Origin of the sequence: Sinomonas sp. ASV322 (assembly GCF_030908245.1) — a bacterium.
Taxonomy (GTDB): Bacteria; Actinomycetota; Actinomycetes; order Actinomycetales; family Micrococcaceae; genus Sinomonas.
In genome coordinates this window covers 57,672-113,916 of record NZ_JAVFJJ010000004.1, presented here as the reverse complement: position 1 = coordinate 113,916, position 56,245 = coordinate 57,672, and the positions used below count along the sequence as shown (strand labels likewise).

55 protein-coding genes and 1 pseudogene (2 of these 56 only partly in view) are annotated in these 56,245 nt (G+C 69.7%); 13 read left to right on the top strand and 43 right to left on the bottom strand.

Annotation, left to right across the window (positions count from 1 at the left end; genetic code table 11):
* Together hpaB and RBS12_RS07180 are read right to left on the bottom strand one after the other, a co-directional pair.
* Positions 1–1,353 carry the 5' portion of a 4-hydroxyphenylacetate 3-monooxygenase, oxygenase component gene (hpaB, locus tag RBS12_RS07185; RefSeq protein ID WP_307965391.1) on the bottom strand. Its footprint begins 99 nt before the window's first position, so the window shows 1,353 of its 1,452 coding nt (coding positions 1–1,353); it begins with the start codon at positions 1,351–1,353; its stop codon lies beyond the left edge, outside the window.
* A gap of 19 nt (positions 1,354–1,372) precedes the next feature.
* Complete coding sequence (locus RBS12_RS07180) at positions 1,373–1,903, bottom strand: flavin reductase family protein (RefSeq protein ID WP_307965390.1); 531 nt, start codon at positions 1,901–1,903, stop codon at positions 1,373–1,375.
* 208 nt (positions 1,904–2,111) lie between these two features.
* Between RBS12_RS07180 and RBS12_RS07175 the strand changes: the two genes are divergently transcribed.
* A complete protein-coding gene (locus RBS12_RS07175; RefSeq protein ID WP_307965389.1) occupies positions 2,112–2,822 on the top strand; it encodes a helix-turn-helix domain-containing protein in 711 nt (236 codons plus the stop codon).
* An 8-nt stretch (positions 2,823–2,830) separates the two neighbouring features.
* Here RBS12_RS07175 and RBS12_RS07170 read toward each other — a convergent pair whose 3' ends face one another.
* The 3 genes from RBS12_RS07170 to RBS12_RS07160 all read right to left on the bottom strand — a co-directional run bounded on the left by RBS12_RS07170 (position 2,831) and on the right by RBS12_RS07160 (position 8,286).
* A complete protein-coding gene (locus RBS12_RS07170; protein ID WP_307965388.1) occupies positions 2,831–6,100 on the bottom strand; it encodes an AAA family ATPase in 3,270 nt (1,089 codons plus the stop codon).
* Positions 6,097–7,269 carry an exonuclease SbcCD subunit D gene (locus RBS12_RS07165; RefSeq protein WP_307965387.1) on the bottom strand — a complete coding sequence of 391 codons (1,173 nt, stop codon included), beginning with the start codon at positions 7,267–7,269 and terminating at the stop codon, positions 6,097–6,099. Before RBS12_RS07165 ends, RBS12_RS07170 begins: the two co-directional genes overlap by 4 nt.
* A gap of 78 nt (positions 7,270–7,347) precedes the next feature.
* Positions 7,348–8,286, bottom strand: a complete 939-nt coding sequence (locus tag RBS12_RS07160; RefSeq protein WP_307965386.1) for an aquaporin — start codon at positions 8,284–8,286, stop codon at positions 7,348–7,350.
* Positions 8,287–8,460: 174 nt separating this feature from the next.
* Here RBS12_RS07160 and RBS12_RS07155 point away from each other — a divergent pair, with 174 nt between their 5' ends.
* Positions 8,461–9,438, top strand: coding sequence for an ADP-ribosylglycohydrolase family protein (locus RBS12_RS07155; RefSeq protein ID WP_307965385.1), 978 nt, complete (start codon positions 8,461–8,463; stop codon positions 9,436–9,438).
* A gap of 413 nt (positions 9,439–9,851) precedes the next feature.
* Here the strand turns inward: RBS12_RS07155 and RBS12_RS07150 are convergent, their stop codons facing one another.
* Together RBS12_RS07150 and RBS12_RS07145 are read right to left on the bottom strand one after the other, a co-directional pair.
* Positions 9,852–10,391 carry a DUF4395 domain-containing protein gene (locus RBS12_RS07150; protein WP_307965384.1) on the bottom strand — a complete coding sequence of 180 codons (540 nt, stop codon included), beginning with the start codon at positions 10,389–10,391 and terminating at the stop codon, positions 9,852–9,854.
* A gap of 57 nt (positions 10,392–10,448) precedes the next feature.
* Positions 10,449–11,522: an exonuclease domain-containing protein gene (locus RBS12_RS07145; RefSeq protein WP_307965383.1), complete on the bottom strand. Its 1,074-nt coding sequence runs from the start codon at positions 11,520–11,522 to the stop codon at positions 10,449–10,451.
* Positions 11,523–11,608: 86 nt separating this feature from the next.
* On the opposite strand from RBS12_RS07145, the gene RBS12_RS07140 reads away from it, so the two are divergent.
* A complete protein-coding gene (locus tag RBS12_RS07140) occupies positions 11,609–12,385 on the top strand; it encodes a VTT domain-containing protein (protein WP_307965382.1) in 777 nt (258 codons plus the stop codon).
* Positions 12,386–12,436: 51 nt separating this feature from the next.
* Here RBS12_RS07140 and rdgB read toward each other — a convergent pair whose 3' ends face one another.
* On the bottom strand, positions 12,437–13,093 hold the full coding sequence (gene rdgB, locus RBS12_RS07135) for an RdgB/HAM1 family non-canonical purine NTP pyrophosphatase (RefSeq protein ID WP_307965381.1): 657 nt from the start codon (positions 13,091–13,093) through the stop codon (positions 12,437–12,439).
* Positions 13,090–13,863 (bottom strand): ribonuclease PH, encoded by a 774-nt coding sequence (gene rph / locus RBS12_RS07130; RefSeq protein WP_307965380.1) that lies wholly within the window; start codon positions 13,861–13,863, stop codon positions 13,090–13,092. The genes rdgB and rph overlap by 4 nt, the downstream gene beginning before the upstream one ends.
* A gap of 97 nt (positions 13,864–13,960) precedes the next feature.
* Here rph and RBS12_RS07125 point away from each other — a divergent pair, with 97 nt between their 5' ends.
* Both RBS12_RS07125 and lgt read left to right on the top strand, forming a co-directional pair.
* On the top strand, positions 13,961–14,848 hold the full coding sequence (locus RBS12_RS07125; RefSeq protein WP_307965379.1) for an aldo/keto reductase: 888 nt from the start codon (positions 13,961–13,963) through the stop codon (positions 14,846–14,848).
* 147 nt (positions 14,849–14,995) lie between these two features.
* On the top strand, positions 14,996–15,901 hold the full coding sequence (gene lgt / locus RBS12_RS07120; RefSeq protein ID WP_307965378.1) for a prolipoprotein diacylglyceryl transferase: 906 nt from the start codon (positions 14,996–14,998) through the stop codon (positions 15,899–15,901).
* Here the strand turns inward: lgt and RBS12_RS07115 are convergent.
* Genes RBS12_RS07115 through clpS form a run of 4 tightly spaced genes read right to left on the bottom strand, consistent with a single transcriptional unit; the run spans position 15,889 to position 18,616 of the window.
* Positions 15,889–16,686 carry an MBL fold metallo-hydrolase gene (locus tag RBS12_RS07115; RefSeq protein ID WP_307965377.1) on the bottom strand — a complete coding sequence of 266 codons (798 nt, stop codon included), beginning with the start codon at positions 16,684–16,686 and terminating at the stop codon, positions 15,889–15,891. The genes lgt and RBS12_RS07115 overlap by 13 nt on opposite strands.
* A complete protein-coding gene (gene murI / locus RBS12_RS07110) occupies positions 16,683–17,714 on the bottom strand; it encodes a glutamate racemase (RefSeq protein WP_307965376.1) in 1,032 nt (343 codons plus the stop codon). The genes RBS12_RS07115 and murI overlap by 4 nt, the downstream gene beginning before the upstream one ends.
* Entirely contained in the window at positions 17,692–18,306 is a 615-nt protein-coding gene (locus RBS12_RS07105; protein ID WP_307965375.1) for a DUF2017 domain-containing protein, read from the bottom strand. The genes murI and RBS12_RS07105 overlap by 23 nt, the downstream gene beginning before the upstream one ends.
* Positions 18,299–18,616 carry an ATP-dependent Clp protease adapter ClpS gene (clpS, locus tag RBS12_RS07100; RefSeq protein WP_307965374.1) on the bottom strand — a complete coding sequence of 106 codons (318 nt, stop codon included), beginning with the start codon at positions 18,614–18,616 and terminating at the stop codon, positions 18,299–18,301. The genes RBS12_RS07105 and clpS overlap by 8 nt, the downstream gene beginning before the upstream one ends.
* A 65-nt stretch (positions 18,617–18,681) precedes the next feature.
* Here clpS and RBS12_RS07095 point away from each other — a divergent pair, with 65 nt between their 5' ends.
* Both RBS12_RS07095 and RBS12_RS07090 read left to right on the top strand, forming a co-directional pair.
* Positions 18,682–20,025, top strand: coding sequence for a nicotinate phosphoribosyltransferase (locus RBS12_RS07095; protein WP_307965373.1), 1,344 nt, complete (start codon positions 18,682–18,684; stop codon positions 20,023–20,025).
* A gap of 38 nt (positions 20,026–20,063) precedes the next feature.
* Positions 20,064–20,648 carry an isochorismatase family protein gene (locus RBS12_RS07090; protein WP_307965372.1) on the top strand — a complete coding sequence of 195 codons (585 nt, stop codon included), beginning with the start codon at positions 20,064–20,066 and terminating at the stop codon, positions 20,646–20,648.
* Between the two features lie 437 nt (positions 20,649–21,085).
* On the opposite strand, the gene RBS12_RS07085 is transcribed toward RBS12_RS07090, so the two are convergent.
* A complete protein-coding gene (locus RBS12_RS07085) occupies positions 21,086–21,283 on the bottom strand; it encodes a hypothetical protein (protein WP_307965371.1) in 198 nt (65 codons plus the stop codon).
* 15 nt (positions 21,284–21,298) lie between these two features.
* Here RBS12_RS07085 and RBS12_RS07080 point away from each other — a divergent pair, with 15 nt between their 5' ends.
* A complete protein-coding gene (locus RBS12_RS07080; protein ID WP_307965370.1) occupies positions 21,299–21,841 on the top strand; it encodes a DUF559 domain-containing protein in 543 nt (180 codons plus the stop codon).
* 123 nt (positions 21,842–21,964) lie between these two features.
* Here the strand turns inward: RBS12_RS07080 and RBS12_RS07075 are convergent, their stop codons facing one another.
* The 7 genes from RBS12_RS07075 to RBS12_RS07045 all read right to left on the bottom strand — a co-directional run bounded on the left by RBS12_RS07075 (position 21,965) and on the right by RBS12_RS07045 (position 30,919).
* Positions 21,965–23,728: a DEAD/DEAH box helicase gene (locus RBS12_RS07075; protein ID WP_307965654.1), complete on the bottom strand. Its 1,764-nt coding sequence runs from the start codon at positions 23,726–23,728 to the stop codon at positions 21,965–21,967.
* 167 nt (positions 23,729–23,895) lie between these two features.
* Positions 23,896–25,287 carry an MFS transporter gene (locus RBS12_RS07070; RefSeq protein ID WP_307965369.1) on the bottom strand — a complete coding sequence of 464 codons (1,392 nt, stop codon included), beginning with the start codon at positions 25,285–25,287 and terminating at the stop codon, positions 23,896–23,898.
* A gap of 36 nt (positions 25,288–25,323) precedes the next feature.
* A complete protein-coding gene (locus tag RBS12_RS07065; protein ID WP_307965368.1) occupies positions 25,324–25,629 on the bottom strand; it encodes a DUF3039 domain-containing protein in 306 nt (101 codons plus the stop codon).
* A gap of 50 nt (positions 25,630–25,679) precedes the next feature.
* Entirely contained in the window at positions 25,680–27,260 is a 1,581-nt protein-coding gene (locus RBS12_RS07060; protein ID WP_307965367.1) for a transporter, read from the bottom strand.
* Positions 27,245–28,036: an ABC transporter ATP-binding protein gene (locus tag RBS12_RS07055; RefSeq protein WP_307965366.1), complete on the bottom strand. Its 792-nt coding sequence runs from the start codon at positions 28,034–28,036 to the stop codon at positions 27,245–27,247. Before RBS12_RS07055 ends, RBS12_RS07060 begins: the two co-directional genes overlap by 16 nt.
* A gap of 72 nt (positions 28,037–28,108) precedes the next feature.
* On the bottom strand, positions 28,109–29,116 hold the full coding sequence (locus RBS12_RS07050) for a tetratricopeptide repeat protein (RefSeq protein ID WP_307965365.1): 1,008 nt from the start codon (positions 29,114–29,116) through the stop codon (positions 28,109–28,111).
* Between the two features lie 87 nt (positions 29,117–29,203).
* The gene (locus RBS12_RS07045; protein ID WP_307965364.1) at positions 29,204–30,919 is read right to left on the bottom strand and encodes a hypothetical protein; all 1,716 of its coding nucleotides are present in this window, start codon (positions 30,917–30,919) and stop codon (positions 29,204–29,206) included.
* 194 nt (positions 30,920–31,113) lie between these two features.
* On the opposite strand from RBS12_RS07045, the gene RBS12_RS07040 reads away from it, so the two are divergent.
* The gene (locus RBS12_RS07040) at positions 31,114–32,373 is read left to right on the top strand and encodes an AI-2E family transporter (RefSeq protein ID WP_373886491.1); all 1,260 of its coding nucleotides are present in this window, start codon (positions 31,114–31,116) and stop codon (positions 32,371–32,373) included.
* Between the two features lie 102 nt (positions 32,374–32,475).
* Here the strand turns inward: RBS12_RS07040 and RBS12_RS07035 are convergent, their stop codons facing one another.
* Complete coding sequence (locus tag RBS12_RS07035; protein ID WP_307965363.1) at positions 32,476–33,306, bottom strand: alpha/beta hydrolase; 831 nt, start codon at positions 33,304–33,306, stop codon at positions 32,476–32,478.
* A 47-nt stretch (positions 33,307–33,353) separates the two neighbouring features.
* Complete coding sequence (locus RBS12_RS07030; RefSeq protein WP_307965362.1) at positions 33,354–33,707, bottom strand: ATP/GTP-binding protein; 354 nt, start codon at positions 33,705–33,707, stop codon at positions 33,354–33,356.
* Between the two features lie 173 nt (positions 33,708–33,880).
* Between RBS12_RS07030 and nucS the strand changes: the two genes are divergently transcribed.
* Positions 33,881–34,576: an endonuclease NucS gene (nucS, locus tag RBS12_RS07025; protein WP_307965361.1), complete on the top strand. Its 696-nt coding sequence runs from the start codon at positions 33,881–33,883 to the stop codon at positions 34,574–34,576.
* A gap of 42 nt (positions 34,577–34,618) precedes the next feature.
* Here the strand turns inward: nucS and RBS12_RS07020 are convergent, their stop codons facing one another.
* Positions 34,619–35,032, bottom strand: a complete 414-nt coding sequence (locus RBS12_RS07020) for a nuclear transport factor 2 family protein (protein ID WP_307965360.1) — start codon at positions 35,030–35,032, stop codon at positions 34,619–34,621.
* Between the two features lie 72 nt (positions 35,033–35,104).
* Between RBS12_RS07020 and RBS12_RS07015 the strand changes: the two are divergent.
* The 3 genes and pseudogenes from RBS12_RS07015 to RBS12_RS07005 form a co-directional block, all read left to right on the top strand.
* Positions 35,105–35,224, top strand: a pseudogene (locus RBS12_RS07015) (endonuclease); the annotation flags it as partial.
* Between the two features lie 48 nt (positions 35,225–35,272).
* Positions 35,273–36,508, top strand: a complete 1,236-nt coding sequence (locus RBS12_RS07010; RefSeq protein WP_307965359.1) for an amidohydrolase family protein — start codon at positions 35,273–35,275, stop codon at positions 36,506–36,508.
* Between the two features lie 277 nt (positions 36,509–36,785).
* Positions 36,786–36,989, top strand: coding sequence for a cold-shock protein (locus RBS12_RS07005; RefSeq protein WP_307965358.1), 204 nt, complete (start codon positions 36,786–36,788; stop codon positions 36,987–36,989).
* Positions 36,990–37,104: 115 nt separating this feature from the next.
* Here the strand turns inward: RBS12_RS07005 and RBS12_RS07000 are convergent, their stop codons facing one another.
* The 19 genes from RBS12_RS07000 to rho form a co-directional block, all read right to left on the bottom strand.
* Positions 37,105–39,699 carry a DUF2156 domain-containing protein gene (locus RBS12_RS07000; protein ID WP_307965357.1) on the bottom strand — a complete coding sequence of 865 codons (2,595 nt, stop codon included), beginning with the start codon at positions 39,697–39,699 and terminating at the stop codon, positions 37,105–37,107.
* On the bottom strand, positions 39,696–41,018 hold the full coding sequence (locus tag RBS12_RS06995; protein ID WP_307965356.1) for an alpha/beta hydrolase-fold protein: 1,323 nt from the start codon (positions 41,016–41,018) through the stop codon (positions 39,696–39,698). The genes RBS12_RS07000 and RBS12_RS06995 overlap by 4 nt, the downstream gene beginning before the upstream one ends.
* Before the next feature lie 7 nt (positions 41,019–41,025).
* The gene (locus RBS12_RS06990) at positions 41,026–41,457 is read right to left on the bottom strand and encodes a DUF2550 domain-containing protein (RefSeq protein WP_307965355.1); all 432 of its coding nucleotides are present in this window, start codon (positions 41,455–41,457) and stop codon (positions 41,026–41,028) included.
* A gap of 9 nt (positions 41,458–41,466) precedes the next feature.
* Entirely contained in the window at positions 41,467–41,748 is a 282-nt protein-coding gene (locus tag RBS12_RS06985; RefSeq protein WP_307965354.1) for a F0F1 ATP synthase subunit epsilon, read from the bottom strand.
* A 1-nt stretch (position 41,749) separates the two neighbouring features.
* Positions 41,750–43,201: a F0F1 ATP synthase subunit beta gene (gene atpD, locus RBS12_RS06980; RefSeq protein ID WP_307965353.1), complete on the bottom strand. Its 1,452-nt coding sequence runs from the start codon at positions 43,199–43,201 to the stop codon at positions 41,750–41,752.
* Positions 43,202–43,266: 65 nt separating this feature from the next.
* Positions 43,267–44,157, bottom strand: a complete 891-nt coding sequence (locus RBS12_RS06975) for a F0F1 ATP synthase subunit gamma (RefSeq protein WP_307965352.1) — start codon at positions 44,155–44,157, stop codon at positions 43,267–43,269.
* A 92-nt stretch (positions 44,158–44,249) separates the two neighbouring features.
* Entirely contained in the window at positions 44,250–45,887 is a 1,638-nt protein-coding gene (atpA, locus tag RBS12_RS06970; protein WP_307965351.1) for a F0F1 ATP synthase subunit alpha, read from the bottom strand.
* Between the two features lie 99 nt (positions 45,888–45,986).
* A complete protein-coding gene (locus RBS12_RS06965) occupies positions 45,987–46,811 on the bottom strand; it encodes a F0F1 ATP synthase subunit delta (protein WP_307965350.1) in 825 nt (274 codons plus the stop codon).
* Positions 46,811–47,362 carry a F0F1 ATP synthase subunit B gene (locus RBS12_RS06960; protein ID WP_307965652.1) on the bottom strand — a complete coding sequence of 184 codons (552 nt, stop codon included), beginning with the start codon at positions 47,360–47,362 and terminating at the stop codon, positions 46,811–46,813. The genes RBS12_RS06965 and RBS12_RS06960 overlap by 1 nt, the downstream gene beginning before the upstream one ends.
* Before the next feature lie 49 nt (positions 47,363–47,411).
* Positions 47,412–47,630 (bottom strand): ATP synthase F0 subunit C, encoded by a 219-nt coding sequence (atpE, locus tag RBS12_RS06955; protein ID WP_307965349.1) that lies wholly within the window; start codon positions 47,628–47,630, stop codon positions 47,412–47,414.
* Between the two features lie 70 nt (positions 47,631–47,700).
* Complete coding sequence (gene atpB, locus RBS12_RS06950; RefSeq protein WP_307965348.1) at positions 47,701–48,501, bottom strand: F0F1 ATP synthase subunit A; 801 nt, start codon at positions 48,499–48,501, stop codon at positions 47,701–47,703.
* Between the two features lie 88 nt (positions 48,502–48,589).
* The gene (locus RBS12_RS06945) at positions 48,590–48,886 is read right to left on the bottom strand and encodes an AtpZ/AtpI family protein (protein ID WP_307965347.1); all 297 of its coding nucleotides are present in this window, start codon (positions 48,884–48,886) and stop codon (positions 48,590–48,592) included.
* A complete protein-coding gene (locus RBS12_RS06940) occupies positions 48,879–49,364 on the bottom strand; it encodes a hypothetical protein (protein ID WP_307965346.1) in 486 nt (161 codons plus the stop codon). The genes RBS12_RS06945 and RBS12_RS06940 overlap by 8 nt, the downstream gene beginning before the upstream one ends.
* A gap of 112 nt (positions 49,365–49,476) precedes the next feature.
* Entirely contained in the window at positions 49,477–50,982 is a 1,506-nt protein-coding gene (locus RBS12_RS06935) for an MraY family glycosyltransferase (protein ID WP_307965345.1), read from the bottom strand.
* 3 nt (positions 50,983–50,985) lie between these two features.
* On the bottom strand, positions 50,986–52,872 hold the full coding sequence (locus RBS12_RS06930) for a glycosyltransferase (RefSeq protein ID WP_307965344.1): 1,887 nt from the start codon (positions 52,870–52,872) through the stop codon (positions 50,986–50,988).
* Entirely contained in the window at positions 52,865–53,665 is an 801-nt protein-coding gene (locus tag RBS12_RS06925; RefSeq protein WP_307965343.1) for an L-threonylcarbamoyladenylate synthase, read from the bottom strand. Before RBS12_RS06925 ends, RBS12_RS06930 begins: the two co-directional genes overlap by 8 nt.
* Entirely contained in the window at positions 53,662–54,606 is a 945-nt protein-coding gene (gene prmC / locus RBS12_RS06920; RefSeq protein ID WP_307965342.1) for a peptide chain release factor N(5)-glutamine methyltransferase, read from the bottom strand. Before prmC ends, RBS12_RS06925 begins: the two co-directional genes overlap by 4 nt.
* Positions 54,603–55,676, bottom strand: a complete 1,074-nt coding sequence (gene prfA, locus RBS12_RS06915; RefSeq protein ID WP_307965341.1) for a peptide chain release factor 1 — start codon at positions 55,674–55,676, stop codon at positions 54,603–54,605. Before prfA ends, prmC begins: the two co-directional genes overlap by 4 nt.
* 132 nt (positions 55,677–55,808) lie before the next feature.
* Positions 55,809–56,245 carry the final stretch of a transcription termination factor Rho gene (gene rho, locus RBS12_RS06910; protein WP_307965340.1) on the bottom strand. Its footprint extends 1,651 nt past the window's final position, so 437 of the gene's 2,088 nt are visible here — the last part of the coding sequence; its start codon lies beyond the right edge, outside the window; its stop codon occupies positions 55,809–55,811.

Here is a 56,245-nt window from a genome sequence, read left to right as displayed (position 1 = left end):
GAAGAAGTACTCATAGAGCGACTGCCGGCCGGCGAAGCCCGAGACCGACGCATCGAGCGCGAGCTTGAACAGCCGGATGCGCTCGGGACCCGTGAGGGCCTTCCCCTGGAGGTACAGCTCGATGTCCTCGCGTGCGACGTCAAGGTCCGCCTCGCCCGGCAGCGCCATGAGGCCCGACGCGCAGAACTTGCGGATGATCTCAGGGAACCGCTGCGCCACCTTCGGATACCAGTTGCGCGCGGCGTTGAGGGTCGGCCAGTGCGGGAGCATGACGCCGTCGTCGCTCAGCTCGGCCTGCGCCTCTGCCGCGACGATGAGCGCCTTGCCGATCTCGACGTTGCGGATGAGCTCGGCAAGGTCCTCCTGGATGTGCTGGAAGCCGTCGATGCCGATCGTCGCGGCGATCTCCGATGCGAGGCCGAGGAAGAACTCGCTCTTGGCGAGCGTGCGGGTGACGACCTGATGGGTCATGAGCGCCGCCGCGCCCGTGTCGGCGTACCACTGGTTGCACAGCTCGGGGTGGCCGAGCATGAAGACGCGCTCATTGGGGACGAAGACGTCGTCGAACACGACGACGGCGTCGATCTCCTCGAAGCGGCTCGCGAGCGGCTCGTCGTGGTGGCTGCCGCCGTGGTAGAGGCCCGTGCGGCACAGGTAGCGCAGGCCTGGGGCGTCGTTCTGGATCGCGAAGGCGAACGAATACGGGGCATCCTCGGGCGTCGCGCGTAGGAGCGTCGAGGGGAAGACGAGCAGTTCGTCGGCGATGGGGGCGATCGTCGCGAGCATGCGCGCGCCTTGGATGACGACGCCGTCGCCCCGCTCCTCGACGACGCGCGCCGAGAGCTGCCCGCCGAGCTGCTCGGAGCCCGAGACCGAGCGGTTGGCCTGCGGCGGGATGAGCGTGTGCGTCGCGAGGAGGTCGTTCTCGCGCGCCATCTCGTAATACGCCTCGATGCGCTCGCCGAAGACGGGATCGGCCTGCGCGAAGAACTTCTTCGCTGCGCTCAAGGCCGTGAGGGACGAGTTCATGTAGTCGCCCGTGCGCCCCAGGAAGCCGCTCGAGTACTCGGCCCACACGCTCATCGCGTCGCGCCGTCTCACGAGGTCCTCCCTCGTGCGCGGCACGAGGAAGGACGCGTTCACGAGGTCTCCGCTCTTCGGAGACGTGTAGGTCAGCCTGCCCTGGAACTCCGGCGAGTGCTGCATGTCGAAGAGGTGCGCGAAGGTGTGGGCGAGGCCCGCGAAGGCGGGATGCGCGGTGAGGTTCTCGGAGACGACCTCCCCGTCGATCACAAGATGCGGCCGCATGCCGTTGAGCGTGTCCAGGAACTGCTGACCGGTGCGGATGCCCATGGTGTTTCCCTTCGTGGAGCTAGAGCAGGTCCTCGACGCCGAGCTGGCTTTCGGGGATGGTCGTGAAGCGGCCGTTCGCGAAGGCGAGGGCGTCGCCCGAACGGTAGTCGAAGTCGATGACCTCGCCGAGGTACAAGGTGTGGTCACCGCCGTCGTAGGCGGCCCACGGTGTGCATTCGAAGTAGGCGAGGACGCGGCTCAGGCGCGGCGCGACGGATCCCTCGACCCATTGGGGCTCGACGCCTGGCCTGCCGGCGAAATGCAGGGCAAGGGCCTGCTGTTCTGCGCCGAGGATGTTCACCGTGAACGGGCGGTCCGCGATCTCGTCGTGCGCCTTGGTCCGACGAGCGATGCTCACGAGCACGAGCGGCGGCTCGAGCGAGACCGAGGTGAAGGAATTGACGGTGATGCCGTAGCGCCTGCTCGGTCCGTCGAACGTCACGATGGCTACGCCGGTCGCGAATCGGCCGAGGCTCCCGCGGAAGTGGTGCGAACGGGGCGAGGAGGCGCGTCTCCGCCCTTCGGGGAACGCTCCGGGCTGCGCGCTCATGGGCCGAACCTCCTTGTCTGTCCGCCTCCAGGTGTGGATCGGTATGAGGAGCAGTTCGAGCCCTCCAGACTGACCGACACGGGATGTTGTTCTATAATCGAACATATAGTCCCGATATCGAGCACATTTCACGCTACAGGAGTGTGTTCGCTGCCACAAGACCCGGAGATTCACCCCTGCCCGGGGACTCTTCCTGAAAGGACCGAGCATGGCTCGCACCGCCGAGACCGCCGCCCACTCCCAGACGCTCTCGCGCGGCATTCGGGCTCTCGAGATCCTAGCCGACTCCCGCGCGCCGCTGACGATCGCGGAACTCGCGGCGTCGCTCGGGCTCCACCGATCGATCGCGTACCGCATCATCCGCACGCTCGAGGACCACTCGCTCGTCGAGCGGGATGACTCGGGGCGCCTCCTGCCGGGGGCGGGTCTCGCGGTGCTCGCCCGGGGCGTCGCCCGAGACCTCCAGTCGGCGGCGTCGCCCGAACTGGGGCGGATCGCCGATGAGCTCGGCATGACGGCATTCGTGGTCGTGTGGGACCATGCCGAATGCGTGACACTCGCGACCGTTGAACCGCGGCACAACGGCGCGACCCTCGCACAGCGCCCCGGGACGCGGCACAGCGTCTCGTCGGGAGCCCCCGGGATCGCGATCCAGTCTGCCCTCGGCCGAGCCGAATGGGAGCAGCGGATGCCCGGCGTCCCGTACCGGCTCGAGGCCGACGAAGCCCGCGAGCGCGGCTACGCCGTGAGCCACGACGAGGTCATTCCGGGGGTCTTCTCAGTGGCAGTGCCCATCCAGCCTCCACGCCAGCGGCCCTCCGCGCTCGCCGTCGTCCATTTGGGCGGGAACATGGAGACGGAAGCCATCGGGAAAGCCCTCGCGACGTCGGCCCGACGCATTGCCGAAGCCATCGGCTAGGCCGGCGGCTAGATCGAGCCTCCTCCCGCGACGACGGCGAGGGATGACCCCGAGCGCCCCTTTGCCACGCGGATCTGCGCGGGAATTCGCTGTTTGAGCTCCGGCACATGGCTTACAAGCCCCACCGTGCGGCCGCCGTCACGGAGGCCCTCGATCGCCTCCATGACCTGTTCGAGCGCCTGCTCGTCGAGCGTCCCAAAGCCCTCGTCGACGAAGAGCGTTTCGATGTCCACCCCGCCCGATTCGTGCTGCACGACGTCGGCCAGTCCGAGTGCGAGCGCGAGCGACGCCATGAACGATTCGCCGCCGGAGAGCGTCGCGGGGTCGCGGCGCTGCCCTGTCCAGGCATCCATGACCTCGAGGCCGAGCCCGGACGCCGCACCGCGCGCCGCGAGGGCGTCCGTGTGCTCGAGGCTGAAGCGGCCGTCACTCATCACGGCGAGCCGCTCGGACGCCGCTGCGGCGACCTGCTCGAGCCGAGCGGCGAGCACGTAGCGGTGGAGCGACATGCGGAGGCGGTTCTCCCCGCTCCCCCGGGCTGTGCGCTGGAGCTCGGTGAGCAAGTCTGCGGCCCCGCGCTGCTGCAGCAGGGCGGGAATCGTGTCCCGGAATTCGGCAGCCAGCCGCTCGCATCGGGTGTGGGCCGCCTCGGCGGCGTGATGCGTCGTCTGGGCGCTGGCAAGCAGGGCCTCGGCCTCGACGAGGTCGGCGACCCGCGCGGCAAGCTGTTGGGCCCGGCGGGCCTGTGCAGGCTCGGCCATTGCATGGCCTCCGCCCACCGCTGAGCCCTCGGCGGCGTCGCGAGCCATATCTGCTTCGGGGGCTTCGGTTGCTTCAGAGTCTGCGGCGGCTTCGGGGGCTTCGGTTGCTTCAGAGTCTGCGGCGGCTTCGGCCTCGAGCGCGCGAACGGCAGCGGCCGATGCGAGGAGGCCGACGATAGTCCGCTCCTCGGCGGCGTGCGCTTCCACCGCGGCCCGAAGTTCGCCGATCTCGGCGTCGGCGAGAAGCGCGGCCCGGGCGTTCTCGGCCGTCTCGAACGGACTTCCGACGAGCGCAGCAGCGAGCGACGCGCGGGCCGCCCCGAGGCGAGTCCGCGCGGCCGCGCGGTGCGCCGCGGCCTCGGCAAGCGGCTCGAGGACCCGGACGACCGCCGACACCGCCGCGTGGCGCGCCCGGAGCGTCGCCCAGCCATCGCGCCATGCGGCGAGATCCCGTGTGCGCTGTGCGACCTCCGCGGCAAGGCGCCCGCATTCAGCGGTCGCGAGCAGGAGGGCACCGGCGGACGCCTCGCGCTCGGACGCAGCCTTCGTGCGACGCGCCTCGCGCGATTCGATCTGTGCGACGACGACGCCGAGGCGGGCTTCCGCGTCCAGGGCAGAACGCACCTCGCGGACAGCGTCCTCGAGTTCGCGTGCGGCCTTGTCCGGATCCGCGTCCCCGCCGCGGGCGACGACGCCGGAGAGGGCGGCCTTGGCGTCGGCGACGGTGCCGGCTGCCATCCGTTCGCGCTCCAGCGCGAGCTCGGCGGCCGACGCCGCGTCCTTCTCCAGATCAACGAGCCGAAGCGGATCCTCGTCGCCCCTCGCAGGCCGCGGATGGTCCTCGGACCCGCAGACGGGGCATGGGCTTCCCGCGTCGAGCTGGGCGGCGAGCTCGAACGCCGTGTGGGCGAGCCTCTCTTCCCGGAGGTCGAGCCATCGACCGCGACGTGCGAGCGTCTCGTTCTTCCGTTCGAGCAGAGCGCTCTCGGCCTTGGCGAGCCTGCCTGAGGCCATCGCGTGCTCCTGGACGGCGTTGACCACCTCCCGCGCGGACTTCTCGTCTCGCTCGGCAGCAGGCCGGGACGCAGCGAGCGGTACGAGCCGAGCGCGTTCTTGGGCGAGTCGGGCGAGCGCCTCGTCGGCTTCCGCGAGCTCGGCGTCGAGTCGCACACAGGCCGACCGCCGCCGCTCCGCCTCGGCCTCGGTCCCCTCTCGCTTGGCGACGAGGCTCTCGAGCTCTTCCTCGAGCGGGATCCGCTCGGCGAGCACGGCGGCCTCGGCGCGCGCGTTGCCCGCCTCGGATCGAAGCACGGCCGGCGTCGGCTCCGCGTCCCCTTCGGGGGCCCATCCCGCAGCGGCGGCGGCCGCACGGGCCGTCGCGAGCGTTGAAGCCGCGTCCTCGGCCGCGACGGAGGAGAGGCGCTCTTCCTCGAGTTCGTACCTGAGCGCAGCAGCCGCCGCCGCGCGCTGCAGCTTCGCGCGGCACACGGCGTTCTCCGGCTCGTGGGCTTCCCAGCGCGAACGACGGTTTCGAGCGACGGAGAGCTCCGCCGCATCCTCGTCTGCACGGCGGCACGCCTCCTCGGCGGCGCGTGCGCCACTGACCTCGAGCCGAGCGGCATCAATGGCCGCTCCGGCGCTCCGGGCCACGAGGGCGAGCCGACGAGAAACCCCTGCGAATCGTCTCTCGACGGCCTCCACGTCGAGGCGCGCGCCGTCGTCGACCTGGATCGGATCGGCCGGATCGAACTCACCGAGGTCGAACTCGCTCGGGCCGGACTCGGCGAGCTCGAGTCCCGCTCGCTCGGGCCGCGCTGGCTCGGGTCCCGCGAGTGAAAGGCCACTCGCGGAAAGCTCGGCCTCAAGCTGGCGGACCGGCACCCGGGCGGCCTGCTCGGCGGCGGCGGCGCGCGCTTCGGCGTCCTGCGCCATCGCCGCGAGCCGGGCCTCGACCTCACCGAATCTCCCCGTCGCGAAGAGGCTCTCAAGCAGATCCTCGCGGTCAGACGGCTTCGCGCGCAGGAACGCCGCGAACTCTCCCTGGGGAAGCATGACGACCCGGGTGAACTGCTCGCGGTCCATGCCGAGGACGTCGCGGACAACCCCGGACGCCTCGTCGCTGCGGGACGACAGGGCCTGCCATTCACCCCCCACGAGTTCCCGCAGGTGGGTGCTCGCCTGCTGGGTCACGAAGCCGTTCCTCGAACGCGCGCTGGGCCGCTGCCATTCGGGGGTTCGACGCACTTCGAACCGGCGCCCCTGCGCGCTGAATTCGAGGACTGTCTCCGGCTGCGCGGAGGCCTCTGCGTGATGGCTCTTGAGGGACTTGCTCCCGTGCCGCGCACCGGGGAGCCCCCCGTAGAGCGCGAAGCACACGGCGTCGAGGACGCTCGTCTTGCCCGAGCCAGTCGCACCGTTGAGGAGGAACAGCCCGTGCTCGGCGAGGGCGTCGAAGTCGACCGTCTGGCGCGCGGCGAACGGCCCGAACGCCTCGATTTCTAGCCTGTGGAGCCTCATCGCGAGGCTTCCTCGAGCCGGACCGAGTCGAGCGCCTGGGTCAGGGCGGCACGCTCCACGTCGCCCGGCCCGCGGCCGCGCACGTGCTCGAGGAAGCCGGAGCATACCTCGAGATCGTCGCGCGCACCCGCGAGGCGGCCGTGATACGTCGTGGCTGCGCGTTCGGCCCCGCCGACTGGGTCGAACTGGAGCGAAAGCGTGAGCGGGAAGCGGGCACGGAGGCGCTCCATCGCCCGCTGGGGCCGCTCGGGGTCGGTGAGGGTGATCTGGCAGCACGCGTGCTCGGCCGCCGCAAGGCCAGGATCGGACAGGAGCCCCTCGAGCGTGCCACGGAGGACTTCGAGCCGGTGCGACGTGGGCCAGCCCACCTCGCCCACCGACGCCAGGCCCGAATCGTGGAATTCAAGGAGCCACGCCCCCTTTGCCTGGCGCGCCTCGCCGAACGAGTAGGCGAGGGGCGAGCCCGAATAGCGGACCGTCTCCGTGAGCCGCTGGCGGCCGTGCAGATGGCCGAGCGCGACATAGTCGAACCCTGCGAACTCGTCGGCCGCGACGACGTCGAGTCCGCCGACGGCGAGGGCCCGCTCGCTCTCTGCGGGCACACCACCGGACGCGAACGTGTGGGCCATGACAACGGCGTGCAGACGGGCTGGAGCGGCGTCTGCGCGGCGGCCCGCGAGGTCTGCCCTCACGCGATCGAGCGCGGCCCGAGTGACGGGCGTGTGTCCCGGCTCGTCGACGTCGAGCTCCGCCGCCACGAGCCGCGGCTCGAGGTACGGAAGCCCGTAGACCGCGACCCGGGTCCCGTCGAGCCCCTCGAGGACGACGGGATCGTCGAGCTCGCCGACGCGCGTCCGCACGTGGACGCCCGCCCGTTCGAGGAGCCGCGCGCCGAAGCCAAGCCGCACGGCGGAATCGTGGTTGCCGCTCGTGAGGATGACGCGCGCTCCGGCCTCCGTGAGGCGCACGAGCGTCCGATCGAGGAGGGCCACGACGTCGACGGCCGGGAGGGCGCGGTCGTAGACGTCGCCGGAGACCAGCACCGCGTCGACCCGCTCGGCGGCGACGAACTCCACGAGGCCGTCGAGCCATTCAGCCTGCACCCCAAGGAGGCCTAGCCCGTGGAACGATCGCCCGAGATGCCAGTCCGAGGTGTGCAGGATCTTCATGGGAGAAACGCTAACGGGTGGCACCGACATTCTTCGGTGCCACCCGCCAGAAGCGCGAAGGAAGGCGCGACGAACCTGCTACTTCGACTGGTCGAAGAACGACTTCGCGTCGTCCTCGTCGGAACGCGGCTGCGGCGCCGCGGACTCGCCGGCCTCCGCCGGCTCTGCCGCGTCCCCTGCCTTCTCCTCGGCAAGCGCCTCGCCCTCGGACGGCTCACCCTCGGACGTCGTGAAGGACGGCGCGGACGGCCCGCCCGTCACGAGGACGTCGTCGGGCGAACCGAAGCCCCGGAAGATGAGGCCCGCGATGACCGCGCCGAGGAGCGGGGCGACCCAGAAGATCCAGAGCTGGCCGATGGCACTGCCCTCGGCGAAGATGGCCGTCGCGGTCGAACGGGCCGGGTTGATCGACGCGTTCGTGATGGGGGCGATCGCCTGGATGAGGATCGCGAGGCCGAGGCCGATCGCCCACGGGGCCACACCCTTCGCGGCACGCTTCGACGTGGCGGCGAGGATGATGGCGAGGAACACGGCCGTCGCGACAACCTCGACGAGGAGGCCTGCAGCGATGGGAGCCTTGATCTGCGAGAGGCTGTCAACGCCGTTCGATACCGACGTGAAGATCGGCCGGACGTCGGAGAGGTTCGGAAGAGTCCTGACCGTCACCCACAGGATGAGGGCGCCCACCGAGCCGCCGACGAGCTGGGCGAGGACGTACCCCGGCACGACCCTCCACGGCGTCCGACCAGCGACGGCCGTGCCGACTGTCACGGCCGGGTTGAAGTGCCCTCCGGAAATGTGGCCGAAGGCGGCGACGCTCACGCCGATGCTCAGGCCAAGCGCAAGGGCTGCGGGAAACGGTGCGCTCGACGGGTTGCTGAAGAGCGCAACGCCGATGCCGCCGAAGACGAGAAGGAACGTGCCGAAGGCCTCGGCCGCGAGCTTCGCGACGATGCCGAACTCCTTGTGGGCCGAAGGAACGGCCTCGGCAGCGGTAGGTGCCGCGGGGGTGGTCATGGGAAGTCCTCTTTCGAGTCGTCGGTAGGCAGCCCTGTCAAGGCCTGGGGCCGATTCAATAGCGCATGTGCGATGGTCACGCAGGTGACCGGACGCGGGCCCGCCCACATCCTACAGTCCCCCTCTGAGCGGACTCTGACCTTGCTGAGCGCAGGCGGGCGGTACATTGCTCACGTGAGACGTTCTCCGAACCCCCTGTCGAGGATCCACGGCTGCCTTGTGGGCGGCGCGGCGGCGGAGGGCGTTGCCCTGGCCGAAGCGTCCGGGGCGCCTGGACCGGACGACGGCGCCATCCGGCTCGGCGCCGCGGGCCAGCTCTCGCTCTACACGGCGGACGCCCTCGTCGAGGTGCTCGAATGGGCGAACGCGGGCGTCTACGCGGACCAGGCCGCCTGCGTGTGGCTCGCCTTCCTGCGGTGGGCTGGAGGACAGGGCATCCCGCTCCCCTCTTCGGCCCCGCCCGCGCAGCAGCGGTGGATCGACAGCCGGCCCGCCGCGCGTCGTGCGCTTCCGGCGCGCCCTGTTTGGGCGTCGTCGCTCGCTGGCGGCGAGATGGGGACTTCCGCTCGCCCGCTCGGCGCCGCGTTCGACGACGGCGCCGCCGCCGCGCGCTCGGCCCCGTTCGGCCTCATCGTGGGAACCCCGGCCGAAGCGGTCGCCGCGATGGCCGCCGACGGCGCGTCCCTGACCCACGGCCACGCGTCGGCCGTTCAGGCCGCCGTGGCCGTCGCGTTGGCCGTGAGCGAGCTCGCACGAGGATCAAGGCTGCGCGACGCTGTGGCAGCAGCGGGCGAGGGCCTCGCGGGCAGACGCGGCGCGGCTCCCGACGTTGCCGCTGCCGTCGACGCCGCGCTCAACGGCCGGCCCATCGAACAGGGATCAGCCGCGGCCTTCGCGCTGCACGGAGCCCTTGCCGCAGCGCTCGAAGCCGAGAATGCGACCGAGTCGCATGCAGGAGCCGCGGACGCATTCTCCGCCGCCGTCGCCAGTGCTGGCAGCGCGGGCCCCGATGCGGCGGCGATCGCGGGCGCCCTGCTCGGCACCCGGTGGGGCGCCGACGCCGTCCCCGCACCATGGGCAGCGCGGCTCGAGGGCGCAGACATCGCCGTCGAACTCTCGGCGGAGCTCGCAGCGGCCTCCGGCGCGGGCTAGACGCGCGCCGCCCTGGCCGATCCAACGGGTGGATACGGGCGCCGCGGCTCGCGCACCCCCGCCAGGCCGTCGTCGCCACCGCGAGGAGCGAACCTCCCGCTCCACCGTCGCCGCGGCCATGAGAGACCGATCGGTCGGGCCGTCCATTCAACCGCCCAGCCCGAGCCGACGAACGGGCGCGAGAGCTCGAACGCGGCGGCGTGCGCGGACGGCGCCTCGACGAGGCAGCCGCTCACGACCGGTCTCAGGGCGCCTGACCCGCGCGGTCCCCCGCGAACGCCCGGGCTCGAAAAGACATAGAGCGTGATCCGGTATCCAGCCACCCACCAAGTCTGAAACGCATCACGGAGCGTGTCGAGGCCCGGGCACCTGCGGAATGCGAGAAGTTCCTGCGCGGAGGCGGGCCGCGCGGGTCAGGCGCGCCGCAGCGCGATGTTGTTGCAGGCCTCGCACACGCTCTCGGGGATGACGCCCGCCGCCTGGAGCTTGCCGAAGATCCAGCAGCCGAGGCAGAAGCCGGCGAAGGCCTCAAGCGACGCGGCAGCGATGAGGAGCACGATGAGCACCCACGCGACCGGGCCGAGCCCAACGGTCCACAGGGTCGCGGCCGCCGTCGAGAGCACCGCGCCGATGGCCTGGGCAAAGCGCTTGGGCGGGCCCGGGACGAGGCGAGGCTTGCCGAAACGCGGCGCGATGATATGGACGGCGAGCCTGCCCGCGGGCGAATAGCGCGGGCCGCCGGCCACCCGAAGCCAGAAGCCGAGCGCGATGATCCACAGTGGCCAGCCCCAGCCCGCAGCCAGCCCAAGGACGAGGGCAGCGAGGCTCAGGACGACGACGATGCCGGCCGTCGAGCGCGCCGCGTACTCGTTCACGGGATTCGGGAACGCGAACGCGCGGCGCAGCGCGCTTTCACGGACGGCGTCGGAGACAGATCCAGTGCTCGTGGTCACCACCCCAGCGTAGGAATCCCGTGCGCACCTTGAAAGGAATGTTGCGGAGCGTGACTTTCACGCGCTCTTGGCAGGCCACTCTCCGCCGAGCATCTGCAGGAATTCTCCCTCGGAGAGCACCTCGACCCGGAAGCCCGACGAACGGAGCTCAAGGGCCCGGCGCGCTTTCGACGTCATGCGGCCTGTTCCCCGGCCGGCCACGAGATCGGCGGCGACGAAGCCGTCCCCGACCACGAGGAGCGTCGTGGCCCGCGTGACGGAGCTCGCGGGCTGGGCGCCGAGCGCCGCGGCGCGGCCCTTCGCCTCGGCGCGGGTCATGCCAAGCGCGCCGGTGAAGACGATCCGGTGGCCGAACAGCGGATGCGCGGGGTCCGCCGCCGCGTTCGCCGACGGGTTGACGCCCTCCTCGGGCCACGGCGCCCACGTGCGCGGGCCGCGGACGGCGCGTTCCGCCGTCGTCCGGATTCCCCCGCCCCCGGTCGCGCCGCCCACGGTCGCGGCGCCCACGGTCGCGCGGAGGGCCTTCGCGGTCGGCGTGGACACAGCGTCACGGCCCGGGACGAACTCCGGATGGTGCGGCAGGGTCAGGTGCAGGGCATCGTAGAGCTCCTCGACGCTGTCCGCTCCGTGGCGCTGCGCGATGTCGACGAGGATGCCCGCGCAGGCCGCGGCGTCCTCGGTCGCGTCGTGGTGATTGACGAGCGGCACGCCGGCCGCCTCCGCGACGAACGGCAGGGAATGGGACGGAAGATCGTACGTGCGGCGCGAGAGGACGACCGTGCAGGCGTAGTCGTACGCAGGGGCCGGCAGATCCGACACCTCGAGGGCCGAGCGAATCACGCCGAGGTCGAAGGCCGCGTTGTGGGCCGCGAGGACGTCGTCTCCGATGAAGCCGCCGATCTCTGAGAAGAGCTCGCCGAAGCGGGGCCGGTCCGCGACTTCCTCCGGATGGATGCCGTGGATCGCGACGTTGCGCGGGTCGAACCGGTCGTGGCCCGCGGGAGGCCGCATGAGCCACGTGGCCGTCTCGACGGGCCTGCCGCCGCGGACCTTGACGAGGCCGACGGCGCACGGGGAGCCCCGGAAGCCGTTGGCAGTCTCGAAATCGATCGCGGTAAAGTCCAAGGCCACGCGGCGAGCTTAGCCGCGGAGTGGCCTCAGATCCGGGACCGCCACGGCCACAGGGTCCTCATAGTGTGGGCCGGTACCCTTGGAAGGTGATTCCCGCCGCGCTGCACGACCTCGCCACCGCCCTGCCCGCCGTCGTCCAGCCGAAGGCCGCACTCCTTCCCGACTGGCTCAATCCCGACGTGTTCTTGCGCCATTCGTCGCTCGGCCCCTGGGTGATCCTGCTCGTGTGCGCGATCATCTTCGCCGAGACGGGGCTGCTCATCGGCTTCTTCCTGCCCGGCGACTCAATGCTCTTCACGGCTGGGCTGCTCGTCGCAACCGGCGCGATCCAGTTCAATCTCTGGATCCTCATCGTGTGCATCATCGTCGCGGCGATCATCGGCAATCAGGTCGGGTACCTCATCGGCGCCAAGATCGGGCCCGCCCTCTTCAGCCGGCCCGACTCACGGTTCTTCAAGCAGGAGAATGTGCGGAAGGCCCACGAGTTCTTCGAGCGCCACGGCGGACAATCGCTCATCCTCGCGCGCTTCGTGCCCATCATCAGGACCTTCGTCCCCGTCATCGTGGGCGTCGCGGGGATGGAGAAGCGCAAGTTCCTCGTCTACAACGTCCTCGGCGCGATTCCGTGGGGCGGCGGCGTGACCCTGCTCGGGGCGTGGCTCGGACAGTACGAATGGGTCGGCAAGAACATCGACCTCATCTTCGTCACCATCGTCCTCATCTCGGTGATCCCGATCATCGTCGAATTCACGAAGTCATGGCTCGCCAAGCGCCGCGGCACGGCGGCCGCCCCCGAGCCCATGGCATCCCTCGAGGACCGGCCCGCGGCTTCCCTCGAGGACCAAGGCGACCCCCAGGACTGAGGACGGCCGGGGACTGAGGACGGCCGGGGACTGGGCACGGCCTGCTGAGGGTCAGGAGAGCGCGTCGACGATCGCGGGCAGGAGAGCGCGGAACGCCTGGCCGCGGTGGCTGATCGCGTTCTTCTCTTCGCGCGAGAGCTCGGCGCAGCTCCGATCGAGCCCGTGAGGCAGGAGGATGGGGTCGTAGCCGAAGCCGCCCTCCCCGCGGGGTTCGTGCAGGAGGGTCCCCTTGAGTTCGCCGTATTCGACGTGCTCGCGGGCCGCGTCGCCGTCGCCCGCAGGGACGACGAGGGCGGCCGCGCACACGAACGCCGCGCCGCGATGATCGTCGCGGACGTCAGCGAGCTGGGCGAGCAGGAGTTCGAGGTTGGCACGATCGTCGCCGTGCCGGCCGGCCCAGCGCGCCGAGAAGATCCCGGGCGCCCCGCCGAGGACATCGACGGCGAGGCCCGAATCGTCGGCCACCGCCGCGAGACCCGTCGCCGCCGCGACGGCGCGCGCCTTGAGCAGCGAATTCTCGCCGAACGTCACGCCGTCCTCAACGACGTCGGGACCCCCGACGGCCGCCGCATCCACGACTTGGGTCTCGACGTCGAGCCCGGGCACCTGCCCGCGAAGCAGGTCCCGCAGCTCGCGGAGCTTGCCCTGGTTATGGGTCGCGAGGACGAGCCGAGGCCCGGTGCCCGGGTGGGAGGCTCCCGAGCTCACTCGGCGGTCCTGAGCGCCTCGGCGAGGGTTTCGCGCTGGATATCAGCCAGCTGCCCCGTTCCAATGAGCGCAAGGTCGAGCAGGATGTTGAGCTCGTCGCGGTCGAACGGCGCCCCCTCGGCCGTCCCCTGGACCTCAACGAACTTCCCCGAGCCGGTCACGACGACATTCATGTCCGTCTCCGCCCGAACGTCCTCGACGTAGGGGAGGTCAAGAACAGGCACGCCGTCAATGATCCCGACCGACACGGCGGAGACCGTGTCGATGAGCGGCTCGGCTCCCGGCTCGACAAGGCCCTTGTCCTTGGCCCACCGCACCGCCTCCGCGAGGGCCACGAACGCGCCTGTGATGGCCGCGGTGCGCGTTCCGCCGTCGGCCTGGAGCACGTCGCAGTCGAGCACGATCGTGTTCTCGCCGAGCGCCTTCGTATCGATGATCGACCTCAGGGAGCGTCCGATGAGGCGCGAGATCTCGTGCGTGCGCCCGCCGATCCGGCCCTTGACCGACTCGCGATCCGAGCGCGTGTTCGTCGCGCGCGGAAGCATCGCGTACTCGGCCGTGACCCAGCCCCGGCCCTCGCCCTTGAGCCAGCGCGGCACGCCCTCGGTGAACGACGCCGTGCACAGGACGCGCGTGTTCCCGAACTCGATGAGGGCCGAGCCCTCCGCCTGCTTCGACCACCCCCGGGTGATGCTGATGGGACGCAGCTGGTCGGAAGCGCGCCCGTCGGCGCGCACAGCGGAAGAGCTCGAGGCCGTGAGTGGGGTCATAGGACCAGCTTACCGGCGAGCGCTGCCGCGAGGGCTGCCGCCCGAACATTCCCAAACCGCAGGTTTCCGGGGCGCGGGCCGGCGCTAGGCTGGCCCAATGGTCACCGAAGACTCCGCGTCCCGTCAGACGAACGACGACGGCGTCCCCCTCGTCGCGCTTCCGTGCGGCGTGCGCGTGCCGTGCCTCGGGCAGGGCACGTGGTTCATGGGCGAGGACGCGTCCCGCGCCGACGAAGAGCTCCGAGCCCTCCGGGTGGGCCTCGACGCGGGCCTCACGCTCATCGATACGGCCGAGATGTACGGGGACGGCGCCGCCGAAGAGCTTGTCGGGAAGGCGATCGCGGGGCGTCGGGATGACGTGTTCCTCGTGAGCAAGGTCCTTCCGTGGAACGCGACGAGGCGGGGAACCGCCGAGGCGCTCGAGGGAAGTCTCCGCAGGCTCGGCACCGATCGTCTCGACCTGTATCTCTATCATTGGCGCGGCGGCACCCCGCTTGCCGAGAGCATCGAGGCCCTCATGCGGCTCCAGGAGCAGGGCAAGATCCAGGCCTGGGGCGTGAGCAACCTCGATCCCTCCGACCTCGCGGAACTGTCCGCGATCCCCGGCGCACGCTCGGCTTCGGGCCTCCAGACGAATCAGGTCCTCTACAACCTCTCGCGCCGCGGCATCGAGTTCGATCTCCTGCCAGGCCTCCGCGAAGCCGGCGTGCCGGTCATGGCCTACTCCCCCATCGAGCAGGGACGCCTCCTCGGCCATCCGGCGCTCGCGGCCGTCGCCGCACGGCACGGGGCGAGCGAGGCACAGATCGCGCTCGCATGGGTCCTGCGCGGGGGCGAGGTGATCGCGATCCCGAAGTCCTCGACGCCGGAGCACACGCTCGAAAATCGTGGAGCACTCGGCGTCCGGCTCACGCGGGAGGATCTCGCGGACCTCGACGCCGCCTTCCCCGCGCCACGACGGGCCGTTCCGCTCGAAATGCTCTGACAGGGCGATCCGACGGCAGGATCGCCGCGCATCCTGAGGGCCGTGTGCCAGGAACATCGCCTCTAGACTGGAGGACGTGCAGACGACCCCCAGCGTGTCCCCGCGCCGGGACCTGCCGCCCGCCGCGGCACGACGAAAGGACGTGCCATGAGCGCGCTCTCCCTCCCCGGATACCTTCCCTCGCCGACGATCAACGCGATCAAGCTCGGCCCCCTCTCGATTCACTTCTACGCCCTGTGCATCCTCGCTGGCATCGCCGCCGCGATCTGGCTCACGGACCGCCGATGGATCAGCCGCGGCGGCCGCGGCGGCGAAGTCCTCGACATCGCCCTGTGGGCCGTCCCCTTCGGCATCGTCGGCGGCCGGATCTACCACGTCATCACCGACCCCGAGTTGTACTTCGTGCCCGGCAAGAACCCATGGAATGCCTTCGCGATCTGGGACGGGGGCCTCGGAATCTGGGGTGCCGTGGCCCTCGGCGGGCTCGGGGCGTGGATCGGCTGCCGATGGAAGAAGGTGAGCCTCGCGGCCTTCGCCGACGCCCTGGCCCCCGGCCTCCTCTTCGCCCAGGCACTTGGCCGCCTCGGAAACTGGTTCAACAACGAGCTCTATGGCGACCCGACCACGCTCCCGTGGGGCCTCGAGATCCACGAGATGGACTCCCAGACGGGCCAGGCCGCGATCGGGCCGGACGGGCAGCCCATCATCATCGGGTACTTCCAGCCGACCTTCCTCTACGAGGCCGTGTGGACGACCCTCGGGGCCATCGCGATCCTCATCCTGGCCCGGCGCCTTCGGCTCGCGCGCGGCATCGAGTTCTCGCTCTACGTCATGATCTACACGGCGGGGCGCTTCGTCATCGAGCTCCTGCGCTCCGACTACGCCAACCTCATCCTCGGGCTGCGCGTCAACACCTGGGTCTCGGGACTCGTGTTCCTCGGCGGCGCTGTGGCCTTGGTGCTCATCCTCGTGCGCGCGAGGCGTCAGCCGGCCAGCTCTGAGGCGGAAGGCGCCGGGACGGAGTCCGGCCCGGAGGCAGATCAGACCGTGTAGTGGACGCCGGCCACGGCGACGGAGATCGGCCCCGAGTACGCGCCCTGAGCCTCCGCCACCGTGCGATTGGCGTCGTTCCACACGGGAAGGTGGGTGAGCAGGAGGCGCTTCGCACCGGCGTCGGACGCCGCCTGCCCAGCCCGCCGGCCGGTGAGGTGCACGCCGTCGATCGCGTCGTCGCGGCCCTCGTGGTAGGCCGCCTCGCACAAGAACATGTCGGCGCCCCGCGCGGCCTCGACGAGGCCCGGGCAGGTGTCCGTATCGCCCGAGTAGGCCAGGACCCGCGTCTCGATGCTTCCGTCGCGCCGGGGCTCGGTTGCCTCGATCCGCATCGCGTAGGCCTCCGCGATGGGGTGCCGCGCCGGATAGGCGCCGAACCGGAAGGGCCCGAGCTCGACCTTCTCCCCGACGGCCCAGCTGTGGAACTCGAAGTCCTCGTCGAGATCCGCGGGGGGCTCCATGTCGAGGGCGATCGAGAGACGCCGCGACGTCGCCGCGGGTCCCCACACGGGAACGCGGCCCGAGGGCCAGCCGTTCGGGTCCCAATGGATCGCGACCTGCAGCCCCGCGAGATCCATGCAGTGGTCGGGGTGCAGATGACTCAAGAGGACGCCGTCGATATCGCTCAGGTCCATGTATCGCTGGAGTGGGCCGAGCGCGCCCGAGCCGAGGTCGAGGAGCAGGCGCCAGTCGCGATCGCCGTCGTTCGCGGTCAGGAGATAGCAGCTCGCCGGCGAGCTCGGCCCCGGGAATGAGCCGCTGCAGCCGACGATCGTGAGTTTCACGCCTGCATCCTATCCGCGCCCGGCCCTGAAGGCGCGGAAGGACCCGGAAGCGGTGGATTCACGAAGCTCTCGACGAAATACGACAAACGGCTCCCGCCCCCGACCCGCGCCCCGCCGCGGGCGGCCTCGAGCATCTCGGGCGTGATGCGGGCCAGGCTCCCCGTCGGATAGTGCGCGGACACGTGCTCCGCGTGCTCGACCCGCTGCACCTCGGGGCCCAGGAAACGGCGCGCGAGGACCTCGAACTGTGCCGCGTCCCCCGTCGCGAGGAAGGTGTGGAGGGGCGGCTCGGCCGAGCGGCGCTCGAGCCCGTGGCCCACGAGCGCCCGGTAGACGTCTTTCGCGGTCTCCTCCGCGCTCGAGACAAGCGTCACGCCGTCGCCCATGACGTAGCTGATGACCCCGGTCAGGAGCGGGTAGTGCGTGCAGCCGAGCACGAGAGTGTCGACGCCGGCCTCGCGGAGCGGTGCGAGATAGCCCTCGGCGGCCGCAAGGAGCTTGGGGCCTGTCGTCACCCCGGCCTCGACGTAGCTCACGAAATCCGGGCACGCGGCCGACGTGATGCTCAGCTCGGGGGCCGCCGCGAAGGTGTCTTCGTAGGCCCGCGAGCCGACGGTCGCGCTCGTCCCGATGACGCCGACCCGTCCGTTCCGGGTCGCGACGACGGCGCGGCGCACGGCCGGCTGGATGACCTCGATGACCGGGATGCCGTAGCGGGCGGTGTAGCGCTCGCGGGCGTCGCGCAGGACGGCGGCAGACGCCGAGTTGCACGCGATCGTGAGGAGCTTGACGCCCGAATCAACGAGTTCGTCCATGACTCCTAGCGCGTTGGCCCGCACCTCCGCGATGGGAAGCGGGCCGTACGGGCCGTGCGCCGTGTCGCCGACGTACAGGACCGACTCGTTCGGCAGCTGGTCGATGACGGCGCGCGCGACCGTGAGGCCGCCCACGCCCGAATCGAAGATGCCGATCGGCCGCTCCGAGCGGTCGAGCTCGGCGTACACGTCAGTCTTCGCCCTGCGGCCCATCGCCGGCGTCCTTCCCGTCCGAGGTCCGCGTGCGGAACGCCGTCATCATCGCGTCGACGAGCGTCGTCTGGAGCCACGTCACGAAGTTGTAGACGAGCGCGAGGTACGCGTCGACGTCGTCATCCTCGACATCAGACCAGTCGGTGACCTCGTGGATCCGCTCGGCGTCCTCTTCGGTATGGATTCCGAGACGCTCGGCGAGGACGAGGCGCACGTCGGTGAGCGCTGTCGCCCAGTGTGCTGCCGCAGCCTCGTCGAGGAGCATGTCGCGGGACTCAAGGCCCAACGCTGCGGCCCTCAGCGCGCCGGCCTTGCTCTCCCGGAGCGAGCGCTCGGTGAAGCGGCGGAACTCACGGGACGCCTCGTCGTCGTCCGTCGAGACATTGGGGAGGAGGCGTTTGAGCGCGGGATCCTCGGGCTCGGCGGCATCGGGGCTGATACCCACGAGCGCGGCGAGCGGATCCTCGTCGGGCGCGTCATCCGGCTCGAGGAGCGCGACGACGTCCCGGAACAGGCCGCGCAGCAGCTCGCGTTCCGCGTCCTCGAAGCGCCCGCTGATGCCGCGCCGGCCGTACGTGAAGGGATCAGCCATACTCGCCGGCCCTCTCGACCGTGGCCCACAGCCCGAAGTTGTGCATCGCGATGGCCTGCCTCTCGACCGTCTCCTTCGCGCCGCGCGAGACGATCGAGCGCCCCTCGGTGTGAACCTGCATCATGAGAGCCTCGGCCTTCGTTTCCGAATAGCCGAAGTAGGTCTGGAAGACGTAGCTCACGTAGCTCATGAGGTTCACGGGGTCGTTCCAGACCACGAGGCTCCACGGGACGACGTTCGCGGTGTCGGTCGCCGACGTCGTCTGCTCGGTGAGGCCAGGCGATGGTTCCGTCGCGACGCTCAAACTCATGGGGATATTCTAGGCAGCCCCGCCCTCCCGCCCTCGCAGCCGCGCCCCGCAGCTAGAGTGATCCCGTGACCACTTCGACCGACCGGGGCCTTGCTCGACAGGAAGCGCCCCGCACGTCCCTGTTCACCGACCACTACGAGCTCACGATGCTCCAGGCCTCGCTGCATTCGGGCGCGGCGCACCGGCGGGCGGTGTTCGAGGTCTTCGCGCGCCGCCTCCCCGACGGGCGGCGGTACGGCGTCGTCGCGGGAACTGGCCGACTGCTCGAGGGGATCCTCGGCTTCCGCTTCAAAGACGAGGAGCTCGCGTTCCTGGGGCGCACTGGCGTCGTGAACCGCGAGACGCTGGACTTCCTTGCAGACTACCGATTCTCGGGCGACGTCTGGGGCTACGCCGAGGGCGAGGTCTATTTCCCGAATTCGCCCGTCCTCATCGTCGAATCGACGTTTGCCGAGGCGTGCATCCTCGAGACTTACCTCCTCTCCGTGCTCAACCACGATTCGGCGATCGCCTCCGCCGCATCCCGCATGACGATCGCCGCCAATGGCCGGCCGTGTATCGAGATGGGCTCGCGCCGCACGCACGAGGAGTCGGCCGTCGCCGCGGCGCGCGCCGCCGTCGTCGCCGGTTTCGCAAGCACCTCGAACCTCGCCGCGGGCCTGCGCTATGGACTGCGCACCGTCGGCACCGCCGCGCATTCCTTCACCCTTCTCCACGATTCCGAGCGCGACGCGTTCGAGGCGCAGGTCGCCTCGATGGGGCCCGGAACCTCGCTGCTCGTGGACACGTACGACGTCGAGACCGCCGTCCGCACGGCCGTGGACATCGCGGGCGATCGCCTCGGCGCGGTCCGGCTCGACTCGGGCGACCTCATCGGCCAGGCGCACTGGGTCCGGCGCCTCCTCGACGAGCTCGGCAACGTCAACACGCGAATCGTCGTGACCTCGGACCTGGACGAATACGCGATCGCGGCACTCGCGGCCGCGCCCGTCGACTCGTACGGAGTCGGGACCTCGCTCGTCACGGGATCCGGCGCCCCGACGGCGTCGATGGTCTACAAGCTCGTGAGCCGCACGGACGACGACGGGGACTTCGTCTCCGTCGCCAAGGCCGCCAAGAACAAGCAGACGGTCGGCGGACGCAAGTATGCCCTCAGGCGGCTCGGCGATGACGGCCTCGCAACCGCCGAGGTCATCGGCGTCGGCCAGGCTCCCGAAGGCGACGGCAACGACCGCCCGCTCCTCGAGCAGTTCGTCAAGGACGGCGAACTGATGCCGGGCTGGACGGGCGCCGAGGGCGTCGAACGGGCGCGAGCGCGTCACGCGGCGTCAGTCGCCGAGCTCCCGCCTGCGGCGCACCGCATGCACCGCGGCGAGCCGGCGATCCCCACGGTGTATCTCGAGGGCTGAGCCAGTCCGCGGTCCCCCGCACGTTGGAGAATGGAGCTATGAAGCGCGCACTCATCATCGTGGACGTGCAGAACGACTTCTGCGAGGGCGGTTCGCTCGCGGTCGACGGCGGCGCAGCCGTGGCCGGGCGCCTCACCGACTATCTTGCGGGCCACGCTGGCGACTACGGCGCCGTCGTGACGACCCAGGACTGGCACATCGATCCGGGCGAGCATTTCTCCGACCATCCGGACTTCGTTGACTCATGGCCCACGCACTGCATCGCCGGCTCGCACGGCGCAGAATTCCACCCGAGCCTCGACATCTCGAACGTGGACGCGATGTTCCGGAAGGGCCAGTACGCGGCGGCGTATTCGGGCTTCGAGGGGCATCTCGCCCAGGCGGGCGATTCCGAGGGCACCTCGGACGACTCACCCGGCCTCGACGAGTGGCTCTCGCGACACGGCGTCACGGACGTCGACGTCGCCGGCCTCGCGACCGACTACTGCGTCAAGGCCACCGCCCTCGACGCCGCGCACGCGGGGTACCGCACCACGGTGCTCCGGGACCTCAGCGCCGGCATCGCCGACGACCTCGAGCCCACGTTCCACGACCTCGAGGCCGCGGGCGTCCGCCTCGCCTAGCATCCAGGGGTCACCACCCGCGGGTCCCGCCCCATCCAAGGGTCACCACCCGCGGGTCCCGCCCCATCCAAGGGTCACCACCCGCGGGTGCCCCACCATCCAAGGGTCACCTACCGCGGGTGCCGCCCCATCCAAGGGTCACCACCCGCGGGTGCCGCCCCATCCAAGGGTCACCACCCGCGGGTGCCGCCCCATCCAAGGGTCACCTACCGCGGGTGCCTGTGGATAACTTCCGCGGTGGCGGCTGGCTTCCCGGCAGACTTAGCCGTATGACCGCACGCGCGCCCCTGCCCGAGCCGTTTCGAGACCAACCCTTCACCTTCACCGACGCCCTCACGGCCGGCATCATGCCCGGTCGGCTGCGAGCGGGTGACCTCGAGCACTGCAGTCGCGAGATCTACCGCCCAAGTACCCACGATCCGAGTCTCGCGGAGCAACTAGAAGTTCATCTCGCGGTCACCCCATTTGGCTGGGGGTCGCATCGAACGGCGGCCAAGCTGCAAGAGCTTCCGCTTCCGCCGTGGTGCGACGAACACGACCAGCTGCACCTCAGCAAGCCGGACCATCTTCCCCGGGTACGCCGGAAGGGCGTCGTCGGGCACCGGGTTCGGGTCCGTCCAGGCGAGCTTCACCACATCGGTGGGCTTCTCATGACGACTCCCTCCCGGACCTGGCTCGACCTAGCGAACGAACTGACCCCGGACTTCCTCGTAGCCTTCGGAGATCAGCTCATCCGCCGCCCGCGCGCGGAGTTCGAAGGCAGAGACCAGCCCTACGCCACGATCGAGTCGTTGCGCGCGATGCTCAAGGATCACTCGTGGTCCCGCGGGGTCGGGAAGGCCAAGAGCGCGCTCGAACTCATGCGAGTTGGCTCGGATTCCGTCCCGGAAACCCTCCTCCGACTCGCGATGGAAGCGGCCGGCCTGCCGGATCCGGAACTGCAGCTGCGGCTGTATCCCGACAATCCGAAGTCGCCGACCGCCGACCTCGGGTACAAGCGCTTTCGACTTGCAATCCAGTACGAAGGGGGCCATCACCTCGATGAGGCGCAACGGCTTACCGACGCACGCCGTGATCGCGCGTTCCATCAAGCCGGATGGACGGTCATTCTCGTGACCGTCGAGGACCTCCGCGACGACTTCAGAGAGGTCATCCGGCGGATCCGACGTCATCTTGCGGAACGGGCGGCCTAGAACCCACGGGACGTGACCCCTGAACGCCACCCCACCCACGGGACGGGACCCCTGAACGCCACCCCACCCACGGGACGTGACCCCTGAACGCCACCCCACCCACGGGAGGTGACCCCTGAACGGCTAGCGGCCGACGAACCAGTCCTGGAGCTTCTTGAGCCGCGCCCGGATCTGCTCCTCGTTGGCCTGGGCGACGGCCGGCCCACCGCACATCTCGCGGAGCTTCGTGTGGACCACGCCATGCGGAGTTCCGGTCCGTGCGCTCCACGCCGACACGTTCTTCGCGAGCTCGTTGCGGAGGTCCATGAGCCGGCGATGGTCGGGGAGGCCCGAAGGGCCAGAAGTAGCCGACGACGTAGGCCCCTTGGTCTTGCGGCGCGAGACCTGCTCCTGCTGGCGCTGGCGCAGGAGCGTCGCGACCTGCTCCGCGTCGAGCAGCCCGGGGATACCGAGGAAATCGAGTTCCTCGTCGGAGCCGATCTCGCCGCCCGTGCCGAACTCGCCGCCGTCGAAGAGGACCCGGTCGAACGCGGCCTGCGACTCGAGCGCCTCGTACTTGCCCTTTGCGAGCGTGTCGGAGGCCTTCTCCTCGCGGTTGGCCTCGTCGATGAGCGATTCCTCGAGGTCCATGAGCCCGTCCTCGTTCGAGGACGGGCGGTCGAGCGCGTGGTCGCGTTCGACCTCCATCGAGTTCGCGAGCGCCATGAGCTGCGGGACCGAGGGCAGGAAGACCGACGCGGTCTCGCCTCGCTTGCGGGCGCGCACGAAGCGCCCCACGGCCTGGGCGAAGAACAGCGGCGTCGAGGTCGACGTCGCGTACACGCCCACGGCGAGCCGTGGCACGTCGACCCCCTCGGACACCATGCGCACGGCGACCATCCACCGGGCGGCGCCGTCGGAGAATTCCTCGATCCGGTTCGACGCCTTCGCGTCATCTGACAGGATGATCGCCGGCGATTCGCCCGTGATCTTCTTGAGCTGCCCCGCGTACGCCCGAGCGTCCTCGTGGTCGGTCGCGATGACGAGGCCGCCGGCGTCGGGCACGGTGCGCCGCACCTCGGTGAGGCGCCGGTCGGCGGCGGCGAGGACGGCGGGAATCCACTCGCCCTGGGGGTTGAGCGCCGTGCGCCACGCCTGCGCGGTGACGTCCTTCGTGACGGCAGCCTCGCCGAGCGACGCCGCCATCTCCTCGCCCGCGCTCGTGCGCCACCGCATCTGCCCCGAATACGCCATGAAGATGACGGGACGGACCACATGGTCCCGGAGGGCCTGCCCATAGCCGTACGTGTAGTCGGCCTTCGACCGGCGGATCCCGTCTGGGTCCTCGGCGTAGTCGACGAAGGGAATGGGTGACGTGTCGGAGCGGAACGGCGTTCCCGTGAGAGCGAGCCGGCGCACGGCGGGCTCGAACGCCTCGCGGAGGCCGTCACCCCACGAGAGCGATTCGCCGCCGTGGTGGATCTCGTCGAGGATCACGAGCGTCCGCGCGGCCTCGGTCTTCGCGCGGTGCAGGAGAGGCTTGCTCGCGACCTGCGCGTACGTCACGGCGACGCCACGGAAGTCGCGGCCGTGCTGCCCGTCGGAGTTCTTGAAGTTCGGGTCGATCGCGATCCCGACGCGCGCCGCAGCGTCGGCCCACTGCCGCTTGAGGTGATCCGTCGGGGCCACGACCGTCACTCGGTTGACGACCCCCCGCTCGAGGAGCGTTGACGCGATACGGAGCGCGAACGTCGTCTTGCCTGCGCCGGGCGTCGCGACGGCGAGGAAGTCGCGCGGAGCGCGGTCGAGGTATCTGTCGAGCGCCTCCTGCTGCCACGCGCGGAGCTTGGGGGCCGTGCCCCACGCGGCACGTTCGGGGTAAGCAGGGGGGAGGGCGGGAGAAGCCAGCGGGAGGGCGGGAGAAGCCAGCGGGAGGGCGGGAGAAGCCAGCGGGAGGGCGGGAGAAGCCAGCGGGAGGGCGGGAGAAGCCAGCGGGAGGGCGGGAGAAGCCAGCGGGAGGGCGGGAGAAGCCAGCGGCAGTTGCGGAGGCTCATGCCCACCGAAGAGGGTTTCCGTCACGCGCGTCCCGCTTCGCGAACGACGGGCGACGGCGTGCGAGTCCTCGAGCCGGCCACGGCACCGAAGAAGGCGGAGACAGCGAGAACGCCGACGAGTACCGCGAACACACCGGGTCCCGGGGTCCTGTCTGGGTTGAGCAGCAGGGAGTAGAGCGTTCCGGCTCCGGCGGTTCCAATCACTCCACCGAGCATATCGGCCAACTGGAGCGAGGCCGAATTCCTCCCGCGCTCGGCCGCGTCGCTCAGATCCAGGAGCAGGACTGAGGTCGTCGTGGTCGCGACGCCCATGCCCATACCGGCCACCGCCCATGCGGCGGCGAGCAGCCACGGCGACGCCTCGGTTGCGACTACGGTCGCGACACCTGCCATGCACGCCCCCAGAAGCGCCGGCCCCACCACAAGGTACGTGGGCCGCGCGAGCCACCCCTTCGCCTGCACGAACGAGCCCGCGGTCCACCCCAGCGCGCCGCCCGTGAGGGCGAGCCCGGCGATCGACGGCTCAAGCCCGTACCGTTCCACAAGCATGAGCGGGATGAACGCCTCCGCGCCGAAGAACGCGAGCGTGAGAAGCCCGCGCACCACGATGACGGCAGGCAGCCCGCGGGCCACACGCACGACCCCGCGCGGGAGGAGCCGAGGGATGGTCGCGAGGACGGCCGCGAGGCCGGCAAGCCCCACAAGGCCGAGCAGGACGGGGGTCAGCACGTCCCGGACCGAGGGGTCGGCCGAGGACTGGGTGGCCCACTGCGCCGCCGCGACGCCCACGGCGAGCGTCAGCCCGAGGAGGCTGCGCCGTCGTCCTTCGCCCGCAGCCATTGACCTCTCTTCGGGTACGCCGAGGCTCCGCACGCGCGGCCACGTGAACAGCACGGCCACGACAACGATCGGCGCGACCCCGTAGAACGCCCAGCGCCAGCTCCCGTGCTCGGCCAGCACGCCGGACACGTAGGGTCCCACGAGCGACGGCACGACCCACGCCGCCGAGAACCAGCCGAACAGAACGGGCTGGAGCGCCGCGGGCAAGGCCTGCCCGATGATCACGTAAACCGGCACGATCATGAATCCGGCCCCCGCGCCTGAGACCATGCGCCCAAGCGTGAACGCACCGAAGTCCCACGCGCCGCCGCAGAGGATGAGCCCCACGGTCATGAGGCCGAGACCGGTCAGAAGGGACGGACGGGCACCTTTGACGTCACACCAGGAACCGGCCGCTGCGGTCGCCGCCATCGCCGCCGTGAGGTAGAGCGAGAACGCCATGCCGTAGGCCCGGGCTCCGCCGAGTTCGCCCGCGACAACCGGCATGGCCGTCGTGACCGCCATCGCCTCGAACGCGCTGCACGTGACGATCGCAAGCAGACCGATGACAAGCCCGCGGTAAGCCCGGGACATGAGTCCTTGGGCCTCACCGCGGGGCCCGGCCCCCATTCAGGAGTTCTCGCCGTTGTCGCCTGGGCGAAGCCCCTCGTAGATCTCTTTGCACGTGGGGCAGACCGGGAACTTCTTCGGGTCGCGGCCCGGTGTCCAGACCTTGCCGCACAGGGCGATCACGGGTTCGCCGGTGAGGGCCGATTCCATGATCTTCTCTTTGCGGACGTAGTGGGAGAAGCGTTCGCGATCGCCTGGCTCGAGCTCCTCGCGGACCTCCTCGCGCTCGATCGTCGCCGTCGAGCCGGAGGTCGAGGGGTCCCGCGGATCGTTCGCGTAGGGATCGAAGGGGTCAGCTGTGCTCATGCGTCCATGCTAGCAATGGGGGCCGACACAGCAGCCCCACGGGAAGGCTGTCAACCCGCTCGCACGAGCGATGCATACACCTCGGGCCCCCGCCGTTCGAGCCACGCGCCGCCCAGCAGGATGCCGCCGACGAACAAGGCGCCGCCAAGCCCGAGTCCCACCCCGAGGGCGGCCCATCCGAATCCGGCCGCACCCGTGACTGCCGAGAGGACCACGAGCACGATCTCCGGCACCACGAGGATGCCGAGGCCGATCATGCCGCCCAGCTGGACGAGGAGGGTCTGCATCCTGTTCCCCGGCGACCTCTTGAAAGGGCTCTCGCCCGGGAGCGGAACCGCAACGGTGAATCGGGCCGACACCGTCGACGCAAGCCCCGCCCCGCTGAGAAGCACTCCGAGGGCGAGACCGAGGTATCCCGGCAGCAGGTCCCACCGTCCCGTGACGATGAACGGCACGAGCGTGATGACGAGCGCAGCAGGGAGAGCGAACGTCATGAGCGCGAGGGCTCGCCCCCAGCGGTCCTCGCGCCCCCGGACGCCCGCAACGAGATGAAGGGAGAAAGCCGTCGAATCGTAGGAGACGTCCGTCGACAGCGACCACGCGAGCAAGAAGGCAGCGATCGGACCCGACAGGAGGAAGACCTCGGAGTTGTGCCGCTGGACCGATGAGAAGAAGAGCAGTACCGGGATGAGCGGCACGAGAATGAGGGCCGCACCGTACCGCGGGTCCCGGATCCAATACGTGAGCGATCGGGCAGCAATGGCCCCCGCCGGCGTCTGCGGCATCCAGCCGAACGCGCCCAGCCCCCGGCGTGCGGCGGGCAGGCTCTTGGACGACGCGCGGCTGGCTGGCGTCACGAGGGCTCGCGCGAGGGCGCGGGACCAGACCCAGGCGGAGAGGGCAAGGGAGGCCGCGGCGACAGCCAGCTGCGCGAAGCCTTCGGGGGCGTCCCCCGCCGCGAAGGATGCCGGAGCGGCGAACGCCGCCCCCAGCGGAGTCCATCCAAGGACACCTGCCACCGCCTTGAAGACCGTGACGTATGTCTCGATGCCCCGCGCCGCGAAGGCGATGATCGGTCCGAGGAGCATGAGGGGGACCATGAGGATCAGCCGACTCGCCTCGCGAAAGCGCCGGGACGTGGCAAGCTCGGTCGCGGCGCTCGCCACGAGTCGGCTTATGACGACGCACAGCGCGAGAGCGACGACGGCGCTCAGGGCGGCTGCGGCGAAAGGTGCTGGGCCTCGTGCCCATGTCACGGTCGTCGCGGCGAGCGCGAGCGCCGTGCACGCGCCCGGAATGCCGATCAGGCCGGCGGCGGCCTGTCCCAGGAGCAGCTTCGGGAGCGGGATCGGAAACAGCGCGAAGCGCGCGGGGTCGAGCGTGAGGTCAACACCGGAGACGACGATCGGAGCGAGCGCCCAGCCGGCTACAAGTGCGGAGCCCGCGACGACGAGGATTGTCCGGGCGAGATCCGCGTCGGCGAGGCGGAGGGCGATGAGCCCGGAGATGGCCAGGGCCAGGACGCCGAGTCCGTAGAGTGCTCCGATGATGAGTCCCACGAGCTGGCCGACGCTGCGGCGAAGCCCGTTGCGGAGCAGGACGACCTTGAGGGTGATCAGGTGTGCAACCACGAGAGGCCCTCCGTGGGACCGTGGCCGCCGACGAGCTCGACGAAGCGGTCCTCGAGCGTCGACCCCGCGCGCACGTCGTCGACCGTTCCGGCCGCGAGGATGCGTCCCTTGGCGACGACGGCAACGTGATCGCACATGCGCTGGACGAGGTCCATGACGTGGCTCGAGACGATCACCGTCCCGCCCGAGCGGACATAATCCGTGAGGATGCTGCGGATGTTCGCGGCTGAGACGGGGTCGACCGATTCGAACGGCTCGTCGAGCACGAGGAGCCTCGGTGCGTGGACGAGCGAGGCCGCGAGCGCGATCTTCTTCGTCATGCCGGCCGAGTAGTCGACGACGAGCGTCCGCGCGTCGGCGGTCAGGTCGAAGGCCCCGAGCAGCTCGGCCGTCCGCTGTGCGACAGTTGCCCGGTCGAGGCCGTGCAGGAGGCCCGCGTAGGTGATGAGCTGCTCGCCGCTCAGGCGGTCGAAGAGGCGGACCCCATCGGGCAGCACTCCCATGAGCCGCTTCGCAGCGATGGGTTCGCGCCATACGTCGATGCCGAGGATGACCGCCGTCCCCGCATCGGGCCGCAGGAGGCCCGTGGCCATCGAAAGGGTCGTCGTCTTTCCCGCGCCGTTGGGGCCCACGAGGCCATAGAACGAACCCGCGGGGACCTCAAGGCTGATTCCCTCGACGGCGGGCTTGCCGCCGAAGGACTTCACGAGCCCCCGCAGCGAGAGGGCCGATTCGCCGTTGCCATGATTCGGCGCGGCGTAGCTGGGCACGGTCATGACCACACGCTAGCAAGCCAGCGCGCGCGAACGGATCCACCGTGAGGATGAGCCCGCGAGGATGATTCCGGCTCAGAACAGCGCGCGGGCGAGCTGCTGCCTGGCCGCGCTCACACGGGGGTCCGTCGTTCCGACGACCTCGAACAACTCGAGAAGCCGCACGCGCGCCGTGTCCCGCTCGGGACCGAAGTTCCGGCTGATGAACCCGACGAGCCGGGCGAACGCATCCTCCACGTGGCCTCCCTGGAGGTCGAGGTCCGCCACGACGAGCTGGGCTTCGACGTCGTCGGGGTTCTCCGCCGCCGATTGGCGGGCCACCTCGGCCTCGCTCTGCCCAAGCCCCTGGACGCGCGTCATGAGGTGCACTTGCGCGAGGGCGGCCTTGGCCTCGTGGTCGGAGGGCTGCTCGGCGATGGCCTTCGTGAGGGCTGCCTCGGCGGCGGCGAAGTCGCCACGCTCGAGCGCCTCGTAGGCCTCCGCGTGGAGGGGAGGAAGGGGAGGCTCCTCGAGGGGAGCCGCGGGGGCGCCGTCGACCGTTCCCGTGACGCCGTTCGCCTCGGCGACGCGCAGGAGCTCGTCGAAGAGCTGCCGGGACTGCGCGGGTGCCGCCGCACCCTGGAACAGTGGGATCGGCTGCCCCTTCAGGAACGCGATCGCGGTCGGAACGGCCTGGACCCCGAGCGCCTGGGCGAGCTGGGGGAAGGCCTCGATGTCTGCCGTCGCGTAGCCGAGGCGCCCGCCGTAGGCGTCGACCTGCGGGCCGAGCTCGTCGCGGACCCGCTGCGACTCGGGCGAGTACTGTGCCCACAGGAGCACGACGATCGGCGCCTGCGACGAGAGCTGGACGATGTCGGGGAAGTTCGCGTCGTCGATCTCGACGGCCAGGCCACCGCCCTCGGCCCCCGGGGCGCGCTCCGCCTCGCGTTCCGGCGTCGTCCCCTCGCCGCCCGCTGCGTCAACAGGGCGCGCTGCTCGCTGGGGCGGCGCCGCGGTCGCACGCGCCTTGAGCGCGGAGAGGTCGACGGCGCCGCGGAGGCTTGCGGAGGGCACATGGGGATTGCGGGAACCGGGAACGCTCATGGCTCCACCATAGTGCGAGGGGCGGAACCGCTCACAGCAGTTCCGCCCCTCGCGAAGTCGGGCTCGCCCTCGGAGCCCGTGGGTTTGTCAGCTGACGCTCGCCCCCACGAGATTGCGCGTCGCGCCGACGAGGGTGAGCTGGCCCTTCGCACCGTCGGCCGGGATGTAGAGGACGACAGACTCGCGGAACTGCAGGGTCATCTTCGTCGTGGCCTCCTTGCCGCCCGCGAGGGCCGCGGCCGAGTCATCGGCCAGGGTCACCTTGTCCCCCGAGGACTTGGGGGTGCCCGAGATCGTGAAGTCGAGCGGGGCCACGAGGATGGCTCCCCCGTCCGCAGTGCGGTAGGCGACGGCGTCGTTGGCAGTTGGGTTGTGGGTGAACGTCAGGTTGCCGTTGGGGCTCGTCTTGACGACGTCGGCCTCGTAGTCGAGCGTGTCCTTGATGTACGCGTTCTCGGGAATCTTGTCCTTCCACGCGTCGCCGTTCGTGAGGCGGTCGCCGAGGCCTCGCAGGGCCTCGTTCGGCGAGTAGGCGAGGCCGCTCTTCGCGTCGAGCGCGAGCTGCTCGGCTCCGGCCTTGGGCGCGTTCGGGAACGCGGGGCCGGGCAGGAGCGGGGAGACCTCGATGAGCTTGTAGTTTGCCCTCGCGTTGTCCTGGCGGAGAGTCAGGATCTGCGGCGTCGTGTTGCCTTCACCCCGCGTCACGGCCATGACCGTGCGCGGCCACGAACGCTGCGTCGTGACGACGCTCGTGCGCAGCGACGCGCCGCGCACGGGGCTCAGCGCCGCCGCGGAAGCGACGGACGCCCGGATCTTGTAGTTCTGGGTCCGCGCGAGGAGTGCGGATTCCCCAACACGCGGCTCGAGCTGCTTCGAGTCCTTCGCCTGGTCGCCCGCGGCGACGGCGTTGGCGACCTGGTCAAGGATGCGCTGGAGCTGCTCGTCGACGAGAACCTTCTCCTGCGCGGGCGCCGCGCTCGCACTCGCCGAGGCGGCCGAGCTGGCCGGCGAGGGGTTCGCCGAGCCCGGGGGGCTCGGCGCCGTGGTGGCGTGCGCCGCGCCGGCGCCCGTGACGAGGGCGACGACGACGGCGACGGCCGCCGATGCCGCTCGCCGGGCCGAGCGGCGCTCGGCCCGGCCCGGCGTGCTGTCCCCCGCGTCCGGGCCCGGCTGAGCGGCGGCCTCGGCAGCAGGCTTGCGAGCGCCGGGCCCGCCCCGGCGGATCACGAGGAGCACGATGGCGGCAGCGAGAAGGAGGGCGCCGAGCACGATGAGCGGGACGGCCCACGGGGTCGTCTCATTGCTCGGCCACGTGATCGTGATGTCGTGCGGCGCGGGCTTCGTCCCATCCGTCGCGAGCACAAGCTGCCAATCGCCGTCGTCCGGAAGGTCCCAGCGGTAGTCGAGGGAACCCGAGGCGTTCTGGGCCGTCGCGAAGGTATCGGCCGAAGCCGGCGACGGCGCGCTCGGCTCGCCGTCCGTGAAGGAAGCCGTCAGCTGCTTTCCGTCCGCTGAGGCGCCGTCGATCGTCGTGTGGGCTGTCTTGCCGACCCATGCCGCGACGTCGTCGGGGCGTCCCACGGCGAGGACAAAGTTGCCGTCGCCCTTGATCGCCACGTCCGCCTCGCCTCCGCGGAGGCTGCGCAGCTTCGTGTCGATCACGGTCAGCGGGGCCGCCTTGACGTCGGCCTGCAGCGTCGCGGTGACCGTCTGGGGAGGCGCCCAGAAGGTCAGCTGGCCAATGCCGGCCACGAGAGCTATCAGGCCCAGCAGCAGGAGCGCGGCTGCGGTCTTGACTCGCACAGAAAACACCTCACGTTGGGGAAGGGGATCACTCAATGGTAACCAAATCGTGATCTGATGACCCACTCGGACGTTCGCCGATGGGCGTCGAAGGCGCTCGTCGGCTCTCGACTCCTTCGCCTCCTAATTACCTCCGAAGCCCGGAACTGCGCGGCTGATAGGGTGGCGAGAGGCCCCATGGGAAGGCAAGAACTGTGGCAGACGAAACCCGTCCGACGCCCGGCGACGAACCGCGTCCGGCACTCGAGGAGACGCTCGCCGACGAGGGCCGCATGCACTGGGACGTGCGCGGCTTCGCGAACCGGCTGCGCCGCCCGCTCCCCGGTGCCCAACCGCGGGTCCGGTTCCTCATGCCGCCCGTCCAAGAGGGCGAGGAATCCCCGGCCGAGGACGATTTCGGCGCCCCCGGGCCGCGCATGTCGTCGAAGCACCCCATCTATATCGGATTCATGGGCACGGTCGGCGTCGGCATCGCGCTTGCGCTCTACTACATCGCGCAGCACACGACCCAGTTGCTCGTCTGGATCCTCGCGGCGCTCTTCATCGCCCTCGGCCTCGACCCCGTGGTCCGCTGGCTCGAGGGCCGGCGTCTTCCCCGCGCGCTCGGAATCGTCATCACGCTCGTGGCCCTCCTGGGAGTTTTCGCGGCGTTCTTCGGGACCCTCATTCCCACCCTCGTGGACCAGATCACCCAGCTCGTCAACGCGTTTCCGGGCTGGATCACGGACCTCCTCCACTCGGACCTCTACAAGAGCATCGACGAGCAGTTCGGCATCAAGCAGCGCGTCACCGAGGAGCTCCAGAAGTTCGGCCAGAACTCCCAGGCCATCACAGATGTCTTCGGAGGGGTCCTCGGGGTTGGATCCACGATCGCGAACACGGCATTCGGCTCGCTCGTCGTGCTCGTCCTGAGCCTCTACTTCCTCTCCGCCCTGCCCGCCATGAAGGTGTGGGCCTACCGGCTCGCCCCTCGCTCGCGCCGCCACCGCGTCGAGGCACTCTCCGAGCAGATCACCCGCTCAGTCGGAAACTACGTGATCGGGCAGGTCCTGGTCGCGGTGCTCAACGCGACGTTCGCCTTCATCGTCATGAGCATCCTGCACGTCCCGTTCGCGGCCCTTCTCGCGTTCGTGGTCGGCTTCCTCGCGTTCATTCCGCTGGTCGGGGGCGTCGTCGCGGGCACGACAATCGTTCTCGTCGCGCTCACCCAAGGCTGGCAGACGGCACTCATCCTCGGGATCGCGTACTTCGCCTACCTCCAGTTCGAGGCGTATTTCGTCTCGCCGCGCATCATGCAGAAAGCCGTCGCGGTCCCCGGCCCCGTCGCCGTGATCTCGGTCATCGCCGGGGGCAGCCTCCTCGGCGTCTTGGGCGCCCTTATCGCCATCCCCACGGCGGCGGCCGTCATGCTCCTCATCAGGGAAGTCTTCATCACGCGCCAGGATCAGCACTGAAGAGCCCAGTCCTGCACCGAGGAGCCCAGTCCAGCACTGAAGAGCCCAGTCCTGCACCGAGGAGCCCAGTCCAGCACTGACGCGCTGAGCCGGGCGCTCGGCTCAGCCGACAGCCGTCGCGACGGGACCGTCCCACGCTGTGGGCAGCTGCCACGCACGCGTGCCCGGCACCGCCGTCGTCCGCTCGGCTCCCGCTCCCCCGGCGACCGTGCCGACGATCTCAGCGAGGGCGCGCTGGACGAATTTCTCGCCCACCCACAGATGCTTGGCCCCGTCGATCCCCACGACCTCTGCCTGCGGGACGGCCGCGAAGCGCTGCGCCGCCTCGGCGGGACGGAGGTAGTCGTCGTGCTCGGGGACGAGGACCTTGAGCGGCCTGCCGAGTGCGGCCCACGCCGCCAGATCCGAGTCGTCTGCGCGATGAAGGGGCGGAGAGAGCAGGATCGCCCCCTCGATCTCGGCGGCCACGGGCGGCACGGCGCCGTACTTGAGCGCGAGTTCCGTGCCGAACGACCAGCCGACGAGCCAGCGTTCCGGCAGGCCGCGCTCGACGGCGAAGCGAACGGCTGCCTCGACGTCCGCACGCTCACCGACGCCCTCCTCGAACCGACCCTCGCTCGTCCCGCGCGGGCTCGATGTGCCACGGGTGTTGAAGCGGACGACGGCGACGTCCGCGAGGGCGGGAAGGCGGAAGGAGGCCTTGCGGAAGACGTGCGAGTCCATGAAGCCCCCGTGCGTGGGCAGCGGATGGAGCGTCACGAGGGTGGCGACCGGATCCCGGTCGAGCGGGAGGGCGAGCTCGCCGACGAGCATCAGACCATCTTCGGTGCGAAGCTCGATGTTCTCGCGTCGCGCGGGGAGGACCGTGTTGGCGCGGATCTCGACCGGGCCGTCGGGCGCACTGAACTCGTAGGACTGGGGGTCGAAGGGCATGGGAACAGCCTATGCCGCGATCGGCGCCCCGGTCGGCGGACCCGCGATCAGCGATACCGGAACGTCCGCGTGCGCCAACAATGTGTGTGCCAGTGCCGCCGCTCCGCGATCCCGGCCTCCGCGCCGAAGAGGTGGTCGTCGGCCCACACCACGAGGTGCGCGACGCCGGGAGGGATGGGCCGCGAACAGCCTGGGCACGTGTAGACCTTCGCGGCGCTGCGCGTCGTCACCGTGCTCACGCGCCATTCGCCGTCGGGCGCCGATTCGAGCCGTTCGAAGTCGGCGAGGATGCGCTCGAGGTCGTAGTCGTCGTCCGGGCCTTCGGCGCGGCGCGCGTTCAGCTCGCGGGCCGAGGGGTTGCCCGTGAATCGGGGCCGGCGGGGGCGGTTCGAGCGGGGCACTGTCTTATTTTCCCCCACCTGGCTTCTCCCACCCACCCGACTGGCTTCTCCCACCCACCCGACTGGCTTCTCCCACCCACCCGACTGGCTTCTCCCACCCACCCGACTGGCTTCTCCCACCCACCCGACTGGCTTCTCCCACCCACCCACCCTGCTACGGGTAGAGTGCTCGGGTGCGACTCGTCATTGCCCGCTGCTCCGTGGACTACGAAGGCCGTCTCAAGGCCCACCTCCCGCTCGCGACTCGGCTCCTGCTCGTCAAGGCCGACGGCTCGGTGCTGGTCCACTCCGACGGCGGCTCCTACAAGCCGCTCAACTGGATGAGCCCGCCCGCGACGCTCCGCGTCACCGCAGCCGAGGGGGCCCAGTTCGAGGAGGGAATCGTCGAACAGTGGACCGTGCAGTCCGCCAAGACCGACGATCGCCTCATCGTGAACATCTACGAGCAGCTCCACGATTCGAGCCACGAGCTCGGCGTCGACCCCGGGCTCATCAAGGATGGCGTCGAGGCGGATCTCCAGCGCCTCCTCGCCGAGCAGATCGAGACGCTCGGCGCGGGCTACACGCTCATCCGGCGCGAATACGCGACGGCCATCGGCCCCGTCGACATCCTCGCGCGCGACGCGAACGGCGGAACGGTCGCCGTCGAGCTCAAGCGGCGCGGCGACATCGACGGCGTCGAGCAGCTCACGCGCTACCTCGAGCTACTCAACCGCGACCCGCTGCTCGCCCCCGTGCGCGGCGTCTTCGCGGCCCAGCAGATCAAGCCCCAGGCCCGCGTCCTCGCGAACGACCGCGGCATCGACTGCCTGACGCTCGACTACGACGCCCTGCGCGGTGTCGACGACTCGGAGAGCCGCCTGTTCTAGGGACGGCGGAGCCTGGACCGCTGGGTCGGGCAGATCAGCAGGTCACGGCCCGGGGACGGCGTCGGTCTCCTCGTCGCCGTGGCGGTGAACGACCTTCCATTCGCCGGCCTCGCGACGGTAGACCTGCGTCACCCGGAGCACGTAGGCGCGGGCAGAGCCGTCGACGCTGACCGACGTGATCTCCCGATGCGCCGTGTAGGCCATGTCGCCGCTCACATCAGCCGCGATCAGCTCGATGTCGCTAGAAGCCGCATCGGAGAACCCCCGAGCCAAGTTCGAGAAGACCTCACGCACCGCCTGACTGCCGTTGGCGCTGATCCACGCGCCGAACAGCGTGATCGGTTCCCGCTCCGACCAGGTCCCAAACCTCGGCGCCGGATCGCCGTTGTGCAGCGCCACTTCGGCGGCCCACCACGTCGTGTTGAACCATTCGAGGAAGTCGTCACGATCGCCCACGGGGCATATTCAACTCCGGGGCATGCTCGCGCTGCAAGGCCGCCGGACTCGATCGGCGATGCGCGGCGTCTCGCGGCCCAGCAGATCAAGCCACAGGCTCGCGTCCTCGCGAACGACCGTGGCATCGACTGCGTGACCCTCGACTACGACGCCCTGCGCGGTGTCGACGACTCGGAGAGCCGCCTTTTCTAGCCGCTGCGGGCCGGTCCGCGGGGCCGAGCGCTCCCCTATGATCGTCGTATGACTTCCCCGGACCCCGCCCAGGCCCGTCTCATCGCCCGCGGGCGAATCGTGAGCGACGGGGAGGCGATCGACGACGGCGTCGTGGCCCTTGAGGGCGACAGGATCGCCTTCGCCGGCCCCGCGGCAGACTTCGACGCTGCGGCCTTCGGCGGGGACGAGGTTCCCCTCCCCCCCGACGCGGTGCTCCTTCCGGGTCTCGTCGACCTCCACTGCCACGGCGCTGCAGGGGCCGACTTCCCGAGCGCCGACGAGGAAGGCTCGCGCCGCGCAATCAGCTTCCTTCACCGTTCAGGCACCACGAGTCTCCTCGCGAGCCTCGTGACGGCAGCCCCCGAGGATCTCCTGCGCGGCGTCCGGCTGTTCGCGCGGCTCGACGCCGAGGGGCTCGTGGAAGGCATCCACCTCGAGGGGCCGTTCCTCTCGCAGGCCCGCTGCGGCGCGCAGAACCCCGCGTTCCTCCTCGAGCCAGACCTCGGGCTCGCAGAAGAGCTCATCGAAGCGGCCGAAGGCAACCTCGAAACCATGACCTACGCTCCAGAGCTTCCGGGAGCCGCCGAGCTCGTGGACCTCCTGACGGCCCACGGCGTCACTCCGTCTCTCGGCCACACCGACTGCGACGACGCGACCGCAGCGGCATCGCTCGAGCAGGCCCTCGACGAGCTCACCGAGGGAGGCTTCGACGGACAGGCGTCCATCCCGACGGTGACGCACCTGTTCAATGGCATGCCGTCGCTGCACCATCGTGCCCCGGGGCCCGTCGCGGCGTGCCTCCGCACCGCAGCCGCGGGCCGCGCCGTCGTCGAGCTCGTCGCCGACGGCGTGCACCTGGACCCGGCGACGGTCCGCACGGTCTTTGCGCTCGTGGGCGACTCCAATATCGCGCTCGTCACGGATTCGATGGCCGCGGCCGGCCTCAGCGACGGCCACTACATGCTCGGGCCCTCGCCCGTGACCGTGCAGGACGGCGTCGCGACGCTCGACGCAACGGGCGCGATCGCGGGCGGAACGGCTACCCTGCTCGAGGTCGTCCGGCGTACGGCCGCCGCAGGTGTGCCGCTCGAGTCCGCCGTCAAGTCCGCCACCGCGGTCCCGGCGGCAGTCCTGGGCCGTTCGGACGAATTCGGAAGCCTCCGCCGGGGCCTCCGCGCCGATCTCGTGGCGACGGACTCTCGCCTCGAACTCGTCGCGGTCGTCCGGGCGGGCCAGCTGCTTGAGGCGCCGGGCCAGAACTGAACCCGGCGGCATTCAGGATTTGTTCCCCCAGAATTGGTTTCCCGGTTTCGTATGCCATTGACCGCACATGCTGGGCATGATTGGCTATATCCAGTCTTGATGTAGTTAGCAGTGTCTGTGAGCTAGCAGCCAGTTCAGCTAGCAGAGCATGCTCGCAAGACCGTTGCGAGCGCGAAGCTCCTGATATCCAGTGCGTGTCAGGTTCTTCCCGCGGAGTAACTGGGCCCTCAGCACAAGCGGGGGCCATCAATCGGAAATCCACAGGAGAACACAGGTAATGGCACAGGGAACCGTCAAGTGGTTCAACGCTGAGAAGGGCTTCGGCTTCATCACCCCGGATGACGCTGAGGGCGACGTCTTCGTTCACTACTCGGAGATCAAGTCGAACGGCTTCCGCACGCTCGAGGAGAACCAGCGAGTCGAGTTCGAAATCGGCCAGGGGGCCAAGGGCCCGCAGGCCATGGGCGTTACCGCCCTCTGACGCCTCGCGCTTCGAGCGGGGGCCCCGGATTCGGGGCCCCCGCTTTTTTGTGCCTCCGTTGCGTTGGGCCAGCATCTCGGGCTATTTGTGACAGATTTGGTCAATTTTGCATGCGTCAGCGCACGAGAGTCCTCAGAAGCCGCATGCGGTGCCTCATCGTCAAGCCCGGGAGGTAGGCCTCGGCGAGCGCCCGTCCGATCGCGGGAAGCTGGAGCGAGTCCTGGTAGTACATGTACAGGGCACGGTATTCGGGCTGGAAATGGGATTTGAATCGGGCGAGCGACCTGAACCCATAAATCGGCTCGAGCGCGTGGCCCGTCGCCTCGAGAATTCGTCCCAGGAGCTCGTCCTGGCCCTCGACTGCCGCCCGTTCGCCAGCCGGATCGGCTGCGAGCGGCGAGCCCGAGAGCGAAATGGTGTCGACCGTCGAGCCGAGCTCGCTGACTGCCGAGGCAACGAGGAACTCCATGACTCCCGGGAAGCCGTCGGGGCTGCGGCGCATGAAGTCGAGGGTCCAGCTCACGATCTGCCCCTCGCTATAGACGGGGAGCCAGCTCGTGGCGCCGTGAAGACCTCCCTCGCCGTCGACGGCGAGGCACAGGAGAACCTCGGGGTCCGCAAGCTCGTCGAGGCCGCCCAGTGTGAAGCCCATGTCCGGAAGTGTCTTCCGCGCGGACCACTCCTCCGACAGGATGTGGAGCTGCGAGCGGCGGTGTGGGCTGAGCGCGACGTAGCGCACCCATTCGGCCTTCACCCCCGTCTTCCTCGCCCGGTTGACGGCGGTACGGACGTTCTGCCAATCCTTGCCCTTGAATTCGAGCTCGCGGATTCGGAGTCGCGTCTCCTGCGCGACCTCGACGCGTCGGAATCCGCGTTCTCGCAAGAGCGGCCAATGGTCTTCCGTGAGCGAGTAGAAGCACGGGACGAGAGCGTGGCGCGAGCAATAGCCGATGAACCCCTCGAGCGCCGCCGGCCCGCGCCCCGGTGACCCGATTGGGCCCGCGACCGAGAGGGCGACGCTTCCGTGCTGCTGGAACGCGATGCCCGCGGCGGCGTGCTCGTCGAACCAGAAACGGTTGGGAGGCCACAGCGTCATCCATGAGAGGCTGCTCCCGCCTCGGTGGACGAGGCGGCGCGCAAGGTGGAGGCTGTCGTCGCGCGCGCCGAGCGTCTGCTGGCCACGGAGGACGGCGACGACGACGCCCGCGAGCGCCGCGGCCCACAGGATCAGTCCGCTGTACGTGAAGAGCCACAGCTCGAAGCCGTCACGGTCTCGGAACAGGGCAGCGTAGCTCGTAGGCAGCGGGGACGGGAGATACTGCCGCACGAGCTCCTCGACGAGCCCCCACACCCCGCCCGGCCTCCCGGTTCCACCGTCCTTGAACCACAGCACGACGTAGAGGGAGACGAGGCCCCCCGCAAGCGCTGCGCCCGCGGTCTGCAGCCGTCGCCTCATACCGCGCGCCGTTTCGACCGGGAAGAGGTCTCGGTGCATCCAGAGCACGACGACGAGCGCGAGCGCCGCGATCACGACGGGCAGCACGTGCACGATGCTTGATCCAAGGACGCCGGTGCGTCCCGGTCCCGGACGATACGGGATGCGGAGGAACGAGCCGATGTAGCCCGCCGCGAGGACGAAGACCGCGAGCTGAACGCCCACGGCCACCCGCAGCGCGACCGAACGGCCCCGCCTGAGCCCCTCCGCGCACACGAGCAGGATGAGAACCGGCAGGAGGGCCGTGAGGTAACCAGCCGCCGAAAGGACCGTCGGTGGACCTGACGGGAGGCAGACGGCGTTGATGGAGCCGGCGCAGTCCTGTTGGATCTGGGCGAGGACGGGAAGGGGGTTGAGGACCATCCCACGGACGAGCGCGAGCGGGCCGGTGGGGCTGCGGCTGAAGGCCGTCAGGAGAGGGCCGATGGCCACAACCGCTACGAGGAGCGAGAGGAGGTTGCGCCGTTCGCGAATGCTCGGCAGCCGGAAGTGCCGCTCCGGCGCGGGGCCTGCCGTCCACCAGCCGGCGACGAGGCCCACGAGGGCGCCGATGAGCCCGAGAACGGTCTCCGAATGGCCCACGTAGAGCACGAGCATCCCGGCGATGACCAAGACCACTGCGCGCACGCGGCGCCTGAGGAGCGCCCCCAGGGAGCCGCTCGCGGCGAGACCACACGCGAGCGCTGCCGGGTACGGCCCGAGGATCGGCACATCCACCATCGACCCGAGCCAGTCGTCACCGAGCCAGCGCGCGAGCTGGGCGAGCGTGAAGAAGACGATGAGGCTCGCGAGCTGCCCGCCGAAGAAGAGCACGAGCGTGCGCCACGGCCTGAACACACGCTCGGCCAACGGGACGAGGCCCGCGATCACGACGGTGCCCGCGAGATAGGCGAACGGGTTCGAAGCGAAGAAGACGGACGTGATCGGGGTCCACCATTGCCCCCCGCGGAGCCCGGCGAAGTTGCCTCCGACGAGGTTGTAGAGGTCCTGGTCCGGGCCGGCGAGGATGCTGTCCGAGGCAAGGCCGACGATCCAGAACACCGCGACGATGGTGAGGGTCACCGGATAGCGCCCGAGCGCGCCGAGCCACCGGCGCACGGCCTCGCGCATGGCATCTGCGAGCGCTCCGGACGCACCGAACCTGGGACGGCCAAGCCCACTCGTCACCGGGCTGCCCGCCGCGCGAGCGGCAGACTCGCGCCGCCCGGCGGTCACGCAATCCCCCAGCGTCGGGCCAAGAGGTCAAGTCCCGACGGCCAGGCCTTCGCGATCATCTCCCACGAGTGTCCCTCGCCGTCCGCGGAGAACTCATGGACCTCGACACCCGAGGCCTGCGCCTGCGCCGCAATCACCCTGGCCTGCCGCGTGAAGTCCTGATCCCGCGAACCCGCGGCGAGGAACAGGAGGCCCTCGTGGCGGCTCGAGGCGAAGAAATGCGCGGGCACCTCGGAAGCGAAAGCCGCGGCGTCGCCGTCGAACGCCAGATCGATCGTCTTGGTCCGGTCCTTGGCGAGGGCAGGCTCCTGCTCGGCGGCGAAGCCCAACGCACTCGTGACGAGTTCGGGATGCTTCGCGAGGAGCTGCACCGCGCACGTGCCGCCAAAGGAGAACCCGCCCGCGGCCCACAGCGACGGGTCCTCGGCGACGCTCACATGCTTCTTGACCCACGGGATGACGTCATTGACGAGATAGCTCTCCGCCCGCCCGAGCTTGGTGTCCATGCACATCGTATTCGCCGACGGGCTCCCGTTCGGATCGACGACGACGGCGACCGGGGCGACTCCACCGTGATCGGCGGCAAAGCGATCGAGCTTGTGCCGCAGGCGCCCGCCCACGATCCAGTCGGAAGGGTTTCCGGGCTGCCCCGGGACCAGCAGGAGCACGGGAAGCTCGGGCCTCGTGGGGGCAAAATATGCGGGCGGCAAATAGACGTACGTGGGTCGCGCCGCGAATCCAGACGACGGCGCGGGAATCTGGACGGTGCGCAGCTCTCCGCTGGGCGGAAGTCCACCGGCACGAGACCACGCCCCAAGCGCCGCCGTCGGGTGCGCCGACCGATCGAGAGACGGATCGAACGGGCGGATGTGGCTCAACGAGACGCCTGCGAGGTCCGCGAGCGTGAGATTGAGGCCGAAATAGGCGTTGATGAGCTGGCCCGAGAGGAGAGCCATCGCGGCGGCCGAGAGAATCGCGACCACCCGGCGGCCCCAGGCTCGCCGCGCGAAGCCGATCCGGACGAGCGCCGCGACAGCCAGGACGGCCCCGAGGACCCCGAAGCCCGAAGCGGTCAGGACCTCGGCGGGAAGGTCTTCGGGAAAGACGTTCGCGATGTCCACGAGGAGCCAGTGCGCAACAGCCGTGATGGCCGCTGCTGCCGCGACCGCACCGGCGCAGATCATGAGGATGCGATGCCACGGATCATTCCGCGGCCGCGCGGCGAGGATGACGAGCGACCCCAGCCCCGCGAGGGCCAGAGCCCAGCACACAACAGCCGCCGGGCCGTCGACGATCCTCACGTCATAGAGCGCGTCCATGTCGGGGTCAGCGCCACGTTCCGACGCCGATCACAGGCCCAGCCTCGAGCCACGACGCGAGGCCCGCATAGGCGCGGAAGTCCATGGCGAAGCGCACCTCGGCGCCGCGGTGCATGAGCTCCACGATCACGACGTCGGCCTGGACCTTGGGCCGCTCGGCCTCCGTTGGCAGACGCCGACCCTGGAGCATGAGGGCGCTCCGCGTGAAGCGCCGCTTGGGGAGCGGGCTGAGAGAGAGGAGATCGAACCACTCGAGTTCGGCGTCCTGATAACGGCAAACCCCCATCCGCCATGCCCCGGAGGACAGGCTGATGGAGGCATCTACCGTGCCGAGGGTGCGCCGCAGAACGAAGCGGCGCACCCCCAGGGCACAGAGCATTGCTGCAAGGAGCAGGAAAATCGCTGCCAGGACGATGAACGGAAGAGCAGAATCGTCCATTGAGTGTGGCTAACGGATCCCCGCGACTGACTCGCTGATCTGTGCGTTGTCCGCGACGATGACGACGCGGTTGCTGTCGACGGAGAAGAATCCCCCATCGGCCTCGACGACGATCCGCGAACCCGAAACAGGCTCGATCTCGATGTTGCCCGCATGGAGCACTGCCAGCACCGGCGTGTGGTTCGGGAGGATCCCGATCTCGCCGTCGGCCGTACGGGCCTTGACCATCTTCGCCGCGCCGGACCACACGAAGTGGTCCGCCGCGACAACCTCGACTTCGAGCTCAGCCATGCTACTTCGTCGATTCCTGGATCTTGGCCCAGGCGCGCTCGACGTCGTCGAGACCGCCGACGTTGAAGAACGCCTGCTCGGCGATGTGGTCGAGCTCGCCGTCGCAGATGGCCTTGAAGCCCTCGATCGTGTCCTTGATGGACACGGTCGAACCCTCGACACCGGTGAACTGCTTCGCGGTGTAGGTGTTCTGCGAGAGGAACTGCTGGATGCGGCGGGCGCGCGCCACGACGATCTTGTCCTCTTCAGAAAGCTCGTCGACACCAAGGATCGCGATGATGTCCTGCAGTTCCTTGTTCTTCTGGAGGATCTGCTTGACGCGCACGGCCGTGTTGTAGTGGTCGTGGCCGATGTACTGCGGGTCGAGGATGCGCGAGGTCGACGTCAGCGGGTCGACGGCCGGGTAGAGACCGCGCGAGGCGATCTCACGCGAAAGCTCGGTCGTCGCGTCGAGGTGCGCGAACGTCGTCGCCGGCGCCGGGTCGGTGTAGTCGTCGGCGGGGACGTAGATGGCCTGCATCGAGGTGATCGAGTGGCCACGCGTCGAAGTGATGCGCTCCTGGAGAACGCCCATCTCGTCGGCGAGGTTCGGCTGGTAGCCAACGGCAGACGGCATACGGCCGAGAAGCGTGGACACCTCGGAACCCGCCTGCGTGAAGCGGAAGATGTTGTCGATGAAGAGGAGCACGTCCTGCTTCTGGACATCGCGGAAGTACTCAGCCATGGTCAGGGCCGAGAGCGCCACGCGAAGACGCGTTCCCGGCGGCTCGTCCATCTGGCCGAACACGAGGGCGGTGTCCTTGAGGACGCCGGCCTCCTCCATCTCGACCCAGAGGTCGTTGCCCTCACGGGTGCGCTCGCCGACGCCGGCGAACACCGAAGTGCCGCCGAAGTTGCGGGCAACACGCGTGATCATCTCCTGGATGAGAACGGTCTTGCCGACGCCTGCGCCGCCGAAGAGGCCGATCTTGCCACCGTTGATGTACGGCGTGAGGAGGTCGATGACCTTGATGCCCGTCTCGAGCATCTCGGTCGAGCCCTCGAGCTGCGCGAAGGACGGGGCCTTGCGGTGGATCGGCCAGTGGTCCGAGGCCTGGATCTCCGACTCGTCGACGTCGAGCGGCTTGCCGAGGACGTTGAAGATGTGGCCCTTGACGCCGTCGCCGACGGGCACCGAGATCGGGGCACCGGTGTCCTGGACCTTCGTGCCACGGACCAGGCCGTCGGTGGCCTGGAGCGAGATGGCGCGCACGAGGTTGTCGCCCAGGTGCTGGGCCGTCTCGAACGTGATGGTGCGGGTGTGGCCGCCGAGGGTGACCTGGGTGGTGAGGGCGTTGTACATCTCCGGGATCGAGTCCGCGGGGAACTCGACGTCAACCACCGGGCCGATCACGCGGGCGATGCGACCCGTCGCGCCGGCGGTGGCAACCGCTTCAGAGGCAGTGGCAGTCATGTCTCTCACTTCTTGAGGTAATGGCGTGTTGTCAGTCTAATGAGTGGGCCGAGGCTGCGGGCTGCCTAGGCGTTGAGCGCATCCGCGCCGGCGATGATCTCGGTGAGCTCCTGCGTGATCTCCGCCTGGCGGGCGGTGTTGCGCAGTCGCGTGTACTTCTTGATCAGCTCCGTCGCGTTGTCGCCCGCGTTCTTCATGGCCCGCTGCCGGGAAGCGAGCTCGCTCGCGGCCGAGTGCAGCATGGCGGCGAAGATCCGTGACTCGATGTAGCGCGGCAGAAGCGCGTCGAGCACCTGCTCGGGCTCCGGCTCGAACTCGTAGAGCGGCAGGATCTCATCGGCCTCGGCCGCTTTCTCCTCGACCACCTCGAGCGGAAGCAGGCGGATGACCGTCGGCTGCTGCACGACCATCGACTTGAAAGTCGTGTAGACGACGTGGATCTCGTCGACGCCGCCGTCGGCGAACTCGGCGCCGAACGCCTCGAGGAGCACCTCGCGGATCTCCTGGGCGGTCGCGAACTCCGGGTTGTCGGTCTGACCGGTCCACACGCGCGTGTACGGCCGATTGCGGAAGTCGTAGTACGCCTGGCCCTTGCGGCCCACGAGATAGGTCGCCACGTCCTTGCCCTGGCCGCGGAGAAGCTCGGTGAGCGCCTCGGCCTGCTTGATGACACTCGACGAGTACGCCCCAGCCTGACCGCGGTCCGCCGTCAGGACCAGGACCGCCGCGCGGCGGACGTTCTCGCGCTCGGTGGTCAGCGGGTGGTCCAGCTCGCGCGCTGAAGACACCGCAGAGACGGCCCGGGTGATCGCGCGCGCATACGGCAGGGAGGCGGCCAGGCGAGCACGCGCCTTGCCGATACGGGAGGTGGCAATCAGCTCCATCGCCTTGAACATCTTGCGCATCGACGAGGTCGAGGCGATCTTCTGGCGGTAGACGCGGATCTGGGCACCCATTCTTGTCCTTTCCTCTCCAGTGCGGTCCCGCGGGGCCGCAGGCCGGAGAAGCTCTCCGGTCCCGCGGCCCCAGCGGGGGTCGCCGCATGGAATCAGTGGGTCTGCTTGACGATCCGTTCCTGGGTGACATCGCCCTCGGCAAGCGCCTCGTGCTCCTCGCGGCCTGCGGCCACGAGCTTGCTGTCACCCTCACCGAAGAAGCCCTGCTTGAAGTCCTTGATGGCGGACTTGAGCGCCTCAACCGTGTCATCCTCAAGACGGCTGGTCTGGGCCAGCGTCGTGAGGATCGAAGTGCGGTGCTTGAGGTATTCGATGAAGTCGGCCTCGAAGCGGCGCACGTCCTCGACCGGGACGTCGTCGAGGTGCCCGTTGGTGCCGGCCCAGATCGAAACGACCTGGTCCTCGACCGGGAACGGCGAGTACTGGCCCTGCTTGAGGAGCTCCATGAGGCGGGCGCCGCGGGTGAGCTGCTGACGGGACGCCGCGTCGAGGTCCGACGCGAACATCGCGAACGCCTGCATGTCCCGGTACTGCGCAAGGTCGAGCTTGAGCGTGCCGGAAACCTTCTTCATCGACTTGACCTGGGCCGCGCCGCCGACGCGGGAGACCGAGATGCCGACGTCGACAGCAGGGCGCTGGTTCGCGTTGAAGAGGTCGGACTGGAGGAAGATCTGGCCGTCCGTGATCGAGATGACGTTCGTCGGGATGTACGCCGAGACGTCGTTCGCCTTGGTCTCGATGATGGGCAGACCCGTCATCGAGCCCGCGCCGAGCTCGTCGGAGAGCTTTGCGCAGCGCTCGAGGAGACGCGAGTGCAAGTAGAACACGTCGCCCGGGTAGGCCTCGCGGCCCGGCGGACGGCGGAGGAGGAGGGACACAGCACGGTAGGCCTCAGCCTGCTTCGAGAGGTCATCGAAGATGATGAGGACGTGCTTGCCGCCGTACATCCAGTGCTGGCCGATGGCCGAACCGGCGTAGGGAGCGAGGTACTTGAAGCCAGCCGGGTCCGACGCCGGGGACGCGACGATCGTCGTGTACTCGAGGGCACCGTGGTCCTCGAGAGTCTGACGGACGGCGGCGATCGTCGAGGCCTTCTGGCCGATGGCCACGTAGACGCAGCGGACCTGCTTCGTCACATCGCCCGAAGCCCAGTTGGCCTTCTGGTTGATGATCGTGTCGACGGCGATCGCGGTCTTGCCGGTCTGACGGTCGCCGATGATGAGCTGGCGCTGGCCGCGGCCGATCGGGATCATGGCGTCAATGGCCTTGAGGCCCGTCTGCATCGGCTCGTGAACCGACTTGCGCTGCGTCACGCCCGGCGCCTGGAGCTCGAGCGCTCGCGTGGTCTCCGCTGCGATCGGGCCGAGGTCGTCGATCGGCTGGCCCAGCGGGTCCACGACGCGGCCGAGGAACGCGTCGCCCACGGGGACCGAGAGGATCTGGCCGGTGCGGTGCACTTCCTGGCCCTCTTCGATCCCGGCGAACTCGCCGAGCACGATCACGCCGATCTCGCGGACGTCGAGGTTCTGGGCGAGGCCCAGGACGCCGTTCTCGAAGCGAAGCAGCTCGTTCGCCATGACCGAGGGAAGGCCCTCGACACGGGCGATGCCGTCGGCGGCCTGTGCGACGCGGCCGACCTCAACGCGGTCAGCCGTTCCGGGTTCGTAGGACGCCGCGAAGTCGTTCAGCGCATCGCGGACGTCGTCGGCGTTGATGGTCAGTTCGGCCATCTGCAGTCCCTGCTCTCTACATCTCGTGGTCATCATCGGTGCAGTGGCTGTGATGACCGGATTGTCTGGTTCGAAGTGTGCTGTGGGCCGCCGGCCGGCCTAGCCGGCTAGCTGACGGCGCAGATCCGCAAGCCGGGCCAGGGTCGAGGCATCGAGCACCTCGTCGCCGACCGCAACCCGGACGCCGCCCATAAGCTGGGGGTCGACCGTCGTCGTGATCTTGAGCTCGCGGCCATACAGGCCGTTGAGCCCCGCCTGAAGCCGGTCGAGCTGGGTCTCGCTGAGCGGCCGCGCCACCGAGACCTCGGCGATCCAGCGCGCCTGACGCGTCGCGGCGAGGGCCGCAAAGCGCTTCACGAGCTCGGTGCTCTTGAGGCCTCGCGGCGCCGCGGCAGCCTGACCGATGAGCAGAAGAGCTTCGTCGGACGCGCCCGCGGCGAGCCGAAGGGCGAGCGCCCGCTTGGCGTCCGAAGTCGCCTGAGGCTCGCTCAGGGCTGCCTGAAGCTCGTGGCTGTCCTCGACGCGGCGATTGAACGCGAACAGGTCGTTCTCAAGCCTTTCGAGTCCACCAAGCCCGGCGGCCTCGCCGTTGCCCTGCTCGGCCACGGCGATGGCCACAGTCGCTGCCAGGGTCTCGAGTGCATCGCTGACGTCGCGAGAATCAGCCCAGCGCAGCGAGGCCAGTCGCGACGCGATCTGGACCGCTTCGCTCGAGACCTTGCCGGCCAGAAGCCGCTCGACGAGGGCGGACTTCTCCGCACCCTCGCGGGACGGGTCGGTCAGCGCGCGGCGCAGACCCGCCGATGAGTCGACGATCCGCAGAATTCCGAAGAGCTCATCCGCCAGCGACAGCGAAGCTGTTGGCAGCTTGGTCTCCAGGTCCGCCAGCGCGGTCGCCAGCGATTCGCTCGATACTCCTGCCATTACTTCGCCGCACCTGCGTTCTGGGTTTCCAGCTCCGCGAGGAAGCGGTCGACCACGCGAGCAGAGCGCGCGTCGTCGTCCAGGGACTCGCCGACGATACGCCCGGCAAGGGTCGTCGCCATCGCGCCGACCTCGCTGCGCAGCGACGCGAGAGCCTGCTGGCGCTCAGCCTCGATCTGCGCGTGGGCCTGCTCCGTGATGCGAGCGGACTCGGCCGCGGCCTTCTCCTTGAGCTCAGCGAGGATCTGGGCGCCCTCGGCGCGAGCCTCCTCGCGGATGCGGTTCGCTTCCGCGCGGGCGTCGACAAGCTGCTGCTTGTACTCCTCGAGGGCAGCCGAAGCCTCAGCCTGGGCCTTCTCGGCCTTCGCAATGCCGCCCTCGATGGCCTCCGCGCGCTCGGCGAAGGTCTTCTCGAACGCCGGCACGACGAACCTCACCACGATGAAGAGCAGGATCGCGAAGCCGATAGCGGTGACGAGCAACTCCCACCAGTTCGGCGCAAGCGGGCTCGGCGCGCTCTCGGTGGCAGCGTGCACCATGAGCTGATGCATGTTCTCCACCCCTCCTATCTACGTAGGTACTGCTGCGATTCGGCCTGGTTTACTTCAGGACGAAGGCGAACACGAGGCCGAGGATCGCGAGCGCCTCGGTCAGGGCAAGGCCGAGGAACGCGAGCGGCTGCAGCACACGCTGCGCCTCCGGCTGACGGGCCACGCCGTTGATGTAGGCCGAGAAGACGAGGCCAACACCGATGGCACCGCCGATGGCCGAGAGGCCATAGCCGATGAGGTTGAGGCTGCCGTTGATCGTGCCTTCCATTGATTTTTCCTTTCAATCGCCCGCAGGCAGGTTGATGCGGTTGGTTCTACCCCCCTCTCGGGGGGAATTCTCAGTGGGCGTCGGCCGCGACCGCGCCCTGGATGTAGATCGCTGTGAGAAGCGTGAAGACGTAGGCCTGAAGGACCATGATGAGGGCCTCGAGCATGTACATCGCGATCGCGCCGACGAGCACGAGAAGGCTCATGCCCTTGAGCAGCACGCTCTCCTGCGTGATGAGGAACGCGATGCCCGAGCCCGCGAGGGCGACGACGAGGTGACCCGCGAGCATCGTCGCGAAAAGACGGAGGCTGTGCGTCATCGGGCGGACGATGAAGTTCGAGATGATCTCGATCGGAACGACGATCGGCATGATGTACCACGGCACGCCGGACGGGACCGTTGCGAGCTTGAGGTAGCGGAAGCCGAAGCGCTTGAGGCCGACGCCGATCCAGATGACGTAGACAAGGCCCGCGAGGAAGTATGCGCCGCCGACGTGGGACATCGTCGGCAGCTGGAAGACCGGGACCGCGCCGTAGATGTTGTTGACGAGGATGAAGAAGAAGAGCGTGAAGAGGAGCGGCACGAAGGTCATGAAGTCCTTGCCGCCGATGACGTCCTTGCCGATGCCGTTGCGGACGAAGCCGTAGAGCTGCTCGCCGAGGAACTGCAGCTTGCCCGGAACGAGCTGCCGCCTGCGGGACGCCGCGATGAAGAACCAGGCAATGAAGACGACCGAAAGCAGGACGAGCAGCATCTGCTTGTTGAAGCCGTCGGACGCCCCCCACGGCAGGATCGCCGGCAGGTGGAGCTCTTCAAGGGTGGGAGGGGTGAATGCGCCGTTGTCGGCGGCCGGAAGCGTGAGCGGGGTCAACGCGATTCCTCTCTTGCAGTGTCCTTCGTCGGGCAGGTGCCGGGGCGAGTGGCTTCGACCCCCACGTGTGAAATTGTCGGTCTCTCCATCAGTGGTCTCCGTTCCCCTCGACCCCGTTGTCGGGAGGGTTGGATTTCGCCGAACGACCTTGCTGCGTGAAGAGTCCATGCTTGCCGGCGAGGTATAGGCCACCGGCAATCCCCAGCAAGGCTCCAACGAGCACGATCCAGTGCGTTTTCAGGAGAGTGTCCAGCCCCCACCCTATCAAACTCCAGACAATGATCCCGCCAATGATGTAGCTGAAGACGGCCATTCCGGCGTTGTAGCCGCCGTCGCCTTCGGGCTCGCGCTGGGGTTCGCGCGGGGGCTGGTTCGGGTCAGTCACGCGAGCCTCCGGATGGCCCGGAGGGGGCGTCGTCGTCGGGCTCGTCGAAGATCTGGAGACGGACTCTGCTGAACCCCCACAGCTCGACTGCCTGCCACACGACGACGGTGACGATGCCCGTCGCGCCGAACCACGGCGGATTGATCCAGACCGGGGTGCCGATCCAGATGAGGAGCGCCGCGAAGCCCACGATCTTCACGAGGTACACGACGGCGAAGGCCCCGATAGCCCCGGACGGGTTCCTGCGGCCCACAAAATGGCCCACGAGGAGGCTTATCGCGAAGAAGGAGATGACGACGACGGCCGCGAATATGACGCTTCCGGCGGCGGCCGCGTTGGCGGTGAGCCACGCTGCAACCGCGAGGACGACGGCGACGGCGGCCGATGCTCCCGTGCACAGGACGGCGAGGCGGAGCCAGAGCGAGGAGAAGCCGACGGCGCCGGCCGGGCGGCCGAGGCGTGCGGGCTTGCTCTTCATTTCGTACCGTTCGTCGGCGGCCTCCGTCGAGGGCTAGGTCGATGCGGTGCCGGCGTGGGTGGGGTGCAGGAAATATTCTACATGAGATAGAACTTGCGGTCCCCCGCCGTCGTCATATCGCCGACGCCACCCGCGCGCGCCATTGCAGGATGACGACCGCTGCCTGCGTCGCGATCCACACGACGCCGCACACTGCGAGCGAGGACCAGTACCAGCCCCGATCCGACCAGCTCGGAGAGCCGACCGCGAGGAGGACGATCGCTGAGGCGGCAAGCTTCATGAGGACGTCCGCGACGAGCGTCCGGCGGCGGAACGGAAGCGACGGGGCGGCGATGTGGAGGATCACGACGCCCGTTCCCGCGCACACCGAGACGACTGCGAGCGCGAGGAAGGTCGAGTAGAGAAGCGGCACTCCCCCGGTCGCGAGCCCCGTGAAGCCGAGGATCGTCGCGGCCGCCACACAGCCCGCGAACGGAAGCGTGAAGCGCGGAACCCACGGGCTCGTCCGCAGCCATTCGCGCCGCACGGTGACGCCCTTCTCGCGGACCCACGGATGCATCGTGATGAAGCCGACGGTCGGCAGGACGATGAGGTTGGCGATCGTGAGCGGAAGCCACGGGATGAACGCGTAGGCAACGCCGCCGAACGCGACGAAGGCCGCCCACACGTACATGACCGCGACGGCCTGCCGGTGCGTGTATCCGAGGTCGAGAAGCTTGTGGTGAACGTGCTCGCGGTCCGGCGAGAATGGCGACCGTCCGCTCGCCGTGCGGCGGAGCACGGCGAGGACAAGGTCGAGGAACGGGAGGAGCATGACGACGATCGGCAGCACGACCGGCACGAACGTCGGGATGCCCTCGGCCCTGTCGTAGAGCCCCGAGGCGATCTGGCCGGTCGCGACCACGGCGCCCGTCGCCATGACGAGGCCGAGGAGCATCGACCCGGAATCGCCCATGAAGATCCTCGCGGGGTGCACGTTGTGCGGGAGGAAGCCGAGGCAGATCCCGACGAGCAGCGCCATGAGGAGTGTCGAGAGATCCGTGTAGTCCGGCAGGAACGCGTTGCGATGCACCCAGTACGCCGTGAGGAAGAACGCGAAGCCGCCGATCGCGGCGACGCCGGCCGCGAGGCCGTCAAGCCCGTCGACGAAGTTGATCGCGTTGACCGTGAGCACGATGAGGAACATCGTGAGGCCGATCTGCAGCCACACGTCGTTGACCTGGAGGAGGCCCAATGGCAGGAACGTCACGCGCGGCCCCCACACGGCCACGATCCCGGCTGCCACGAGCTGGCCCAAGAGCTTGACCCAGCTGTTGAGGTCCACGATGTCATCGATGACGCCGACGACGACGATGACTGCGGCACCCGCCAGCACCGCCCACGTCTGAGGCGTTTCGAAGATCGTTCGGATCCAGACGGTCTGCGATGCCGCCCAGAACGCGGCGGCGAAGCCCACGAGCATCGCGAGACCCCCGAGGCGCGGCACCGAGCGCGTGTGGACGTCCCGTTCGCGCACGGGAGACACGAGGCCGAGCCGCACGGCGAAGGCCCGCACGAGGCCCGTCGCGCCGTACGTGACGATGGCGGCCAGCATGGCCACGAGGACGTAGATGAACATGGCTCAGCCCGCGGCCTCCCCCGGCGCGGCCGTGCCGGACTGCTCTGCCGGGGCGGGCCGTTCCGTGAACGCCGTGCGGTAGCCGCGGCGCCGCACTCCGGTGGGAACGAGGCGGTAGAGGCCGCGGACAAGGACGTTCCGCGCGAATCCGAGGGGCCCGATGTACCGTTCCCCGAGCATGCGTCGCTGGAGGCGTAGCTCGGCGACGAGCATGCGCTTCCCCCCGCGGCGCACGTAGGCGCCGTCGTTCACGCGATAGAGGACGAGCACGTCGGGCACGTTCGCCCCGAGGCTCCCGCCGTGGAGCATGCGCGCCCACAGCCAGTAGTCCTCCATGTCCGGCACGCCCCGGTAGCCCCCCGCGGCACGCACCGCCGACGCGCGGTACATGACGCTGGGGTGGTTGAACGGCGTCCGGAAATCGAGCTGCGCCATGATCTCCCGGTGCGAGGCAGGGACGGGCCGGCTCGCGAACGGGCGTGCCTCGTCGTCGCCGATCTCGGCGATGGCGGAGCCGACGATGTCGTAGCCCTGTCCGAGGAGCGCAAGCTGCCGCTCGAAGCGGGCAGGCAGGGCGACGTCGTCCGCGTCCATGCGCGCGACGACGTCGTGGCGGCAGCGTTCGAGGCCTGCGTCCAGCGCCTCGGCGAGCCCGACGCCCGCGGGAAGCCGCACGACGTCAGCCGGGACGGAGCCGTCGCGCTCCGCCTCGACAAGGAGCCGCTCGATGTCCTCGCCGACCGGACCGTCCCGCACGATCACGAGCTGGCTGGGGGCCACGGTCTGATCCGTGGTCACGGACGCGATCGCGCGGCGCACGCGCGCGGCCGAGTCCCCCGCGTAGACGGGAAGGAGCACCGAGAACTCGGGAAAGCCGCCGTCTTCGCCGTGCGCCGTCACGTTCGCGAGGGGAGCATCCTGCGGACGTGACGGCGCAGCATCCGGGACGCCGCCCACCGGCGCGAGGACCTCCTCGTTCGGCCGCGGGCCGCGGGACAGGCCTTCGAGCAGGCCTTCGAAGCCCGCGCGAAGGACCACGCGCGGCCTCGGGCTGCTGCGAACCATGACCCCCCAGCGGCGAAGCGTCGACGCCCCATACAGCGCCTTCTCGACGGGCGCGAGCGCGGGCGAGCGGAAGAACGTCCACATCTTGTTCCGGACTTCGAAGCGGAAGCGATCGCCGACGTCGGCCGTGTTGGAGTCGTAGAGGCGCGTGTGGTGCTCGACAACGGAGTCGAGGCTCGCGAGCCCGAGGCGGCGGCGCGCGAGGCGCGCTGTGAACTCGAAGTCGTCATTCCAGAGGAAGAAGTCCGCGACCGGCAGGCCGAGCGCGCGGACGGTGTCGGCGTCGACGAAGAGCGAGACGAAGGACGCCGAACGGACGACGCGCGCACGCCGCGCGTGGGCGAAAGCCACGTCCTCCGACGAGGCGCCCCACCGGTCCCGCATCGTGTTCATGGGATGGTCGCGACCGTCCGTCCACACGACACGGCTCGCGATGAAGGCCGGCCTGTCGATCGCCGAGCACGACTCCCACAGCCGGACGGCCTCGTCGAGCGTTCCGCGGAGCGGAACGGTGTCGTCGTCCATGACCCAGATGAGATCCGGGCTGTGCCGCGCGAGTGCCGCGGCCATGCCGACGGCGAAGCCACCCGCCCCTCCCGTGTTCTGTTCGAGGCGCACGAGCTCGTACTCGAACGGGACGTCGAGGCCCGCGAGGAAGTCGGCCGATCCGTCCGTCGAGGCGTTGTCGACGACGACGAGCGCGTCCGGGAGGCGGAGCCCCTCGGTGAGCGCCGCGAGCGAGCGGGCCAAGAGCTCCCGGCGGTTGTAGCTGACGACGACGGCGACCACGCGCGGAGCGCCTGGCACGGTCCCCGGCTCAGTCACGCGGCTCCTCCACGGGGGCTGCATCCGGCCCCGCAGCGGCTGCGCCCTCGCTAGCGGCGGGCTCGGCTGCACCGCCCGCGGCCGCCTCGGCCTGACCAGCATCAGGGGCGGGCTCCGCGGCCTCGCCGAGCCCGAGGATGTCCGGAACCACGTCTCGGAGCGCCTCGACGCTCACGCCGCCCTCGCGCACGACGCGCAGGCGCTCGCCCGTGCAGTCGACAATCGTCGACGGAACGCCGGCCGCCGCAGTCTCGGCATTCGCGGGACGGAAGCCGTCGTCGAGGTATACCTCGACGGACTCGGCAAGCTGCGCGCGTGCGTCATCCGCCGTCTGGGCCGCGGGCTGGCCCGAACGGTTCGCCGAGGAAACGGCGAGCGGACCCGTGATGGTCAGGAGCGCGCCAGCGAGCTCGTCGTCGGGCATCCGCAGGGCGACGGTCCCGAACGTGTCGCCGAGATCCCACGTGAGCGAAGGCTGGGCGTGGAAGATGAGCGTGAGAGGGCCCGGCCAGAATTTCTCGGCGAGCCGCCGGCCGGCCTCGGGGACATCGGCCGCGAGGCCGTCCATCGTCTGCAGCCGCGGGATGAGGACGGGCGGCGGCATCGAACGGCCACGCCCCTTGGCGGCGAGCAGGGTCGCGACGGCCTGGGCCGAGAACGCGTCGGCCGCGATGCCGTACACGGTGTCCGTCGGCATCACCACGCACTGCTTGGCAGCGATGGCCCGCTGCGCGTGAGCGAGCCCCTCGGCCCGCTGTTCCCGATCAGTGCAGTTGTAGCTCGTGGTCGTCACGGCCCCAATTCTTCCACGCGCGGCACGCCGTTCCGGACAGCCGTCGTCGCACGCGGCAGCCCGTTGAGGTCCCGGTGGGACGCGACGTCCGTCCAGTGTGGATCCGCCCTGAGACGTGCGGCGAGGACGCTCGCCTGCACCTCAGCGTGCTCGATCGCGAAGAAGCCTCCGGGCCGCAGGAGCCTCGCCGCGGACGAAATGGCCGCGAACGGCAGCTCAAGACCCTCTTCTCCCCCGCCGTAGAGGGCCAGCTCGGGGTCGTGCTCCGCCGCTTCAGGTTCGCGGGGGACCATGCCGGCCGGAATATACGGCGGATTGCTCACGACGACGTCCACAGCGCCGTCGAGCTCGGGCAGCGCCGTGCGGAGGTCGCCCAGCACGAGCCGCACACGGCCACCGACCTCGGGCAGCGCGACGTTCCGCGCGGCCCACGCATGCGCGAGCTCAGACAGCTCGACGGCGTGCACGCTCGCCGTCGGGCATTCGGCGGCAATGGACGCCGCGATGGCTCCCGAGCCGGTGCCGAGATCGACGACGACGGGGCTCCCGGCCGTGCCCGCGAGGCCCGGCTGAGCGGCGATCCACTCGAGCGCGAGCGATACGAGCGTCTCGGTCTCGGGCCGGGGCACGAACACGCCCGGTCCGACGCTCAACACGAGGTGCCGGAAGGGCGCCTTCCCGGTGAGGTGCTGAAGCGGAACCCGCTTCGCACGCTCTGCGACCAGGTCCCAGAATCCGTCCGGAACGGGCGCGCCCATGACGGCAAGGGCACGGAGCCGCCCGAGTCCGCAGCCGAGGAGGTGCTCGGCGAGGAGCTCGGCGTCCGCCCGCGGACTCGGCACGCCCGCCTCGGCGAGCATCGCCGTCGCCCGCCGCAGCGCAGCGCCGAGCTCTTCGTCCCGGCCGTCCTCCCCGAGCCTGCGGGGTGCGGATCCGCTCACTCGCCGAGCGCCTCGAGGCGGTGCTGCTCGTCCATGTCGATGCACGACTGGATGATCGGCCCGATGTCGCCGTCCATGACCGCGTCGAGGTTGTAGGCCTTGTAGCCCGTGCGGTGGTCGGCGATGCGGTTCTCGGGGTAGTTGTAGGTGCGGATGCGCTCGGAGCGGTCCATCGTGCGGACCTGCGACTTGCGGGCCTCGGCGTTCTCGGCCTCGATCTGCTCCTGCTGATGGGCGAGGAGCCGCGAGCGGAGCACGCGCATCGCGGCCTCGCGGTTCTGCAGCTGCGACTTCTCGTTCTGCATCGCCACGACGATGCCCGTCGGGAGGTGCGTGATGCGGACGGCCGAGTCGGTCGTGTTGACGGACTGCCCGCCGGGTCCGGACGAGCGGTACACGTCGATCTTGAGATCGTTCGCGTTGATCTCGATCTCCTCGGGCTCGTCCACCTCGGGGAACACGAGCACGCCCGCGGCCGACGTGTGGATGCGGCCCTGCGACTCCGTGACGGGGACGCGCTGGACGCGATGCACGCCGCCCTCGTACTTGAGGTGCGCGTACACGCCCTCCGCGGGATCGTTCGACGCGCCCTTGATCGCGACCTGGACGTCCTTGTAGCCGCCGAGGTCCGACTCGGTCGAGGACAGGATCTCGGACTTCCAGCCCCTCGATTCGGCGTAGCGCGTGTACATGCGAAGGAGGTCTGCTGCGAACAGCGCGGCCTCGTCGCCGCCTTCGCCGCCCTTGACCTCGAGGATCACGTTGCGGGCGTCGTTGGGGTCTCTCGGGATGAGGAGACGGCGGAGCTTCTCCTGCGCGACGGCGAGGGAGGCCTCGAGCTCGGGGACCTCGGCGGCGAACTCGGGATCCTCGGACGCCATCTCCCGTGCGGCCTCGAGGTCGCCGGAGAGCTGCTTCCAGCGGGTGTGCGCCTCCACGATGCCGTTGAGCTGCGCGGAGCGGCGGCCGAGTTTCCGGGCGAGTGCCTGATCTTGGTAGACCGCGGGGTCGCTCAGCTGCTTCTGCAGGTCTGCGTGCTCGTCCAGAAGTCCTTTCACGGACTCGAACATGTGGGGGCCTTTCTGGCGGGGTGAGGGTGGGCGGGCGGGTCGGTGAGGGCGGCGGGGGGTCGGCGACCCGCCCAACGACGACGACGGCGGCCGGCACCGGGGTAGGCCCGGGCCGGCCGCCGTGCGGGCCAGCTAGTGCTTGTCGTTCTCCGACTTGGAGGCGAGCGTCGTCTTCTGCACCTGGAGCAGGAACTCGACGTTCGACTGCGTCTCGCGAATCTTCGACGTGAGGATCTCGAGCGCCTGCTGCGTGTCGAGGCCCGAGAGGACGCGGCGCAGGCGCCACATGATCTTGACCTCTTCGGGCGAGAGGAGGTTCTCCTCGCGACGCGTGCCGGAGGCGTTGACGTCGACGGCCGGGAAGATGCGCTTGTCCGCGAGCTGGCGGGACAGGCGGAGCTCCATGTTGCCCGTGCCCTTGAACTCCTCGAAGATGACCTCGTCCATCTTGGACCCGGTCTCGACGAGCGCGGTCGCGAGGATGGTGAGCGAGCCGCCGTTCTCGATATTGCGCGCGGCGCCGAAGAACCGCTTGGGCGGGTAGAGGGCGGCCGAGTCGACACCGCCGG

Bases quoted from the DNA above. Each gene is read 5' to 3' on its own strand.
- RBS12_RS06940 (WP_307965346.1), bottom strand. From the start codon at position 49,364: ATGAAGAGCAAGCCCGCACGCCTCGGCCGCCCGGCCGGCGCCGTCGGC.
- RBS12_RS07165 (WP_307965387.1), bottom strand. From the start codon at position 7,269: ATGAAGATCCTGCACACCTCGGACTGGCATCTCGGGCGATCGTTCCAC.
- clpS (WP_307965374.1), bottom strand. From the start codon at position 18,616: ATGAGTTTGAGCGTCGCGACGGAACCATCGCCTGGCCTCACCGAGCAG.
- RBS12_RS07090 (WP_307965372.1), top strand. From the start codon at position 20,064: ATGAAGCGCGCACTCATCATCGTGGACGTGCAGAACGACTTCTGCGAG.
- RBS12_RS06990 (WP_307965355.1), bottom strand. From the start codon at position 41,457: ATGGACGATTCTGCTCTTCCGTTCATCGTCCTGGCAGCGATTTTCCTG.
- RBS12_RS07070 (WP_307965369.1), bottom strand. From the start codon at position 25,287: ATGTCCCGGGCTTACCGCGGGCTTGTCATCGGTCTGCTTGCGATCGTC.
- RBS12_RS07105 (WP_307965375.1), bottom strand. From the start codon at position 18,306: ATGGCTGATCCCTTCACGTACGGCCGGCGCGGCATCAGCGGGCGCTTC.
- RBS12_RS06965 (WP_307965350.1), bottom strand. From the start codon at position 46,811: ATGGCAGGAGTATCGAGCGAATCGCTGGCGACCGCGCTGGCGGACCTG.
- RBS12_RS06935 (WP_307965345.1), bottom strand. From the start codon at position 50,982: ATGTTCATCTACGTCCTCGTGGCCATGCTGGCCGCCATCGTCACGTAC.
- murI (WP_307965376.1), bottom strand. From the start codon at position 17,714: ATGGGCCGCAGGGCGAAGACTGACGTGTACGCCGAGCTCGACCGCTCG.
- RBS12_RS07080 (WP_307965370.1), top strand. From the start codon at position 21,299: ATGACGACTCCCTCCCGGACCTGGCTCGACCTAGCGAACGAACTGACC.
- lgt (WP_307965378.1), top strand. From the start codon at position 14,996: ATGAGCGCGCTCTCCCTCCCCGGATACCTTCCCTCGCCGACGATCAAC.
- RBS12_RS07180 (WP_307965390.1), bottom strand. From the start codon at position 1,903: ATGAGCGCGCAGCCCGGAGCGTTCCCCGAAGGGCGGAGACGCGCCTCC.
- atpD (WP_307965353.1), bottom strand. From the start codon at position 43,201: ATGACTGCCACTGCCTCTGAAGCGGTTGCCACCGCCGGCGCGACGGGT.
- RBS12_RS07160 (WP_307965386.1), bottom strand. From the start codon at position 8,286: ATGACCACCCCCGCGGCACCTACCGCTGCCGAGGCCGTTCCTTCGGCC.
- RBS12_RS07005 (WP_307965358.1), top strand. From the start codon at position 36,786: ATGGCACAGGGAACCGTCAAGTGGTTCAACGCTGAGAAGGGCTTCGGC.
- RBS12_RS07175 (WP_307965389.1), top strand. From the start codon at position 2,112: ATGGCTCGCACCGCCGAGACCGCCGCCCACTCCCAGACGCTCTCGCGC.
- atpE (WP_307965349.1), bottom strand. From the start codon at position 47,630: ATGGAAGGCACGATCAACGGCAGCCTCAACCTCATCGGCTATGGCCTC.
- RBS12_RS06960 (WP_307965652.1), bottom strand. From the start codon at position 47,362: ATGCATCAGCTCATGGTGCACGCTGCCACCGAGAGCGCGCCGAGCCCG.
- RBS12_RS07125 (WP_307965379.1), top strand. From the start codon at position 13,961: ATGGTCACCGAAGACTCCGCGTCCCGTCAGACGAACGACGACGGCGTC.
- RBS12_RS07010 (WP_307965359.1), top strand. From the start codon at position 35,273: ATGACTTCCCCGGACCCCGCCCAGGCCCGTCTCATCGCCCGCGGGCGA.
- RBS12_RS06995 (WP_307965356.1), bottom strand. From the start codon at position 41,018: ATGGACGCGCTCTATGACGTGAGGATCGTCGACGGCCCGGCGGCTGTT.
- rph (WP_307965380.1), bottom strand. From the start codon at position 13,863: ATGACCCCACTCACGGCCTCGAGCTCTTCCGCTGTGCGCGCCGACGGG.
- atpA (WP_307965351.1), bottom strand. From the start codon at position 45,887: ATGGCCGAACTGACCATCAACGCCGACGACGTCCGCGATGCGCTGAAC.
- RBS12_RS07170 (WP_307965388.1), bottom strand. From the start codon at position 6,100: ATGAGGCTCCACAGGCTAGAAATCGAGGCGTTCGGGCCGTTCGCCGCG.
- RBS12_RS07055 (WP_307965366.1), bottom strand. From the start codon at position 28,036: ATGACCGTGCCCAGCTACGCCGCGCCGAATCATGGCAACGGCGAATCG.
- RBS12_RS07050 (WP_307965365.1), bottom strand. From the start codon at position 29,116: ATGAGCGTTCCCGGTTCCCGCAATCCCCATGTGCCCTCCGCAAGCCTC.
- RBS12_RS07035 (WP_307965363.1), bottom strand. From the start codon at position 33,306: ATGCCCTTCGACCCCCAGTCCTACGAGTTCAGTGCGCCCGACGGCCCG.
- RBS12_RS07065 (WP_307965368.1), bottom strand. From the start codon at position 25,629: ATGAGCACAGCTGACCCCTTCGATCCCTACGCGAACGATCCGCGGGAC.
- RBS12_RS06975 (WP_307965352.1), bottom strand. From the start codon at position 44,157: ATGGGTGCCCAGATCCGCGTCTACCGCCAGAAGATCGCCTCGACCTCG.
- prfA (WP_307965341.1), bottom strand. From the start codon at position 55,676: ATGTTCGAGTCCGTGAAAGGACTTCTGGACGAGCACGCAGACCTGCAG.
- RBS12_RS06985 (WP_307965354.1), bottom strand. From the start codon at position 41,748: ATGGCTGAGCTCGAAGTCGAGGTTGTCGCGGCGGACCACTTCGTGTGG.